This is a genomic window from Pseudomonas sp. Root401, from assembly GCF_001425105.1.
Classification (GTDB): Bacteria; Pseudomonadota; Gammaproteobacteria; order Pseudomonadales; family Pseudomonadaceae; genus Aquipseudomonas; species Aquipseudomonas brassicacearum.
This window is the reverse complement of record NZ_LMDO01000015.1, coordinates 1-57671: the sequence shown is the minus strand read 5'-3', so window position 1 is coordinate 57671 and position 57671 is coordinate 1. Positions and strand designations below refer to the sequence as shown.

The 57671-nt window shown below is 60.7% G+C and carries 46 protein-coding genes and 1 pseudogene (1 of these 47 running past the window's edge); 16 read left to right on the top strand and 31 right to left on the bottom strand.

The features are described 5' to 3' along the window. Nucleotides 1–881 carry the 3' portion of a sigma-54 dependent transcriptional regulator gene (locus tag ASC85_RS14515; RefSeq protein WP_057449945.1) on the top strand. 445 nt of this gene lie to the left of the window's left edge, so the window shows 881 of its 1326 coding nt (coding positions 446–1326); its start codon lies off the left edge, out of view; the stop codon is at nucleotides 879–881. A 163-nt stretch (nucleotides 882–1044) separates the two neighbouring features. On the opposite strand, the gene ASC85_RS14510 is transcribed toward ASC85_RS14515, so the two are convergent. From ASC85_RS14510 to ASC85_RS14470, 9 genes are all read right to left on the bottom strand, one after another. Beyond that, a complete protein-coding gene (locus ASC85_RS14510) occupies nucleotides 1045–2328 on the bottom strand; it encodes a transporter (RefSeq protein WP_057449943.1) in 1284 nt (427 codons plus the stop codon). A gap of 46 nt (nucleotides 2329–2374) precedes the next feature. Next, the gene (locus ASC85_RS14505) at nucleotides 2375–3121 is read right to left on the bottom strand and encodes a hypothetical protein (protein ID WP_057449941.1); all 747 of its coding nucleotides are present in this window, start codon (nucleotides 3119–3121) and stop codon (nucleotides 2375–2377) included. Between the two features lie 58 nt (nucleotides 3122–3179). Continuing rightward, nucleotides 3180–3860 carry a C39 family peptidase gene (locus ASC85_RS14500; RefSeq protein ID WP_057449939.1) on the bottom strand — a complete coding sequence of 227 codons (681 nt, stop codon included), beginning with the start codon at nucleotides 3858–3860 and terminating at the stop codon, nucleotides 3180–3182. Nucleotides 3861–4029: 169 nt separating this feature from the next. Beyond that, the gene (locus tag ASC85_RS14495) at nucleotides 4030–5001 is read right to left on the bottom strand and encodes a hypothetical protein (protein ID WP_057449937.1); all 972 of its coding nucleotides are present in this window, start codon (nucleotides 4999–5001) and stop codon (nucleotides 4030–4032) included. Between the two features lie 59 nt (nucleotides 5002–5060). Beyond that, complete coding sequence (locus tag ASC85_RS14490; protein ID WP_057449935.1) at nucleotides 5061–5654, bottom strand: hypothetical protein; 594 nt, start codon at nucleotides 5652–5654, stop codon at nucleotides 5061–5063. Nucleotide 5655: 1 nt separating this feature from the next. After that, nucleotides 5656–6102, bottom strand: coding sequence for a hypothetical protein (locus ASC85_RS14485; RefSeq protein WP_057449933.1), 447 nt, complete (start codon nucleotides 6100–6102; stop codon nucleotides 5656–5658). 322 nt (nucleotides 6103–6424) lie between these two features. After that, nucleotides 6425–6949: an AAA family ATPase gene (locus ASC85_RS14480; RefSeq protein ID WP_057450000.1), complete on the bottom strand. Its 525-nt coding sequence runs from the start codon at nucleotides 6947–6949 to the stop codon at nucleotides 6425–6427. Then, entirely contained in the window at nucleotides 6946–7509 is a 564-nt protein-coding gene (gene pnuC / locus ASC85_RS14475) for a nicotinamide riboside transporter PnuC (protein WP_057449931.1), read from the bottom strand. Before pnuC ends, ASC85_RS14480 begins: the two co-directional genes overlap by 4 nt. Before the next feature lie 250 nt (nucleotides 7510–7759). Further along, a complete protein-coding gene (locus tag ASC85_RS14470) occupies nucleotides 7760–9394 on the bottom strand; it encodes a methyl-accepting chemotaxis protein (protein ID WP_057449929.1) in 1635 nt (544 codons plus the stop codon). Nucleotides 9395–9668: 274 nt separating this feature from the next. Here ASC85_RS14470 and ASC85_RS14465 point away from each other — a divergent pair, with 274 nt between their 5' ends. Together ASC85_RS14465 and ASC85_RS14460 are read left to right on the top strand one after the other, a co-directional pair. Then, nucleotides 9669–10499 (top strand): undecaprenyl-diphosphate phosphatase, encoded by an 831-nt coding sequence (locus tag ASC85_RS14465; RefSeq protein WP_057449927.1) that lies wholly within the window; start codon nucleotides 9669–9671, stop codon nucleotides 10497–10499. Beyond that, nucleotides 10496–10915 (top strand): DUF1294 domain-containing protein, encoded by a 420-nt coding sequence (locus tag ASC85_RS14460; protein ID WP_057449925.1) that lies wholly within the window; start codon nucleotides 10496–10498, stop codon nucleotides 10913–10915. Before ASC85_RS14465 ends, ASC85_RS14460 begins: the two co-directional genes overlap by 4 nt. A 4-nt stretch (nucleotides 10916–10919) precedes the next feature. Here ASC85_RS14460 and ASC85_RS14455 read toward each other — a convergent pair whose 3' ends face one another. Both ASC85_RS14455 and ASC85_RS14450 read right to left on the bottom strand, forming a co-directional pair. After that, nucleotides 10920–11270, bottom strand: coding sequence for an MmcQ/YjbR family DNA-binding protein (locus tag ASC85_RS14455; RefSeq protein WP_057449922.1), 351 nt, complete (start codon nucleotides 11268–11270; stop codon nucleotides 10920–10922). Further along, nucleotides 11267–12175 (bottom strand): LysR substrate-binding domain-containing protein, encoded by a 909-nt coding sequence (locus ASC85_RS14450; protein ID WP_057449921.1) that lies wholly within the window; start codon nucleotides 12173–12175, stop codon nucleotides 11267–11269. Before ASC85_RS14450 ends, ASC85_RS14455 begins: the two co-directional genes overlap by 4 nt. 129 nt (nucleotides 12176–12304) lie before the next feature. Here ASC85_RS14450 and ASC85_RS14445 point away from each other — a divergent pair, with 129 nt between their 5' ends. Next, entirely contained in the window at nucleotides 12305–12913 is a 609-nt protein-coding gene (locus ASC85_RS14445) for an FMN-dependent NADH-azoreductase (RefSeq protein ID WP_003202352.1), read from the top strand. A gap of 185 nt (nucleotides 12914–13098) precedes the next feature. Continuing rightward, nucleotides 13099–14136 carry an alpha/beta hydrolase family protein gene (locus ASC85_RS14440; protein ID WP_057449919.1) on the top strand — a complete coding sequence of 346 codons (1038 nt, stop codon included), beginning with the start codon at nucleotides 13099–13101 and terminating at the stop codon, nucleotides 14134–14136. Nucleotides 14137–15201: 1065 nt separating this feature from the next. Here ASC85_RS14440 and ASC85_RS14435 read toward each other — a convergent pair. Together ASC85_RS14435 and ASC85_RS14430 are read right to left on the bottom strand one after the other, a co-directional pair. Further along, the gene (locus ASC85_RS14435) at nucleotides 15202–16395 is read right to left on the bottom strand and encodes an MFS transporter (RefSeq protein WP_057449917.1); all 1194 of its coding nucleotides are present in this window, start codon (nucleotides 16393–16395) and stop codon (nucleotides 15202–15204) included. Nucleotides 16396–16632: 237 nt separating this feature from the next. Further along, nucleotides 16633–18222 (bottom strand): ABC-F family ATPase, encoded by a 1590-nt coding sequence (locus ASC85_RS14430; protein ID WP_003181279.1) that lies wholly within the window; start codon nucleotides 18220–18222, stop codon nucleotides 16633–16635. Nucleotides 18223–18624: 402 nt separating this feature from the next. Between ASC85_RS14430 and lpxO the strand changes: the two genes are divergently transcribed. Then, nucleotides 18625–19524 (top strand): lipid A hydroxylase LpxO, encoded by a 900-nt coding sequence (gene lpxO, locus ASC85_RS14425; protein ID WP_057449915.1) that lies wholly within the window; start codon nucleotides 18625–18627, stop codon nucleotides 19522–19524. Between the two features lie 134 nt (nucleotides 19525–19658). On the opposite strand, the gene ligD is transcribed toward lpxO, so the two are convergent. Continuing rightward, the gene (gene ligD / locus ASC85_RS14420) at nucleotides 19659–21626 is read right to left on the bottom strand and encodes a DNA ligase D (RefSeq protein WP_057449913.1); all 1968 of its coding nucleotides are present in this window, start codon (nucleotides 21624–21626) and stop codon (nucleotides 19659–19661) included. A 32-nt stretch (nucleotides 21627–21658) separates the two neighbouring features. After that, the gene (gene ku / locus ASC85_RS14415) at nucleotides 21659–22549 is read right to left on the bottom strand and encodes a non-homologous end joining protein Ku (RefSeq protein WP_057449911.1); all 891 of its coding nucleotides are present in this window, start codon (nucleotides 22547–22549) and stop codon (nucleotides 21659–21661) included. Between the two features lie 180 nt (nucleotides 22550–22729). Here ku and ASC85_RS14410 point away from each other — a divergent pair, with 180 nt between their 5' ends. From ASC85_RS14410 to ASC85_RS14395, 4 genes and pseudogenes are all read left to right on the top strand, one after another. After that, nucleotides 22730–23071 carry a hypothetical protein gene (locus ASC85_RS14410; protein WP_057449909.1) on the top strand — a complete coding sequence of 114 codons (342 nt, stop codon included), beginning with the start codon at nucleotides 22730–22732 and terminating at the stop codon, nucleotides 23069–23071. A gap of 47 nt (nucleotides 23072–23118) precedes the next feature. After that, a complete protein-coding gene (locus ASC85_RS14405; RefSeq protein WP_057449907.1) occupies nucleotides 23119–24267 on the top strand; it encodes a PQQ-dependent sugar dehydrogenase in 1149 nt (382 codons plus the stop codon). 365 nt (nucleotides 24268–24632) lie between these two features. Continuing rightward, nucleotides 24633–25631, top strand: a pseudogene (ilvA, locus tag ASC85_RS14400) (threonine ammonia-lyase, biosynthetic); the annotation flags it as partial. 393 nt (nucleotides 25632–26024) lie between these two features. Further along, complete coding sequence (locus ASC85_RS14395) at nucleotides 26025–26306, top strand: DUF1652 domain-containing protein (RefSeq protein ID WP_057449905.1); 282 nt, start codon at nucleotides 26025–26027, stop codon at nucleotides 26304–26306. A gap of 84 nt (nucleotides 26307–26390) precedes the next feature. Here ASC85_RS14395 and ASC85_RS14390 read toward each other — a convergent pair whose 3' ends face one another. The 9 genes from ASC85_RS14390 to ASC85_RS14350 form a co-directional block, all read right to left on the bottom strand. Continuing rightward, complete coding sequence (locus ASC85_RS14390) at nucleotides 26391–27329, bottom strand: carbohydrate kinase family protein (RefSeq protein ID WP_057449902.1); 939 nt, start codon at nucleotides 27327–27329, stop codon at nucleotides 26391–26393. Nucleotides 27330–27341: 12 nt separating this feature from the next. After that, nucleotides 27342–28829 carry a xylulokinase gene (gene xylB / locus ASC85_RS14385; RefSeq protein WP_057449901.1) on the bottom strand — a complete coding sequence of 496 codons (1488 nt, stop codon included), beginning with the start codon at nucleotides 28827–28829 and terminating at the stop codon, nucleotides 27342–27344. Between the two features lie 136 nt (nucleotides 28830–28965). After that, on the bottom strand, nucleotides 28966–30447 hold the full coding sequence (locus ASC85_RS14380; RefSeq protein ID WP_057449900.1) for a mannitol dehydrogenase family protein: 1482 nt from the start codon (nucleotides 30445–30447) through the stop codon (nucleotides 28966–28968). A gap of 15 nt (nucleotides 30448–30462) precedes the next feature. After that, nucleotides 30463–31566, bottom strand: a complete 1104-nt coding sequence (locus ASC85_RS14375; protein WP_057449898.1) for an ABC transporter ATP-binding protein — start codon at nucleotides 31564–31566, stop codon at nucleotides 30463–30465. Nucleotides 31567–31704: 138 nt separating this feature from the next. Further along, a complete protein-coding gene (locus tag ASC85_RS14370) occupies nucleotides 31705–32535 on the bottom strand; it encodes a carbohydrate ABC transporter permease (protein ID WP_003202324.1) in 831 nt (276 codons plus the stop codon). A gap of 10 nt (nucleotides 32536–32545) precedes the next feature. Beyond that, on the bottom strand, nucleotides 32546–33478 hold the full coding sequence (locus ASC85_RS14365) for a carbohydrate ABC transporter permease (RefSeq protein WP_057449894.1): 933 nt from the start codon (nucleotides 33476–33478) through the stop codon (nucleotides 32546–32548). A 157-nt stretch (nucleotides 33479–33635) separates the two neighbouring features. After that, a complete protein-coding gene (locus ASC85_RS14360; RefSeq protein ID WP_057449893.1) occupies nucleotides 33636–34946 on the bottom strand; it encodes an ABC transporter substrate-binding protein in 1311 nt (436 codons plus the stop codon). Between the two features lie 298 nt (nucleotides 34947–35244). Beyond that, nucleotides 35245–36150: an AraC family transcriptional regulator gene (locus ASC85_RS14355; RefSeq protein ID WP_041475904.1), complete on the bottom strand. Its 906-nt coding sequence runs from the start codon at nucleotides 36148–36150 to the stop codon at nucleotides 35245–35247. A gap of 70 nt (nucleotides 36151–36220) precedes the next feature. After that, a complete protein-coding gene (locus ASC85_RS14350; RefSeq protein WP_057449891.1) occupies nucleotides 36221–37513 on the bottom strand; it encodes a glycosyltransferase in 1293 nt (430 codons plus the stop codon). Nucleotides 37514–37766: 253 nt separating this feature from the next. Here ASC85_RS14350 and ASC85_RS14345 point away from each other — a divergent pair, with 253 nt between their 5' ends. After that, complete coding sequence (locus tag ASC85_RS14345) at nucleotides 37767–39257, top strand: PhoPQ-activated protein PqaA family protein (protein WP_082534381.1); 1491 nt, start codon at nucleotides 37767–37769, stop codon at nucleotides 39255–39257. A 98-nt stretch (nucleotides 39258–39355) separates the two neighbouring features. On the opposite strand, the gene ASC85_RS14340 is transcribed toward ASC85_RS14345, so the two are convergent. After that, nucleotides 39356–39727, bottom strand: a complete 372-nt coding sequence (locus ASC85_RS14340; protein WP_057449887.1) for a response regulator — start codon at nucleotides 39725–39727, stop codon at nucleotides 39356–39358. Between the two features lie 285 nt (nucleotides 39728–40012). Between ASC85_RS14340 and ASC85_RS14335 the strand changes: the two genes are divergently transcribed. Genes ASC85_RS14335 through ASC85_RS14315 form a run of 5 tightly spaced genes read left to right on the top strand, consistent with a single transcriptional unit; the run spans nucleotide 40013 to nucleotide 46550 of the window. After that, nucleotides 40013–43495: a response regulator gene (locus ASC85_RS14335; protein ID WP_057449885.1), complete on the top strand. Its 3483-nt coding sequence runs from the start codon at nucleotides 40013–40015 to the stop codon at nucleotides 43493–43495. Then, nucleotides 43495–44310, top strand: coding sequence for a CheR family methyltransferase (locus ASC85_RS14330; protein WP_057449882.1), 816 nt, complete (start codon nucleotides 43495–43497; stop codon nucleotides 44308–44310). The genes ASC85_RS14335 and ASC85_RS14330 overlap by 1 nt, the downstream gene beginning before the upstream one ends. After that, the gene (locus ASC85_RS14325) at nucleotides 44307–44894 is read left to right on the top strand and encodes a chemotaxis protein CheB (RefSeq protein ID WP_057449880.1); all 588 of its coding nucleotides are present in this window, start codon (nucleotides 44307–44309) and stop codon (nucleotides 44892–44894) included. Before ASC85_RS14330 ends, ASC85_RS14325 begins: the two co-directional genes overlap by 4 nt. Nucleotides 44895–44899: 5 nt before the next feature. Beyond that, nucleotides 44900–46180, top strand: coding sequence for a hybrid sensor histidine kinase/response regulator (locus ASC85_RS14320; RefSeq protein WP_057449878.1), 1281 nt, complete (start codon nucleotides 44900–44902; stop codon nucleotides 46178–46180). Continuing rightward, a complete protein-coding gene (locus tag ASC85_RS14315; RefSeq protein ID WP_014338183.1) occupies nucleotides 46173–46550 on the top strand; it encodes a response regulator in 378 nt (125 codons plus the stop codon). Before ASC85_RS14320 ends, ASC85_RS14315 begins: the two co-directional genes overlap by 8 nt. Before the next feature lie 163 nt (nucleotides 46551–46713). On the opposite strand, the gene ASC85_RS14310 is transcribed toward ASC85_RS14315, so the two are convergent. The 6 genes from ASC85_RS14310 to mexE all read right to left on the bottom strand — a co-directional run bounded on the left by ASC85_RS14310 (nucleotide 46714) and on the right by mexE (nucleotide 57384). After that, nucleotides 46714–48387 carry a response regulator gene (locus tag ASC85_RS14310; protein WP_057449876.1) on the bottom strand — a complete coding sequence of 558 codons (1674 nt, stop codon included), beginning with the start codon at nucleotides 48385–48387 and terminating at the stop codon, nucleotides 46714–46716. Then, on the bottom strand, nucleotides 48384–49886 hold the full coding sequence (locus tag ASC85_RS14305; protein WP_057449873.1) for an ATPase domain-containing protein: 1503 nt from the start codon (nucleotides 49884–49886) through the stop codon (nucleotides 48384–48386). Before ASC85_RS14305 ends, ASC85_RS14310 begins: the two co-directional genes overlap by 4 nt. 246 nt (nucleotides 49887–50132) lie before the next feature. Continuing rightward, nucleotides 50133–51191 carry a tetratricopeptide repeat protein gene (locus ASC85_RS14300; RefSeq protein WP_057449871.1) on the bottom strand — a complete coding sequence of 353 codons (1059 nt, stop codon included), beginning with the start codon at nucleotides 51189–51191 and terminating at the stop codon, nucleotides 50133–50135. Between the two features lie 326 nt (nucleotides 51192–51517). Next, nucleotides 51518–52939, bottom strand: coding sequence for an efflux transporter outer membrane subunit (locus tag ASC85_RS14295; protein WP_057449869.1), 1422 nt, complete (start codon nucleotides 52937–52939; stop codon nucleotides 51518–51520). After that, nucleotides 52936–56115 (bottom strand): efflux RND transporter permease subunit, encoded by a 3180-nt coding sequence (locus ASC85_RS14290; RefSeq protein WP_057449866.1) that lies wholly within the window; start codon nucleotides 56113–56115, stop codon nucleotides 52936–52938. Before ASC85_RS14290 ends, ASC85_RS14295 begins: the two co-directional genes overlap by 4 nt. Nucleotides 56116–56130: 15 nt before the next feature. Next, on the bottom strand, nucleotides 56131–57384 hold the full coding sequence (gene mexE / locus ASC85_RS14285; RefSeq protein ID WP_057449864.1) for a multidrug efflux RND transporter periplasmic adaptor subunit MexE: 1254 nt from the start codon (nucleotides 57382–57384) through the stop codon (nucleotides 56131–56133). Nucleotides 57385–57671 lie beyond the last annotated feature (287 nt).

Below are 57671 nucleotides of genomic sequence, written 5' to 3'. Positions count from 1 at the left end.
GCAAATTGTTGAGCAAGTTGGCGCCCGCCGAGTCGCCGGTATTGATCCGGGGGGAGAGCGGTACCGGCAAGGAGCTGGTGGCGCGCACCCTGCATTGTCAGTCTCACCGGCGTAATAAGCCGTTCATCGCCATCAACTGCGGTGCCATCCCCGAGCACCTGATCCAATCCGAATTGTTCGGGCATGAGAAGGGCGCGTTCACCGGGGCTCACCAACGCAAGATCGGGCGGATCGAGGCGGCCCACGGCGGCACGTTGTTTCTCGATGAAATCGGCGACCTGCCGTTGGAGCTACAGGCCAATCTGCTGCGTTTCCTGCAGGAAAAACACATTGAGCGGGTCGGTGGCAGCCAGCCGATCGCGGTCGATGTGCGGGTCTTGGCGGCCACCCATGTGAACCTTGAGGCGGCCATCGAGCACAAGCGGTTTCGCGAGGACCTGTATTACCGCTTGAACGTGTTGCAAGTAGTGATGGCGCCGCTGCGCGAGCGTCATGGTGACCTGGCGATGCTGGCCAGCCACTTTTCCCATTTCTACAGCCAGGAAACCGGTCGCCGTCCCCGCAGCTTCAGCGAAGATGCCTTGGTGGCGATGGGCATGCATGATTGGCCCGGCAATGTGCGGGAACTGGCCAACCGCGTCCGGCGCGGTTTGGTGTTGGCCGAAGGGCGACAAATCGAAGCCCGCGACCTCGGCCTGGCCAGCCACCAGGGCGTCGCGGCGCCGATGGGGACGCTGGAAGACTACAAGACCCGCGCCGAGCGCCAGGCCTTGAGCGATGTACTCAACCGTCACAGCGACAACCTGAGCGTGGCCGCCAGGGTGCTGGGCGTGTCCCGGCCGACGTTCTATCGTCTGCTGCACAAGCATCAGATCCGCTGACTCAAGCCTGCGCACATCCCCTGTGGGAGCGAGCTTGCTCGCGATAGCGGTCTTTGATTCAGTATCAATGCTGACTGAAAGGGCCTCATCGCGAGCAAGCTGGCTCCCACAGTGGTTTTGCAGTGCCCTTGGGGTATGTGCTCATCACATACCCTTAAGAGCGTCAGAAGTAGTACGGGAATTTCAGGCTAAAGGTGAAGTCCGGCGCATCGTCGGTCAGCCCGATGGACAGGTTGGGCACGATGGTCAGGTTGTCGGACGCGGCGACGGTCATGCCGATGTTGAAATAGCCGGCGTTGGCGTCGCTGGAGACCACCGATTCCCAGTCGCCGCCGTCCTGTTTGAGCTTGCTTTTCTTTTGGATCAGGTCAGAAACCGAGAACGACATGCTCATCTTCTCGTTCAAGGCAAAGGCGATGCCCGCGCCGAGCTGGAAGCTGTCGCCGATCCGCACCTTGCCCGGGACCTTCTGGTTGACCGTGGAACTGATGTCATCGAACGATTCTTCGAAGTTATGGGTGTAGGAGAGGGTACCGAACAGCACCGCCGGGTCGAAGGTCTTGACCAGCGAAAGGCCGGGCGTGATCGACCATACACCGTTGCCGGTGGGCAGGTCGTCAGGCACGAACAGGTTGGTGTTGGCCTGGGATTGGCGCAGCTTGATGCCGAACGGGTCCTTGCCGGTGGGGGCCTTGACCCGCAGGGTGACCACCGCGTCCGGGGCGTTGACCGACTCATCCATGAACTTGTAGGCGATGCCGAAGTTGACGTCTCCGATCGTCGGGTCGCGGGTCACGGTTTCTTCGCTGGTGACGCCGGCTGCGCCGTTATTCGCGCCGCCTGACTGGTACGTGGATTCGCGGTAGATCACCGGGACGTTGAGGTCGAACTGCCAGCGGTTGTCGAAGTTATAACGGCCGGTGAGGTCTAGCGTCCACGTGTCGGCCTTGATCCGGTCGAGGTTGATGTTGCCCAGGAAAATCGAATCCAGGGCCAGGAAACCGTTGAGGATCAGTTGTCGTGTGTCGTAGCGCGAATAGGTCACGCCGGTCTCGAAACTGAATTTACCGCCGCCGAAGAAGCCGCTGGCCTCGTCATAGAGGTTGGAGACGCTCTGGGCCGGCTGGGAATCATCGGCCAGGGATTGGCCATAGCCGCTGCCGCCAGCCGTTGTCGCACCGCCGCCGGCCACAGTCTGGTTGCCTTTCAAGTCGGCCGGGGATTTGGCCAGGCGTTTGGGTGGTGGCGCGGCGGGTTGATCCTCCACTTGGCGAACCCGCTGTTCGAGCACCGCCAGGGCTTTTTGCTGGACCTCGTATCGTTGCTTGAGCTCAAGAAGTTCCTGTTTCAGTGTCTCGATGTCCGCATCCGGTGCCGCTTGCAATACGGTTACCGGGAACAACGTGCTTAAACACATCACCGCGCGCAACGATACGGATCGATACATGAAATATGCCGTCCCTAATTGCCTAATGGTCGCAAATCAGCGTAGTTCAATATCCGAGGTTTCGAAGACCACGTAACTGAGTCAGGTTGCAGTCCAATGCCCCGGCACTGGGGCCGTTGTTGTTCAGCACCACGTTGAGCTGCGTCATGTTGTTGACCAGGTTGCTGTTTCCCAGCAGACGGGTGTTTTGCAGCAAGCCGCCTTGGGCCACTTGTTGCAGGGAGTTGCCCTGGTTGTGGCTGGCCTGGATTGCCATTTGCACGCCGTTGCCGGTGGCGGTGACCGCGACACTGCCGGCGGCGTTGCTGCCGCTGATGGTCTGGCCCTTGGTCAGCAACTGGCCTTGGGAAGGCACGAGCGCCGGCGCCTGGTTGCTCTCTTTTACGTTGATGTTGACGTTGTTGTAGGCGCTGTTGCCGTCGCCAGCGGCGCGCACGCTCTGGGTCACGCCCTGGCTCGTGCCAAGGCCGGCGCCACCGGTAATGTTGCCGCTGCCCTGTTCGGGGGCGCTGCCGTTGCCGGTCTGCTTGATGGTGGAGACATAGAATTCGGGTTTGACGGTGGCGGCCTGGATCTGCATGGCGCTGGTGGCACCGATCAAGTCGCCGCTGGCGTTGCGCCAGGTACTGCTCATGACGATGCCGAAGCTGATGACTCGGCCGGGCATGACATAACGACCGCGCAGCTCGGCAAGCTCCTGGTCCTTGACTTCGATGGGTTTGAAGCCCGCATGGGCGTAGCCCGAGGCGGTCGCGAGCAGGCAGGCCAGCGACAGCCAGTGTGAGGTTTTCATGTGCTGCTCCCGGAGCGTCCTGCTCCTTTTTGTACTTATGTTGGCAGTTGGTCGGCGATTAAAAAAAGTCGCTCTGTATGAAGCCGAAATCCATCAGTTCCGCATCCCTGACCGGGTTGAAACCGTCCAGCTTGTTACGTGCTGTCAGTGGTTGGGGAGGGCTGCGTAGCGCATTTGTCTTGTCATAGCCCGGGCCGACGATCGCAAAGACGATGCCGTTCCAGCCTTTGACGAACTCATCATGGGCGTAGCGCTTGTGGCCCAGCACCGGGTCGCCGATGTAGACCCATTGCTTGTCGGCCCGCTGCAACACCACGAAGTGCTTGTAGCCGCGTATCTCCATCAGGACCACCACCGGAATCGTCACCGCTTCGAGTTTCTCTGGCGGTATCCGGTAGCCTCGGGCGCGCATGCCGATGGCTTCCACGTAGCGCTTCATGTCCAGCATGGAAAACCCTTGGGTACGAACCAGGTCCTGGTCGGCATTGACCAGCATGCCTTTGATGACGTGCTCTTCATCGACGTCAAGCCAATAGGCCTGGCGCAATACCGTGGCCAGCGCGGCGGCACCGCAACTGAAATCGGTTTTCTGCTCGACGATGTCGCTGAACTTGCGTTCGCGTACGCTTTGCACCGGTTTGTAGACCAGCATGCCGCCAGGCAGGGCGGCGACCGGCATCTGCGCTGCTTCGGCCACGCAGGCCAGGCAGAGCAGCAGGGAAACGGCAGTGACACGCATGATCAATACGCCTAGTGGGCATCCAGGAAAAAGCCCCCTGTGGGAGCGAGTCCGTGGGAGCAACGCTTGCTCGCGATAGCGGTTTTACAACCAACAGAGGCGTTTTATGTAACGACCTCATCGCGAGCAAGCTTTGCTCCCACAGACTCGCCCCTACAGCGGTACTTTTTTACATGCAAGCCGTGCAGCCGGCAGCGATGGACAGCGAGTTGCTCTGCTGGTTGCCCACGCCCGCCGACACGTTGGCGCCGCCGTTACCGGAGAAGCCGTTCATGGAGTTGGTCATGGTGGCGTTGTTGATCACAGGGTTTTTCCAACCGTCGCGGGTCAGCACCTGTTGGGTGTTGCTGCCGGCCAGCTCGAAGGTCCCCACGGCGGAGAACTTGAACTTGTCGTCATCGTGACCGCCGCCATAGCCGCCTTTGTTGCCCCAGCCGCCGTCGTCTTCGACGGTACCGGTGCCTTTGGCTTTGAAGGAGCCCTCGGCGGTATAGCTGCTGGTGAGGGTGTCGGTCTTGTAGGTCCGGACACCTTTGTTGTCGACCACCAGGCCAGTGGAGGACTGATTGGCCTCGGCAGAGGCCTGCGCGACACGGCCACCCGACACTGCGATGGCCAGGTTGTTTTTCTGTTGGTTGAAGTTACCGGCGGTCACGTTGATGCCGATGTTGCCGGAGCCGTTGTTGCCTGCATTGGTGAGCGAGGCGTTGTTTTGGGTCGAGTTGTTTTTTACATAGTTGTTGGTATTGGTTTGCGTGGCACTTGAGGCGGCGACAGCCGAGCCGAAGATGAAGCTTTCGTCAGCGGTAGCCAGCGCTGCGGCGTTGTCTTGTTGGTTTCCGTCGCCAGCGGCGATGTTCGCCCCCATGTTACCGTTGCTGCCATTGAGGGAATCGGTAGCTTCGGCGGTGTTTTTAGTGCCCTGGTTGAGCACCTCGTTGCCGTCGCTGTTCTGCTCATCCATCACGGTAGCCATCGCGCTGGCGTTGATGGACAGCTGTTCTTCCCACGTTGGGCCTTTGGGACCGTGGTGGCCATGATCATCACCGTGCCCGTTGCCGTTTCCTCCAGCCTGTGCCGCCATTGTCATGACCGCGGCGAGAGCGAAAACCAATGGTTTGAGTGCCATTGTAGGTTTCATGGTGTTTCTCCTTGCGTGTCGTTGGTTAAGTGTCGGTACTTTCTTATGTAGCCTCCGGGTCAATCAGCAACCCGGATGCTCAGGGTGTTAGCCATACGGTTTCCCACCCCGGCGCTCTGGTTCACCTGGATTACCCCTCGGCTGCCGGTGAAGGCCTGGTCGCTGGTAACGACCTGGCGACTGCCGGTTGGGGCGCCAGTTGCTCCTGAGTTCGGTAGCAACGCCACGTTCTGTTGAGACAGGGCGCTGTCATCAATGCTCTGCGGATGGGCACTGATGCCCACCCGCATGACATTGGCCATCTGGTTGTTGGCCCCGGCGGACTGGTTGACGCCCAGCACACCGTTGCCGTTGGTAAAGGAGTGGCCGCCGATTCGAGCGGTGGCATTCATGGAGGGGTTGGCCGGCGTGTCGACGCGTTGCTGCACGCTCGTGCTGGCCTGGGCGTGGCTGCCGATGGCGATGGCCCGGGTGTTGGTCTGCTGGGTCTGGTCACCGGCCGCCTGGTTGACGTTGAAGTTGCCGGTGTAATGGCTGCCGGAATCCTGCAAGTTGGCGCTGCTGACCGCCGCAACACCCGAATCGGCAAATACGTTGAAAGAGCTGAGCAGGGAAAGCATGAATAGGGCGAGGAGAAACAAGGTTGGCTTCATCTCACTGGCCTCCCGCCAGCCGACCCAGCGGGGCCAGGCCAGAACTCAACGAGCGGTTGATGGTGCCGGAGATCGCGCCGCCGCTACCGCCACCGTGACCGGCATTCATGCCCGGCATGCCGTTGGGGTTGGTCACGACGTTCAGGCCTTGCACGCCGGTATTTGGGTTGATGGTATTGCGGATTGACGAGCCGCTGGCCACGGCGGCGAATTCGCCATCACTCAGTTCGGTGCTGGCGGTCGCCTGGTTGATGCGTTCGGAGGGATTGGCATTGACGGTGGTCGGGTAGGGGTCTTTGCCACCGTTGCGACCAATTGCGATGGGCTGCACGTCACGGTTGAGCACAATGACGCCGTTGCCCTCGGCCTGCGCCGGCAGACTGAGCGTTGCGCTGGCGGCGCAGCCGATCAACAGCAGGCAGGTCAAACTTTTCTCGAAAGTCCCCACGGCATCGATTCCTTCTTCGGTGGGCTGGCCCTGGTCCAGCGTTGCGAAGTTGGGAAGAGCAGGTGTTGTGCCGTTTTTTAAAATGCCTTTGGATTCAATGAGTTGTATTTATGGTGGGCATGCTGGAGAAGGAACCTGTTTCAGCGCTGAGACACGGCACAGGGTGACTAACCGGTCACCTACTGTTCCAGGCCTCTGGATCCAGGCTTTTGGGCGGGTGTTTCAGAAGCTTGACAGTCTTGATGGCAATTTGGTGAAGCGGCGTTGGATCCGGGTTTGGAGCGACTGCGCTGTTTCAAGAATGGAACAGATCAGCCCGAGATCAGGCTTGAAGCAGCTGGCTAACGACGGCGAACACTTGCTGTTGGCGTTGCGCCCAATCGCCTTCAATGACCTGGAACGGTTGCCGGTGTCCGCTCAGCCAAGCCTCGATCGCTTCAAAAAACGCCAGCCGTTCAGCCAGTTCGGGTTGGCAACGCAAACCGTCGCCGGTCCATTCGACTTGCTCGGGGCTCAGTAACAGGTGCAGGTCATAATGGCGGGCCAGCAGGGCCTGTTCGAGCCAGTCCGGGCAGTCGCCGAACAGGGTCTGGCTCCAGAGGATGTTGCTCAGCAGGTGCGTGTCGAGGATCAATAGCGCCGGACGGCGGGCACGCGCCTCATCTTCCCAGGCCAGTTGGCCGGAGGCGATGTCGGTGATGTCGGCAAGGCAGGTATCGCGCCGGGTCTGTTCCATGAAGTGGCGCACGTACTCATCCACCCGCACGCCGCCAAAGTGTTCCTGCAATTGCGCCGCCAGCCAACTCTTGCCGCTGGATTCCGGGCCGGTCAGCACCACCACCTTCATGCGCGCAGGGCCGGGTCGGCGCGCCATTCCCGCCAGCCTTGCACGGCCAGCAGGGTGAACAGGGCGTAGAGCGCGGCGGTCAGGTGCAAGCCCTTGTAGATGAACAGGCCGACGAAGATCACGTCCAGGACGATCCACAGCGGCCAGCATTGCACGCGTTTTTGCGCCATCCACCACTGGGCCACGAGGCTGAAACCGGTGAGCGCGGCATCGAGCCAGGGCTGGGCGGCATCGGTCCAGTGGGCCATGGCGGCGCCCAACAGCAGGCTGCCTGCCGCGCCGATGGTCAGGCTGAGCAACACCGACGGCCCACCGAGGCGGCTGACCTGGCGTCCATCATGATTGTGCCCGGCGCGGGTCCATTGCCACCAACCGTAGAGTTGCAGCACCGCGTAGACAACCTGCAGCAGCATGTCCGAGTACAACTTCACCTCGAAAAAAATCCAGCTGTACAGCAACACCATGACCAGGCCGATCGGCCAGCACCAGGGGTTCTGCTTGACGGTCAACCAGACGGCGATCACGCCGAGGGCTGCGGCAAACAGTTCAAGCCCGGACATGGCGGTTCCTTGGGGAAATAGAAGAGGGCGGCGATTGTAAACGCTATGGCGTGGACAGCTCCAATACCAATGTTGAATGTACCGTCGCTATCGCGAGCAAGGGATTACGATCGTTCCCACGCTCCTGCGTGGGAATGTCGCCAGGGACGCTCTGCGTTCCGCTTCTGGAATGTGACGCAGAGCGTCACGGGATGCGTTCCCACGCGGAGCGTGGGAACGATCAAATCAAACAGGGGTGGGCTATCAATCTTTAGACCCGGAACTGCTTGAGCAACCCGTTCAACTCTTCACTCAACGCCTTGAGGCGGGTGCTTGCCTGGCTGGATTGTTCGGCGGCCATGGCGGTGCTGTGGGACAGTCCGGCGGCCTGGGTGACGTTCTGGTTGATGTCTTCCACCACATGGGCCTGTTGCAGGGTGGCGCTGGCGATGGAGGCATTCAGGCTGTTGAGATTGCGCAGGGCCTGGCCGATGGCGTTGAGGCTGGCGCCGGCCAGGCCGGCTTGTTCAATGGTCAGTTGCGACGCACGGCTGCTGTCGCTGATGACTTTCACGGCAGCTTCGGAATGGCTTTGCAGGCGCTCGATCATCGCCTGGATCTCGGCAGTGGACTTCTGCGTACGCTGGGCCAGCAGCCGCACTTCATCGGCGACCACCGCGAAGCCCCGGCCTTGTTCACCGGCACGGGCGGCTTCGATCGCGGCGTTGAGGGCCAGCAGGTTGGTCTGCTCGGCAATGGAGCGAATCACCTCCAGCACGCTGCCAATCTGGGTGCTTTCACTTGCCAGGGTGCGGATTACTTCCACCGCCTGGTCGATGGTCTGGGACAGGCGGTCGATCTGCTGCAAGCTGCCATCGATGTTGACCTGACCTTGCTGGGCCTGGGATTCGGCGTCGCGCATCTCACTGGCCGCGTGCTCGGCGTTCTTGGCCACGTCCTGCACGCCATAGGTCACTTCATTGATCGCGGTCGCCACCAGTTCCATTTGTTGCGACTGCTGCTGGCTGCGTTCCTGGGCCTGCGCCGCATCGTTGCCCAATTCGCTGGAAGATTGCCCCAGCGCACTGGCCGAAGCTTGCAGTTGGGTCACCACTTGCCGCAACTTGGCGGTAAAGGCATTGAAATGCCGCGCCAGTTGCGTGACTTCGTCCTGGCCGTGGGTGTCGAGGGTACGGGTCAGGTCACTCTCGCCGCTGGCGATGTTGGCCATGGCGTTGACCGTTTCCTGCAACGGGCCGACGATGCTGCGCACGATCAAGGTCAACAGCAGGCCCATGAGCAGGGTGATGACCAGGCCAACCACCGAGGCCTTGATTACCTGGGACTGGAACTCGGCCTGGACGTCATCCACGTACACGCCTGAGCCGATGATCCAGCCCCAAGGTTCGAAGAGTTGGACGTAGGAGGTCTTGCCCACCGGGGCCTCGGCGCCCGGCTTCGGCCAGAGGTAATTGATCATGCCGGCGCCCTTGGACTTGGCGATGGCAACCATCTCGTTGAACAGTGCATAGCCGTTAGGGTCACGGATGGCCGAGAGGTTCTGGCCTTCAAGCTTCGGGTTGGTCGGGTGCATGACCATGACCGGCGTCAGGTCGTTGATCCAGAAATAGTCACTCTGGTTATAACGCAGGCCACGCACGGCGCTGAGGGCCTGCTTTTGCGCGGCGTCACGGGTCAGGGTGCCGGCAGCTTCCAGGCCTTGGTAGTAAGTCAGCACGCCGCTGGCGGTCTGTACCACATGCTGGGTTTTCTGCACCTTGGCTTGGTAGAGGTCGGTGTGGATCTGTTTAAGCATCAAGGCGCCGAGCGTGAACAACATCACGACGGCCACGACCAGGATGAGCCACAAGCGTCGGCTGATCGACACACTGCGCAAGCTATTCATACGCTGTCACTCCGGTTTTTTATTCTTGTCATATCGACGGCCGGCACTGTAGCGCCCGGCCGCTATCGGTCATTGACCTGAGTCACAACGCGGCAGCGTTATCAGGGCTTGTCTGATAGGATTTCGGCCCCGCAGCGCAAAACCTGAGCCTGTTCTGATTTTTCATTGGTTTTTTTTGAAAGGTCGCGGTTATCGTGCACCCGCTGCGAGGGTACCTGCATGACACTTGAATATTGATAAGACCTGCATGAACAGCGTCTTTTTTGGGGGATGAATGGATTTGTGGACCGCCTTTTCGGCACTGATTCTTGGCGTAGTAGAAGGCTTGACGGAGTTTCTGCCGATTTCCAGCACGGGGCACCAGATCATTGTCGCCGACTTGCTTGAGTTCGGTGGCGAACGTGCGATGGCGTTCAACATCATCATCCAGCTCGGCGCGATCCTGGCGGTGGTCTGGGAGTTCCGGCGCAAGATCTTCGACGTGGTGCTGGGCCTGCCGACGCAACCCAGCGACCGCCGGTTTACCGCCAACCTGCTGATCGCCTTCCTGCCTGCGGTGGTCTTGGGTGTACTGTTTGCCGACTTGATCCACCACTACCTGTTCAACCCGATCACCGTGGCCGCCGCGCTGGTGGTGGGCGGCCTGGTGATGCTTTGGGCCGAGAAGCGCCAGCACCAGGTGCACGCTGAAACAGTGGACGAGATCTCCTGGAAAGATGCGCTGAAGGTCGGCCTGGCCCAATGCATTGCGATGATCCCAGGCACCTCCCGTTCCGGCGCGACCATCATCGGCGGCCTGCTGTTCGGCCTGTCGCGTAAAACCGCTACCGAGTTTTCGTTCTTCCTGGCGATGCCGACCATGGTCGGCGCGGCAGTCTACTCGGGCTACAAATACCGTGAGTTGTTCGTCCCGGCGGATTTCCCGGTGTTCGCCATTGGTTTCGTCACGGCGTTCATTTTCGCCATGATTGCGGTCAAGGGCCTGCTGCGATTCATCGCCAGCCACAGCTACGCCGTGTTCGCCTGGTATCGAATCGCCTTCGGCCTGTTGATCCTGGCAACCTGGCAGTTCGGCTGGGTGGACTGGACCGCTGCCAAGCCATGAACCAATCAGGCAACCGCAAACACGCCGGGCGCAATGCTGAAGGTACCGTGCAGCACCTGCGGCTCAAACTGATAGTGTTTGCGCTGCTCTGTGCCTTGCCGTTGTCCGGTTCGCTGCTGTTCGGGCTGCGGGCGGTGTCATGGGTGCCGATGGTGGCTTATGGCGTCGTCAGCGTGGTGGCGTTCCTGCTGTACTGGAGCGACAAGCGCAAGGCGCGTGCCGACACCTGGCGCACTCCGGAGAACGTGCTGCATGCGGTGGAGCTGGCCGGCGGTTGGCCCGGAGCCTTGCTGGCCCAGCAGTTGTTTCGCCACAAGACTCGCAAAGTGTCGTTTCAGGTCGTGTTCTGGTTCATCGTGCTGCTGCACCAGGTGTTCTGGATCGACCAGTTGTTCCTGGGCAGCTATCTGTTCTGAATGGCTAGAGCAACAAGCCCACCTGCGTGCGCTTGGGCAATTTGCTGACCACCAATTGGTGTGAGCGTTGCAGCAGGCCACGCAGCTCTTCGGCCCCCAGCGGGTAGGGCACCTGCATGATGACCCACTGGGCCCGCGCCAGGTAAGGCGCGGGATGAATGCCCGGCCGGTCGCAATGGCCGAGGAACAGATCCTTGTCGACCTTGAACGCCAGCGAGTCGCCTCGCAGGCCCTGCAGGGCGAACATCTTGTTCCCGGCAATGGAAAATACCCGTACGCCGCCCCATTTGTAATCCTCCCTGGCGCCGGGCAGGCCCAGGCAAAACTGCGCGACATCCTCTTCGCTCAACTTCATATCGTTCTATCTCCACAGCCCTCGAAGGCTTCCACCAAATGATCGATCCATGCACGCACCGCTGGCAGCATGCCGCGCCGATGCGGGTAGACCGCCTGGAGCCAGCCATCGGGCGATGACCATCCAGGCAAGAGTTCCACCAGTGAGCCGTCCTGCAATTCCTGCTCGCAATACATGCTCGGCAATAAAGTGAAGCCCAGGCCGGCGAGGGTGCAGGCGCGGCGCACAATGAAGTCGTCAATGCCCAGGCGGGCCTCCAGGCTCAGTTCCACACGCTGCCCATCGGCGCTGACCAGGCGCAGATGCACCTGGCGATCGGCTTCCAATGCCCCCAGCACCGGCAACTGTTTGAGGTCATCCGGGGTCTCGATCCGCCGCCCTTCGACAAAGGCCGGGCTGGCAACCATCATCAGCCGCGCCTGGCGCAGGCGCCGGGTCATCAGCAAGGGATCCTCGTCCCCCAGATCGCGCACGCGCAACGCTACATCGATGCCTTCGCCGATCAAGTCCACCCGCCGGTTGAGCAGGGTCATATCCAGTTGCACCAAAGGGTATTTCACCAGGAAGGTTTCGATCACTACCGGCAGAAACTGGTGGGCCAGCCCCACCGGACTCGACACCCGCAATCGGCCGCGGGGTTTGCTGGACATGCTCGCCACCGCTTCGTCGGCCATCTCGGCCTCCAGCAACATGGCCTGGCAATGGCGCAGATAACGTTCGCCGACCGCGGTCAATTTCAATTGGCGGGTGGTGCGCTGGAGCAACCGGGCGCCAAGGCGTTCTTCCAGCTCGGCGATACGCCGCGACAGTCGTGACTTGGGAATGCCCAGCAACCGCCCGGCCGCCGCGAAACCGCCGGCTTCGACGACTTTGGCGAAGTAGTACAAGTCATTGAGGTCTTGCATGTTGAACTCGATTGTCCTGTCAGTGGGACAAACTATCGCATTTGTGCTGACTTATCGAGCATTGGCTTCATCGATAGGATTGTCGCCAATTGATCGCCCGGTTGCGGTCCTCACTTGGAGAGCACTGACATGAAACTGCTGCACATCGATTCGAGCATCCTCGGCGACAACTCTGCTTCCCGCCAATTGAGCCGTGAAGTGGTCGAAGCCTGGAAAGCCGCCGAGCCAGGCATCACGGTGACTTACCGCGACCTGGCCGCTGACGCCATCAGCCATTTTTCCGCCCAGACCTTGATCGCCGCCGGCACCAGCGCCGAGTTGCGCGACGCGGCCCTGAAGCACGAAGCTGACCTTAGCGCCGAAACGATGGCGGAATTTCAGGCAGCGGATGCGCTGGTCATCGCCGCGCCGATGTATAACTTCAGCATTCCGACCCAACTCAAGGCCTGGATCGACCGCATTGCCGTCGCTGGCCAGACGTTCCGCTACACCGAAGCCGGCTTCGAAGGCCTGTGCGGTGGCAAGAAGCTGGTGATCGTCTCCACTGCGGGCGGCTTGCATGCCGGCCAGCCAAGTGGCGCTGGTCATGAAGATTACCTGAAAGTGATGTTCGGCTTCCTTGGTATCACCGACATCGAATTCGTTCGTGCAGAAGGGCTGGCCAAGGGTGACGACATGCGCAATAAGGGCATGAACGAAGCCCAGGCGCAGATCGGCGAACAGTTCGCTGCTGCGTAAGGCTTGCGTAAAGGCTCCAAAGCTATCGGGGCAACCTTCGTAAAACCCTGTATTCTCGTCGTCATTGGATGGCCTGGATGCAGGGTTTTGCTGCATTCGGCGCCGGGTTTTATGGCGCAGGTTATGCAGGGCCAAGACGGCGAGCGACGGGGCCTTCCCGTGCGCTGGTGAAGGTGGAAGATTCGATGACGCGTTTTGGTGCAGCGCTGCTGCTTTGCTTGTTTGCCAGTCTCGGTTCAGTGCAGGCCGCACCAGGGCCGCATCCGCATTGGAGCGCCGGTTTCCATGAGCTGAGTTTTCTCGATCCGCTGGATCAGCAGCCGATGCACGCCATCGCTTTTTATCCGTCCACCGACCGGGAACAGTCCAGCCTGCTGGGTGGCTACCAGATCGATGCCGCGCCAGACGCCCAGATCGCCATCGGCCGCTTTCCGCTGCTGATGCTGTCCCATGGCAATACCGGCACGCCGCTGGCCCTGCATGACCTGGCCACCTCCCTGGCACGCAAGGGGTTTGTCGTAGTGGCGGTGATTCACCCCGGCGACAACGCCCAGGATCACAGTCGGCTGGGTACCCTGAGCAACCTGTACGGGCGGCCGATCCAGATTTCCGAAGCCATCACCGCCACGCTCAATGACCCGATGCTCTCGCCGTTCGTCAACGCCGGGCAGGTCGGGGTGATCGGCTATTCGGCCGGCGGCGAAACTGCGTTGATCCTGTCCGGTGCGACGCCGGACCTCAATCGTCTGCGCCGCTACTGCGTGGAGCGGCCGGACGACCGAGACGCCTGCAATACCCAAGGCGAACTGATCGTTGACCGCGATGACCTGCAACCAGTGGCTGATCCCAGGGTCCGGGCATTGTTGTTGATGGCGCCATTGAGCCTGAAGTTCGGTCGTCATACCCTGGCCGATGTCCACGTGCCGGTGCTGCTGTACAGCGGCGATGGCGACAAACTCGTGGCCTTCGACAAGAATGCCGCCGCGCTGGCCCGCAAGCTGCCCAACGCACCGGACTTCAAGACCCTGGCCGGTGCGGGGCACTTTGTCTTCATGGCGCCGTGTACCGACGAGCAGATCGCTGCGATGCCGGCGCTGTGCACGGATGCTGACGGGGTCGACCGCAAGGATATCCACCGCACCATGATCTCCGAGGCCAGTCGCTTCTTTGGCGAGGCCTTGGGCAAGCCGACCCGGGCGGGGATGAGGACGGCTGATCAATAAGGTGATGCTGTTTATCTAAGCGTTCCCGGAATTCTGATTTTCTGTTCCGAGTGGCATTGTTTTTTTGTGTGTATATCCGTTGTTGCGGTAACGGCTACTTAGGGGTCCGCCCTTACGGCGGGTCACTTTCGAAAAGCGCGAAAGTAACCAAAGCGCTCCTGCCCCACCACTTGGTGCCTCGCCTAGGCTCGGCATGCCTGAACGAAGGCATTGCTTCGTGGGCCGCCGCGAAGGGCCATCCATGGCCCAGCGCGGCTAACCCGGCATCCATGCCGGGTTGCCCACTGCGCAATACCTTCGTTCAGCCAGCGTGGGCCGCCGCGAAGGGCCATCCATGGCCCAGCGCGGCTAACCCGGCATCCATGCCGGGTTGCCCACTGCGCAATACCTTCGTTCAGCCAGCGTGGTTAACGGGGCGCCGAAATCAACGTCCGCCGCGAGGCGGCCTTATAGCCGACCTGGCTCTCCCCGTCATATACCCATCAGAACTGTGGGAGCAAAGCTTGCTCGCGATGGCGGTGGCTCAGTCACATGGATCGAGGCGGCCTTATAGCCGACCTGGCTCTCCCCGTCATATACCCATCAGAACTGTGGGAGCAAAGCTTGCTCGCGATGGCGGTGGCTCAGTCACATGGATGTTGGGTTTGCTGGCCTCATCGCGAGCAAGCTTTGCTCCCACAGGGGATTTGGGTGTTCATGAGTCTTGTGTTCACCGCAGCCCCATTGTGGGAGTGAGCTTGCTCGCGATAGCGGTGCCCCCCCCAGCCACATAGATGCCGGCCTGTGCCCTGCTCTTGCTCTTGCTCTTGCTCTTGCTCTTGCTCTTGCTCTTGCTCTTGCTTTGGATCTTGATCTGGGGCACACCGAGCCTAGGCGAGGTGCCAAGTGGTGGGGGGCAGAAGCGTTTTGCTTACTTTTGACTGGGCCGGCTTCCGGGCTTTTCAAAAGTGAGCCGCCGTCGGGCGGAACCCTAAGCGGCCGTTACCGCAGAAACGGATATACACACCAGAGCAAGTAAATACCGGACCTTCTCAAAACAAAAAACGGCAGTGAACAGTATGACGATCAATAAGGTGCGCTTATGGCTCGGCGACGCAGCAGCAGAGTCAGGCCCAGCCCAGTGACGGACAACAAGGCGGCACAGAAGAAGATCGACGAATAGCCCAGGTTCAACGCCACCGCCCCCATCAACGGACCGGCAATCGCCAGCGCCAGGTCAAAGAACACCGCATAGGCGCTCAAGCCAGCACCCCGGCTGGTATTCGGCACTTGCTTGATGGCCTCCACCCCCAGCGCCGGGTATACCAACGATAGCCCGAAACCGGCCAGCCCGGCACCGACCAGGGCGAACGCCGTGGAGGGCGCCAGCCACAGCAATACCAGCCCGAGGGTTTCGATGCTCATGCAGGCAATGGCCGAGTTGAAGCCCCCGAAACGGGCGATGCTGGAAATGAACAACAACCGCGCCAGGATGAAGCAAATACCGAAGACCGTCAGGCACCAGGCCGCGCCGGTCCAGCCGCGACTGATATAGAACAGCGTGATGAACGTGGTGAGCGTGCCGTAGCCGATCGACGCCAGGCTCAGGCCCGCCCCGAACGGCGCAATGCGCCCAAACACCGCCCAGAAAGGCAAGCGCTCGCCACGAATGACCGGCACCGACGGCTTGCTGCGAATGATCAACAGCGCCGCCCCGGCCAGCAGCGACAAGGCGACGCCCAGGCTGGCGAAGCCCAGCTCACCGACCATCACCACGCCCAATGGGGCGCCGATGGCGATGGCTCCGTACGAGGCGATACCGTTCCAGGAAATCGAGCGGGCGGTGTGCTCCACGCCCACCTGGCCCATGCACCAACTGATGGTACCCACGCCAATCAGCCCTTGGGCCACGCCGAGCAGCAGACGGCCGGCAATCAGGATCAGCAGGCTGGGCAGGGGAAAGCTTTGCAGCAAGGTCGAGAGCAGCGTCAGCACGCCGCTGAGCACAATCCCCGACAGCCCGTAGACGATGGCCCGCTTGGTGCCAACGCTGTCCGACAGTCGCCCGGCCATGGGGCGGCTGAGCAGGGTCGCCAGATACTGTGAACCGATGGTCAACCCGGCCACCACCGCGCTGAAGCCCAGTTGTTCGTGGACATAACCCGGCAGCACGGCAATGGGCAGGCCGATGCAGAGAAAGGCGATGAAGGTGTAGAAAACGATGGAGACGATCTGCAGGGTGATCGACAGGGAGCTGGAGGCAGGTGAGGGCGTGGGCATAGGGCTCGTTCGCGGGCAGCGGTAAGAGAGCCTCATCATGGCGCGAGGAGGGGATAAAAGAAAGCAGGCTAACTAAATGTGCTTGGGGGCTGGGTGTTCAGTTTGGATTGAGGGTAAATGTACCGGCCTCATCGCGAGCAAGCTTTGCTCCCACAGGGGATTGACCTTTGGGATACAAAAAAGCCCTGTCACAGTGGGCAGGGCTTTGCTTTTGCAGCGAACAGCCAAGGGCTGTCCTTAGAACACCACACCCTGGCTACGCAGGTAATCGTCATAGGTGCCGCTGAAGTCAACCACGCCATCGGCGCTCAGCTCGATGATGCGGGTGGCCAGGGAGGAGACGAACTCACGGTCGTGGCTGACGAAGATCAGCGTGCCCGGGTAGTTTTCCAGCGCCAGGTTCAGCGCTTCGATCGATTCCATGTCCAAGTGGTTGGTCGGTTCGTCCATGACCAGCACGTTGGGCTTTTGCAGGATCAGCTTGCCGAACAGCATGCGGCCTTGCTCACCACCGGAAATGACCTTGACCGACTTGAGGATCTCGTCGTTGGAAAACAGCATGCGGCCCAAGGTGCCACGAACCAGTTGTTCGCCGCCCTGGGTCCACTGGCCCATCCAGTCGAACAGGTTGACGTCGTCCTCGAAGTCGTGGGCATGGTCCTGGGCGTAGTAGCCCAGTTCCGCGGCGTCGGTCCATTTCACGGTACCGGCATCGGGTTCCAGTTCATTGACCAGGGTACGCAGCAAGGTGGTCTTGCCGATACCGTTCGGGCCAATGATCGCCACGCGTTCACCGGCTTCGACGGTGAAACTGAAGTCCTTGAACAGCGGCTTGCCGTCAAACCCTTTGGCCATGCGCTCGACAATGACCGCCTGGCGGTGCAGTTTCTTGGTCTGTTCGAAGCGAATGAACGGGCTGACACGGCTCGAAGGCTTGACCTCGGCCAGTTGGATCTTGTCGATCTGCTTGGCGCGAGAGGTGGCCTGCTTGGCTTTCGAGGCGTTGGCCGAGAAGCGACTGACGAACGACTGCAGCTCGGAAATCTGGGCTTTTTTCTTGGCGTTGTCCGACAGCAGTTGCTCGCGGGACTGGGTCGCCACGGTCATGTACTCGTCGTAGTTGCCCGGGAACAGGCGCAGCTCGCCGTAGTCCAGGTCCGCCATGTGGGTGCAGACGCTGTTCAGGAAGTGACGGTCGTGGGAGATGATGATCATCAGGCTCGAGCGCTGGGTCAGCACGTTTTCCAGCCAGCGGATGGTGTTGATATCCAGGTGGTTGGTCGGTTCGTCGAGCAGCAGCACTTCCGGGTCGGAGAACAGCGCCTGGGCCAGCAACACACGCAGCTTCCAGCCTGGCGACACTTCGCTCATCGGGCCGAAATGCTGTTCGATGCCAATCCCCAGGCCCAACAGCAGTTCACCGGCACGGGATTCGGCGGTGTAGCCGTCCATCTCGGCAAATTCGGTTTCCAGCTCGGCCACGGCCATGCCGTCTTCTTCGGTCATTTCCGGCAGCGAATAGATGCGATCGCGCTCGGCCTTGACCTTCCACAGCTCTTCGTGACCCATGATCACGGTGTCGATCACGGTGAATTCTTCGTAGGCGAACTGGTCCTGGCGCAGTTTACCCAGGCGCACGTTCGGCTCGAGCATGACCTGGCCGCCGGACGGTTCGAGGTCGCCGCCGAGGATTTTCATGAAGGTCGACTTGCCGCAACCGTTGGCGCCAATCAGACCGTAGCGGTTACCCGCGCCGAATTTGACAGAGACGTTTTCGAACAGTGGCTTGGCGCCGAACTGCATCGTGATGTTAGCTGTAGAGATCAAAGGTTTATCCTGCGGAACATTCAGAGTAGCTAAGGGTGCGGCAGTACCTGTTCAGTACCTGTTTGCGCACGTCCCGACCGCGCAAAGGCGTCGCGGTCGCAAGCGCAAGGGTCCATCCGGCATAAGAGGACAGCAGCATACGGAGCGCCTGGCCCGGTAGACGTGCGCCGAAGCCGCGTTTGCGGTATCGACCAAAGGGGGCGCGTAATAGTGGCGGCGATTGTACTGGTCTGGCCGCATAAACGATAGGGTATTGCCCGGGCAAGACAGTTTTTCACAATTGAAGGATAACTTTCGGTTACAAACTGTGGCTAGAATGCCATCTCACCCTATGCCATCCCCCTTGCCGCTTGGCTGGCCCGGGGAAACAGCCAGTTCACTCCAGCATTGTGACGGTTTTTCGTGAAGCTCATCATTGTCGCGCTGTACATCTTCTCCATTGGCTACGTTCACCTGCGCGGTCGCGTGCGGCATAAGATCGGACGCCAGTTGAGCGATCATTCGTCGTTTCTCGCGCCGATCAATTGCCTGCTTTACCTGTGCTCGAAACTGCCCAACAGGCCGTTCCTGAGCCCGGCGCAGTTCCCGGACCTGAGCCCGTTGCAGGCCCATTGGCAAGAGATCCGGGCTGAAGGTCTGGGCCTGCTGCACGCGGGGGAGATCAAGCGTTCCGATCAATACGACGATGTGGGCTTCAATTCGTTCTTCAAGACCGGCTGGAAGCGTTTCTACTTGAAGTGGTATGGCGACAGCCATCCCTCGGCCATGAAGCTGTGCCCCCGCACCACCGAACTGGTACAGAGCATCGGCTCGATCAAGGCGGCGATGTTCGCCGAGTTGCCGCCGGGCTCGAAACTGGTCCGGCACCGCGACCCCTACGCCGGCTCCTATCGCTATCACCTGGGCCTGGAAACGCCCAACGATGCTGGTTGCTACATCAATGTCGATGGCGAGCCTTATCATTGGCGCGATGGCGAGGCGGTGATCTTCGACGAAACGTTCATTCATTACGCCCAGAACACCACCGACCATAATCGCATCATCCTGTTCTGCGACGTGGAGCGGCCCATGAAGTTTCGCTGGGCTAGCGCGTTCAATCGCTGGTTCAGCCGCACCGTGATGGCGGCGGCCGGAGCGCCCAACGACGCGGGTGACAGGACGGGCGGCCTGAACCGGGCGTTCTCCAGGCTCTACAAGATCCGCTTGCAAGGCAAGGCCCTGAAAAAACGTAACCGCACGCTGTATTACCTGCAGAAGTGGGCGTTCTTTGGTGGCTTGCTGGTGATCTTTATCTGGATGTAGGAGCTGGCGAAGCCTGCGATCTTTTGATCTTTTGATCTTTTGATCTTTTGATCTTTCGCTCTGGGCTCAATGGGTTGTGGAAAGATCGCAGCCTCGTTTCACTCGACAGCTCCTACGCTCCTACGCTCCTACATTCAGTCGGTGGGTTTTTGCGCATCCAGTTGCTCCCACATCCTGGCCGTGATCCGCTGGCGGTGGTTGTAGCCTTCCCAGGGATCGGCGCCCAAGCCCTTGGCCCGTTCCAGGGCGGTATAGATGTCCCATTGCTGGGCGTTGCGCAGGGTCTGCAGTTCGGTCCGGGCGATTGGCACCGAGACCGGCAGGCCGGGCCTGGCGCGTACCGAGTAGGCGGCCACCGTGCTGGCGCCGCGGGCATTGCGCAGGTAGTCTACGAATATTTTCCCGACGCGGTTCTTCGGTCCCATGGTGGCCGTGATGCGCTCTGGCATTTGCCGGGTCAGGAACTGTGATATGGCCTTGGCGAACGCCTTGGTGGTGTCCCAGCCTTCACTTCTCGCCAAGGGCACGATCACGTGCATGCCTTTACCACCGCTGGTCTTGAGAAAAGCCTGCAAACCCAACTCGTCGAGCACCGCCAAGGTCATGTGGGTCGCCTCGATCATGGCGCTCCAGGGCAGCGAAGGGTCCGGATCCAGGTCCAGGACAAACAGGTCGGGTGTCTCGATCCGATCGTGGGTCGCGGTCCAGGTGTGCAGTTCCACTGTGCCCATCTGCGCCGCGCTGACCAGGGCGTGGATGTCATCGATTTCCATCAACGCCGCATGGCCTGGGTCCAGTCGCGGATCCAGCTGTTTGATATGGGGAATGTCCAGGCGATCGGCATGTTTTTGAAAGAACTGCTCTTCGCCGATACCGTCCGGTGCCCGTAGCAGCGCCACCGGCCGCTGCTTGAGGTGCGGCAGGATCCACGGGGCGATGTCCAGGTAATACTGCGCCAGCTCGGCCTTTTGCACACCGCTGACACTGTCGATGACCCGATCGGGGTGGGTGATCGTCACGCCGTCGACTTTGGCCGCGCGGGCTTTGCTGCGACGCTTGGGTTCCGGTGTCGCAGGCTTTATCGGCAGGGGCTGCTCGCGAACCACCTTGTTGGCCGGCATCGTGCTCGACAAGTCGAGGAAAATAGCCTGACGCACTTGGTTGTCGCGGCTCCATTCTGTGAACTCGACCTCGCAGGTCAGGCCGGGCTCGACCCATTGCACGCCGCGCACCTGCACACCGTCGAGTGGCAACGCCAGTGGCGAAGTCTCGCGCTGCTGCGCGCACAGTTGCGCGTGTAATTGTTTGATTTGCGCCTGGCTGAACCCTGTCCCGACCCGACCGGCGTACACCAGCCCCGAGGGCCCGTTGACCGCCAGCAACAGCGCGCCGAAACCGCTGCGCTTGCCTTGGGGGCGGGTGAACCCGACGATGACGAAAGCCTGGCGCAACCGGCACTTGAGTTTTACCCAATCGGCGCTTCGCTGGGATATATAAGCGCTGCCCAGGCGCTTGCCGACCACGCTGTCCAGTGAGAGCGCGATAGCGCTTTCGAACATGTCGTGCTGGCTGGCCGAAAACGACTCGGAAAAGCGCAGGCGCTTGCTGGCGTTGTTGCCAAGGGCTTTCTTCAGGGCTGCACGGCGTTCCTCCACCGGCGCCTGGCGCAGGTCGACACCATTGAGGAACGGCGCATCGAATAGGAAATACACCATGTCGACGGTGCGACTGATGTCGAAGGCCTGGCGCAGGGCCGCGAAATCGGAGTGGCCGGTCTCATCGAGCAGAACCAGTTCGCCGTCGAGCCAGCTGTCCCCCAGGTTCAACCCGGCCAGGGCGTCGGCATGCAGCTTCAGCCGCTCGGTCCAGTCCTGGTGATTGCGATTGAACAAGCGGACTTCGCCATGTTCGATGCGGGTCAGCAATCGATAACCGTGGAATTGGACTTCATAGCGCCATTCGCCGGTGGGTGGTTCTTCCACGGGCGTGGCCAATTGCGGCGCGAGGCGCTCGGGCAGGCGGTTTTGAGGCGCCTTGCGGGCCGTCGTAGCGTCCGGTTTGGCGTTGGACAAACGAGCAGATTCACTCTCGGCGTTGGCCATGACAGGTTCCCTTGTATCGCGCACGCCAGGGTTTACCCCCGGGAGGCCTTGGTGGCTTTTTTGGCAGGAGCGGATTTGCCGGCTTTCGCAGGTTTTGCAGGGGCCTTCCCGGCGGATTTGTCGGTGATCTTGCCCTTGCTGCCCAGGCTGCGCTTGAGCAACTCGGTAAGGTCGATGACATCGGCGGTCTTGCGTTGTTCTTCGCCCGGGTCGGTCTCCACCGCTTCGAGACGGCCTTCATTGGCCTTTTTCTCCACCAGTTCCATGATTTTGTCTTCGAAACTGTCCCGGTATTCTTGCGGCTCCCAGTCGGCGCTCATGTCTTCCACCAGACGCTTGGCCATTTCCAGCTCGCCCTTGGCCAGGGTCGGGTTCGTCACCTCGTCGCCCAACTCGAGGACATCAAGGTCGCGCACCTCCGCGGGCCAGCGCAGCATCACCAGTACCAGCGCCGATTCAAGGGGCATGAGCGCCGCCAGGTGCTGGCGGGTATGCAGCACGACGTGGGCCAGGGCGACCTTGTGGGTCTTGACCAGGGTTTCGCGCAGCAGGGCATAGACTTTGCCCCCGCGTTTGTCGGGGGCGAGAAAGTAGGGCGTGTCGATGTTTTGCAACGGGATCTTCTCGCTGTCGACAAAGGCAAAGATATCGATGGTCTGGGTGGACTTGGGGTGGGCGGAGCGAATTTCCTCTTCGCTGAGCAGCACGTATTGACCCTTCTGGTACTGGACGCCCTTGACGATGTCGTCCTTGGTCACTTCCTTGCCCGTGGCCTTGTTGACCCGTTTGTAGCCCACCGGGTCCATGCTGCGTTTGTCCAGCCAGTCAAAATCCACGCCCTGGGATGAGGTGGCCGACACCAGTGCGACAGGAATGTGGACCAGCCCGAAACTGATTGCGCCTTTCCAGATTGCCCGTGCCATGGTGGTGTTGTCCTTGCCGGTGGATGTCTTTCTGGTGACCTTCGCGCCTTGGGAAAAGTTTCCATGGTGGGGGCGAGCTTGGAGACTCTTGGTTACATCTTCACTCGGACATTTCGCTTAACAAGGGCGAACCTGCGGCGTAGCGTGCTTTCGATATGCCTGAACTCAAGAGGTGTCCGAATGAACAGGCTGATAATTGCCATCACGACGCTATTGCTGACCGCCGCCGCCCAAGCGGCCACGCCGGGCGGAGCCCCCATGGTTCTGGCCCAGAATCTGCCGGGCAACAACAATCCCTATAACAGCCCGACGCGGCGGGCCAATCCCAATAGCATGCAGGGCACACGGTCCAATGTGCCGACGATTCATAACAACCCGACGGTGCCGGTACCGCGCCCACCGACCCTGGAAAACGGCGGTATCGGCAATGGTTATCCCCGGTCCGGCCAGCCATTGGGTTCGCCGCGTCCCACCATCGAGTCTCCTACGCCACCCAGGAGCAGCCAAAATGGCAACCGCTAGGTACTGGAGACTGTCGCTCTCTTTTCACACCACAGAAGGAATTGTGCATGTTGCGTAAAACACTCCTGGCCGCCTGTTGCGCCAGCGCTGTCCTGACCTTTGCCACGCCGGCCGCAGCCGCGCCAACCCAGTCATTCAAGAGCGAGGAGGGCACTCTGGAAGTGACCACCGTGGTCAAGGGGCTGGAGCACCCTTGGTCCGTCGCATTCTTGCCTGGCCAGCAGGGCATGCTGGTGACGGAGCGACCGGGCAACCTGCGCGTGGTCAGCCCCGATGGTCAATTGTCCACACCCTTGAGTGGCGTGCCACAAGTGTGGGCCAAGGGCCAGGGCGGTCTGCTGGACGTGGTGCTGTCGCCTGACTTCAAGCAGGATCGCACCGTCTACCTGTCTTATGCCGAGGCGGGCGCAGACGGCAAGGCCGGCACCGCCGTGGGGCGCGGGCAACTGTCCGAAGATCTCAAGAGCCTGAAGAATTTCAACGTGATCTTTCGTCAGCAGCCCAAGTTGTCCACGGGCAACCACTTTGGCTCGCGCCTGGTCTTCGACCGCGACGGTTATCTGTTCATTACCTTGGGGGAAAACAACGAGCGGCCCACCGCTCAGGACCTCGACAAATTGCAAGGCAAGGTCGTGCGCATCTACCCCGACGGCAAGGTGCCCGACGACAACCCCTTTGTCGGCCAGAAAAACGTCCGTCCCGAGATATGGTCCTACGGCATGCGCAACCCCCAGGGTGCGGCACTCAACCCTTGGAATGGCACGTTGTGGGAGAACGAACACGGGCCCAAGGGCGGTGATGAGATGAACATCATCGAGCGCGGCAAGAACTACGGCTGGCCATTGGCGACCCATGGCATCAACTATTCAGGTGCCCCGATTCCCGAAGCCCAGGGCAAGACCGTCGAGGGTGGCCTTGACCCTCACCACGTCTGGCAGGTGTCACCGGGGCTCAGCGGCATGGCGTTCTACGACCATGATCGTTTCAAGGCCTGGCAGCGCAACGTGTTCATCGGGGCGCTGGTGCCCGGAGAACTGATCCGCCTGCAATTGCAGGGCGACAAGGTCGTCCACGAAGAGCGTTTGCTGGGTGAGCTCAAGGCGCGAGTGCGGGATGTTCGCCAGGGCCCGGACGGCTATCTGTATGTGCTGACGGATGAGGACGACGGGGCGCTGTACAAAGTCGGACTCAAATGACGCAACGCCATGTAGGAGCCATGTAGGAGCTGTGTAGGAGCTGTGTAGGAGCTGTGTAGGAGCTGTCGAGTGCAACGAGGCTGCGATCTTTCCCCAGCCACTTGAGTCTCAAGCGAAAGATCAAAAGATCAAAAGATCAAAAGATCAAAAGATCGCAGGCTTCGCCAGCTCCTACAATTTGCCATTGACTTGCCACCAACGCACCGCTAATTTCCACTCATGACTTCAACCGTACTGCGCAGCCAGCCAAGCATTATTACCGCCATTCCTTATTTGGCGGGTTAGCTGACGGCTGCACCCAACCCGCCCTGGAGGCGGGTTTTTTCTTTCTGTCTCCTGGGCTCCGCCCGAACCAGGAGATCGCCATGACCGTCACCCGCACCGAGCAAGCCCTGCTTGAGCACTATGTTAAGAAGATTCTCGCCGCGCCGGTCTATGAACTGGCCGTGCGTACGCCGCTGCAAGCGGCTCCTGCACTGTCCGAGGCCTTGGGTAACCGGATCCTGCTCAAGCGCGAAGACCTGCAACCGACCTTTTCCTTCAAGATCCGCGGTGCCTACAACAAACTCGTGCAACTGAGCCCGGAGCAGCGCGCCCGTGGCGTCATCACCGCGTCTGCCGGCAATCATGCCCAGGGTGTCGCGCTGGCGGCACGGGAATTGGGGATTTCGGCCAGCATCGTCATGCCTGTGACCACTCCACAATTGAAGGTGCTGGGCGTGCGCAACCGAGGCGCCGAAGCGATTCTGCACGGGGAAAGCTTTCCGTTTGCCCTGGCGCACGCGCTGGAGCTGGCCGAGCAGACCGGACGGGAGTTCGTCTCGCCTTTCGATGACCCGGACGTGATCGCCGGGCAGGGCACCGTCGCCATGGAGATCCTGCGCCAGCACCCCGGCCAGTTGGATGCGATTTTCGTCCCGGTCGGCGGCGGTGGGCTGATCGCCGGGATCGCGGCCTACGTCAAGTACCTGCGCCCGGAGGTACGCATCATCGGCGTCGAGTCGCAGCATTCTGCCTGCCTCCAGGCGGCGCTGGCAGCCGGCGAGCGGGTCACCTTGCCGGAGGTGGGAACCTTCGCCGATGGCGTGGCCGTGGCGCAGATCGGCGCCCATGGCTTCGATATCTGTCGTTTCTGTGTTGATGAAGTGATGACCGTGAGCAACGATCAACTGTGCGCCGCGATCAAGGACATCTATGACGATACCCGCTCCATCACCGAACCGTCGGGCGCACTGGCGGTGGCAGGCATCAAGCAGTACGTGGCGCATACGGGCGCGCGAGGGCAGACGCTGGTGGCGATCGATTCCGGTGCCAACATCAATTTCGACAGTTTGCGCCACGTGGCCGAGCGTGCGGCGGTGGGCGCGATTTGAGTTTTTACGCTCCGTCACACTTTTTTTTAACCAGGCGACGGATGCCCGCTTGCGTCTGCGCATTCGGGGCTAATCTAGTTTTCGAACAGGAACAAGGCGATTGCAGTTTGCATGGAAAAAGTAGGGGGTCCTTGCATTTTGCATGAGCTCTCTGGCGCAGGACGAAGCTAAGCGCTTGATTCAGATCAATCCGCAAGGTCTTCAAGACAGGCATACTTTTTGCGGGATGATTCAAGAGTTCGCCTGACGAACTCGTTGACTGAAAACGCTAAAAAGAACGAACGAACGGCACAATATTCGTAGTCCCAGTCCGCAGGGAAGAAAACGGACGAGAATATTGCCCTCGTGAACATAAGTTGGCCGCCTCAACAGGAGAGAGTCGCCATGTTTTTATCTGCCCTTGAAATGCGAAACATCATTGAAAGCAGCTTGTTGCCCAAGCGCTCGCAATGCACCTTGTCACCTGAGCTGACGATGACTGTCAAGATTTACGACGATCACGAAACCGATCGCGTGGCTTTGATCAAAACCGACATCGATGCCAGGAAACTCACCGGTTGCCGGGCCATCAACGATTTGATTGCCGAACTGCGTACCGAGCTCGACCACAACCCTGCCGCTGGCAATCATTTTCATCAACAACACCATCGAATGACCGGGCGCTGATAACAGCCTTGTTCTTGTAAGCCTGACGCTCGGGTCCGGTCATGTCCGAACCCGGCGTTCAGTTTTTTAGTCGCGATGCGCCATTCAGTTCAATTGTTGCCTATAGGGCAGGTCTGGCCCGGTTTTGCCGCAAGTCAGGGCGGCGGCGCGAATGGCGAACCCAAGCATTGCGCTGATCTGTTCCCGGGTCAGGGTATGCATACCCTCGACCGAATCCAATTGTTGTTCAGTCAACCACGCAATCAGCGCGGCCTGGAAGGTATCGCCCGCACCCACGGTGTCGGCGATCTTCACCGGACAGGACGGCAGCGACCATGAACCGTGTTGGCGACTGAAGACCGTAGCGCCCTGGCCGCCACGGGTCAGGAAGACCAATTGGCAGCGGTTCCCCAGCCAACCTTCGATGATCGCCTCGGGTTCCTTTCCGGGGTATAGCAGGCTCAGGTCTTCGTCACTGACCTTGATCAGGTCGGCATATTGCACCAGCGTCGCAATCCGCGAGCGCCACAGCTCGATATCCGGCTGCGGGTTGAGCCGCACATTCGGGTCGAGGCTGATCAGGCGTCGGCCGCTTTCCTGTTGCACCAGGGCCAGGAGCGTGTCGGCGATGGGTTGGACCACCAGCGAGAACGAGCCGACATGTAAACCTCGCACCTCGGGGCCCAGGTCCGGTAGATGCGCCAGGCTCAGTTGTCGGTCCGCACAGCCTTCGCCGCGAAAACTGTAGTGGGGCGAACCATTGGCGCCTACGGCGACCATCGCCAGGGTGGTCGGTGCGTCGAAGTCCACCAGGTATTGGGCGCTGACCCCTTCATTGAGCAGCACCTGATGCAAGCGTCGGCCCAGATAGTCGGTGGACAGCCCGGTAAACAGCGCCGATCCAACACCCAGGCGACGCAGCCCCACGGCCACGTTGAACGGTGAACCACCGGCGATGGCCTTGTAGTTCACTTGCGAGGCCGGGCCATCCGCCTCGGTCTCACTGAAAAAATCAAACAGCGCTTCACCACACACCAAATACATAGTTTCCCGCTCTCAAAGGGTTGCGACGTGTTGTCGATAACGTTCATAAGCCTGTTGCGACGCCGCGACATGCGCGGCGATTGGCCGGGTTTCGCTGCTCGGGTCGAGCTTGACGCAGCGCTCGCACAGTTCGGCCAAGCCTGTCTGTGAACCGGAATGGCACCATGCTGCCTGGATCGCCGCCCCCAAGGCAGCGGCTTCGCTCTGTTCGGTGCAAATGACCGTGGTGTCCATGATGTCGGCGACGATCTGCCGCCACTCCGCGCTCTTCGAACCTCCGCCGATCAGGCGAATGCTCTGGGCCTGGAGTCCGTTGGCTCGCAGCAGGTCCAGGCCATAGCGCAAACCGAAGGTCGTGCCTTCGACCACGGCGCGACACAGGTTGGCCCGGGTCAGGTTGGTAGTGGTCAGGCCCAGCAGGCTGCCGGTGGCGTGGGGCAGGGCGGGAACGCGCTCGCCGTTGAGGAACGGCAGCATGCACACGCCCTCGGCGCCAATCGGAGCCTGGACCACCAAGGCGTTGAACGTGTCGATGTCCAGCGCCAGCAATTCGCGAATCGCCCCGGTGGCGTTGGTCAGGTTCATGGTGCAGATCAACGGCAGCCAGCCACCGCTGGAGGAGCAGAACGTCGCCACGGACGGCTGTGGACTGACCACAGGTTCGGCGGCATAGGCGTAGACCGTGCCGGAGGACCCGAGGCTCATGGTGATCACGCCGGGCTGGATATTCCCGGTGCCGATGGCACCCATCATGTTGTCGCCGCCACCACTGGCCACCACCGCCTCGGGGTTGATGCCCAGGTGCGCGGCAATAGCGGGCAGGATGCGTCCGACTGGCTGATGGGCCTCGATCAGTTCCGGCAGCGCTGCTTGCAAGCGGCCACTGGGGGCGATGTGTTGTAACAGTTGCACGTCCCATTGGCGGGTACGTACGTTGAAATAGCCGGTTCCCGAGGCGTCGCCGTATTCGCTGCAATGGCGGCCGGTGAGCCAGTAGTTGAGGAAGTCGTGGGGCAGCAGGACGCTGGCGATGCGTTCGAAAACCTGGGGATGCTGCTCCCGCGTCCAGAGCAGCTTGGACACCGTGTAGCCCGGCGCGATCACCACGCCGAGGCGTTCGAGGCTACCGTCTTCACCGCCCAGGTGCGCCAGGAGCCGATCGTTTTCCGGCGTTGTCTCGGTGTCGCACCACAGCTTGGCCGGGCGCAAGACCTGGCCCTGGTCATCGAGCAACACCAGGCCGTGTTGCTGGCCGGAGACGCCGATGCCGAGGATCGCCTGGCCATCGACCCCAGCGTCCGCCAAGGCTTGGTGAGTCGCCTGGGTGAATGCATCGAGCCATTGCTCGGTGTCTTGTTCGCGGCGACCGTTGAGGCCGCTGATCATGGCGTGCGCCGCGGCACCCTGGCCCAGGACCTGGCCACTGGTTGCGTCCAGGATCAGCGCCTTGGTGCCTTGGGTGCCGCAGTCGATGCCCAGGAACAGTTGTTGGTTTGCCATGGAAAAACCCCTGAGTGGTCAGATCGTTCCCACGCTCTGCGTGGGAATGCAGCACGGGACGCTCCGCGTCCCCAAGAAGCCGAACGCGGAGCGTCCGCTGAGGCGTTCCCACGCAGAGCGTGGGAACGATTAAACCTCAGTTCACGTCAGCCAGTATCCGCTCAAGCGTCCGTGTGACCCCGTGCTCGCGCAAGCTGTTGCAGCACCATTCGAATGCTGCCACGAACTCCGGCGAGCGGGGAATGGCGGTGCCAAAGATTTCTTCCACCTCCAGCACCCGCTGGGTCACCAGCGCATCGTCAGCCACCAGTGCCTGGCAGAACGCTGCCCGTGGGTCCGGGATTGAATACGTCACGCCGTTCTCGTCAACGCCCTTCAAGTACACGGCCCAGGCGGCCACCACCAGCGCCGCGCGGCGGGTTTCGCCACCGTCGGCGATCAAGCGGTTGATGGTCGGCACCGTGAATTTTGGAAACTTCGACGAGCCGTCCGAACAGACCCGTTCCAACTGGTCGGCAATCGCCTGGTTGGAAAAACGCTCCACCAGGGTGTTCTTGTAGTCGGTCAGGTCGATGCCCGGCACTGGCGCCAGTTGCGGCGTCACGTCCAGGTCCATGTAGGCGCGCATGTAACGCACGAACAGCGGGTCGTTCATGGTCTCGTGGACGAAGCGATAACCCTTGAGAAAGCCCAGGTAGGTCAACGCCAGGTGGCTGCCGTTGAGCAGCTTGATCTTCATCTCTTCATAGGGTGTGACGTCATCGGTGAACTGCACACCGACCTTTTCCCAGGCCGGGCGACCGTTGACGAACTTGTCTTCCAGCACCCATTGCACGAACGGTTCGCAGACCACCGGCCAGGCGTCATCGATGCCGTGTTCATCATGCAGTTGCAGGCGATGGGCCACGCTGGTCATGGGCGTGATGCGATCGACCATGGCGTTGGGGAAACTGACGTTGCGGTCGATCCATTGCCCCAGCTCCGCATCGCGCAGCGCGGCGAAGGCCAGCAGCGCCTTGCGGGTCACGGCGCCGTTATGGGGCAGGTTATCGCAGGACATCAGGGTGAACGCCGGGGTGCCGGCCGCGCGGCGCTTGGCCAGGGCGGCGCAGAGGAAACCGAAGACGGTTTTCGGAGCGTCAGGATGGGCCAGGTCGTGCTGGATCTGCGGCAAGTGGGTCATGAACTCGCCGTTGCTGTCGTCGATGCAATAGCCGCCCTCGGTGATGGTCAGCGAGACGATGCGGATCTGCGGGTCGGCGAGTTTATCGATCAGCGCCTGGGCGCCATCTTCAGCCAGCAACATGTCATTGATCGCGCCGATCACGCGAACTTCGGTGTCATCGGTGTCGCCCAGTTCGTACAGGGTGAACAGGTAGTCCTGGCCTGCCAGGTCATCCCGGGCACGGCGATCCTCGGCCCGCAGGCCCACGCCGCAGATGGCCCAGTCCAGGTCGGTGCCGGTATTCATCAGCGCATCGGTGTAGTAGGCCTGGTGCGCCCGGTGGAAACCGCCGACGCCGATGTGGGCGATGCCCTGGCGGACGTCGCCCAAAGGGTAGCCGGGCAGGGCGACGGCAGGGTTGAGGTTGTGCAGGTTTTGTCGGTTGAGTTTCATCGCAGGTCTCGGCAATCAGGCGGCGGCGCGCAGCGCGCGGGTCACCGCAACGCCCTCGGCATCGAATAAGTGGCAGTGTTCAGCGTCCAGGTGCAGGTTCAGTTGCTCGCCGAAACGGCTGGCCAGATCGCCGCGAACGCGCATGGTCAAGGCTTCGCCGGAGGCCGTGACGACGTGACAGAAGGTGTCGCTGCCCAGCCGCTCGCTGACGTCGGCGGTGACTTGCAGGGTGCAATCACCCGGTTGTGCCAGGTTCAGGTGTTCCGGGCGAATCCCCAGGGTCACCGCGCCGCCGACGCTCAGGCTGGCACCGCTCAAGGGCAGGCTGATACGGGTGCCAGCGTCCAGCAGCACTTCACAACCCTGGCTATCCAGGCCGGTGACCTTGCCTTTGAGAAAGCCCATTTTTGGTGTGCCGAGGAACCCGGCGACAAACAGGTTGGCCGGCTGGTGATACAGCTCCAGCGGTGAGCCGACCTGCTCGATGCGCCCGCCATTGAGCACCACCACCTTGTCGGCCAGGGTCATGGCTTCGACCTGGTCGTGAGTCACGTAGATCATGGTCGCCTGCAACTCTTTGTGCAGGCGTGCCAGTTCCAGGCGCATCTGCACCCGCAGGGCGGCGTCGAGGTTGGACAGCGGCTCGTCGAACAGGAAGATTTTCGGGTTGCGCACGATGGCCCGACCGATCGCTACGCGCTGGCGCTGGCCGCCAGACAGTTGCTTGGGCTTGCGCTCGAGCATCGGCCCCAGTTCGAGGATGCGCGCCGCTTCGTTGACCTTCTTCTCGACCTCGGCGTTGGGCACGCCGGCCAGGTCCAGGGCGAAGGACATGTTCTTGCGCACGCTCATGTGCGGGTACAAGGCGTAGGTCTGGAACACCATTGCCAGGTCACGCTTGGCCGGGCTGACTTCGGTAATGTCCCGGCCATCCAGTTCGATGGTGCCGTCGCTGACCTCTTCAAGGCCGGCGATCAGCCGCAGCAGCGTGGACTTGCCACAGCCCGACGGGCCTACGAAGACCACGAACTCGCGGTCGTTCACCTCAAGGTCGATGCCCTTGATGATGGAGAAGCCTTCGAAACCCTTTTGCAGATTCTTGATTTTCAGGTTGGCCATGATGATGGGCCTCCACTTGTCATTTATTCAGTTGACTGGGAAAGATCGCAGCCTCGTTGCACTCGACAGCTCCTACAGGGCTCGTGAAGGTTGTGGGCTGTGTGTAGGAGCTGGTGATGCCTGCGATCTTTTGACGGTTCATTTCACGGCGCCGAAGGACAAACCGCGCACCAGCTGTTTCTGGCTGATCCAGCCGAAGATCAGGATCGGCGCGCAGGCCAGGGTCGAGACGGCCGACAATTTGGCCCAGAACAAACCTTCCGGGCTGGAGTAAGAGGCGATCAACGCCGTCAGTGGCGCGGCCTTGGAGGAGGTGAGGTTCAGCGACCAGAAGGCCTCGTTCCAGCACAGGATCAGTGACAGCAGCACAGTGGAAGCCAGGCCGCCCTTGGCAATCGGCAGCAGCACGCGGACCATCTCCTGCCACAGGGTGGCGCCATCCAGGCGTGCGGCCTCGAGGATGTCGCGGGGAATATCCTTGAAGTAGGTGTAAATCATCCAGACCACGATGGGCAGGTTGATCAACGTGTAGATGACGATCAATGCGAGACGCGTGTCCAGCAGGCCAAACTGCTTGGCCAGCAGGTAGATCGGCATCAGCACGCCCACTGGCGGCAGCATCTTGGTGGAGAGCATCCACAGCAGCGTGCCTTTGGTGCGCTGGGTTTCATAGAACGCCATGGAGTAGGCCGCCGGCACCGCAATCAGCAGGCACAGGGCGGTGGCGCTGAAGGAAATCACCACCGAGTTCCAGGCGAAGCTGAAGTAGTTGCTGCGCTCGTTGATGTGCAGGTAGTTCTCCAGCGTGGGCGTGAAGATGAACTGCGGCGGCGTGGCGAACGCGTCGATTTCGGTCTTGAAGCTGGTCAGCACCATCCAGAAGATCGGGAAGAAGATCAGGATCGCGATGGCCCAGGCCAGCGTGCCCAGCAGCAGGCTTTGCAGGCGACGGGATTGTTGAAGAGTCATGGCGACGGCCTCAGTGCTTGTCGGTGAGGTTTTTACCGATCATCCGGACCAGGATGATGGCGGCGATGTTGGCAATGACCACGGCAATCAGGCCACCGGCCGAAGCCATGCCGACGTCGAACTGCACCAGCGCCTGGTTGTAGATCAGGTAGGCAAGGTTGGTGGAGGCGTAGCCGGGGCCACCGTTGGTGGTGGTGAAGATCTCGGCGAACACCGACAGCAGGAAGATTGTCTCGATCATCAGCACCACGGCAATCGGGCGGGCCAGGTGCGGCAGGGTCAGGTGCCAGAAAATCGCGATCGGGCCGGCACCGTCCAGGCGCGCGGCTTCTTTCTGTTCCTGGTCCAGCGACTGCATGGCGGTCATCAGGATCAGGATCGCGAAGGGCAGCCATTGCCAACTCACGATGATGATGATCGACAGCAGCGGATAGTGGGCCAGCCAGTCCACCGGTTGGGCGCCGAACAGCTTCCACACCGAGGCGAGGATGCCCGAGACCGGGTGGAAGATCAGGTTCTTCCAGATCAGCGCGCCGACGGTGGGCATGATGAAGAACGGCGAGATCAGCAGGACTCGGACGATGCCGCGACCAAAAAACTCGCTGGCCTCCAGCAGCGCGCTGATCAACACCCCCAGCACGATACTGATCAGCAGCACGCTGCCCACCAGCAACAGGGTATTGGTGGCGCCGGGCATGAAGCCTGAGTCGGTCAGGAAATAAGTGAAGTTCTCCAGCCCGACGAATTCGTTTTCGCCGGGGTAGAGCAGGTTGTAGCGGATCATCGAGAAGTAGACGGTCATGCCCAGCGGCACGATCATCCACAGCAGCAACAAGGCCACTGAAGGGCTGACCAGGAACCAACCGGGGTTCGCCAGGCGGATCTTGCGTGCCGGCGGGGCAATCTCGATGGGGGCTTTGGCAGTTGTTGTTGAGCTATTCATGGCATTGAACCGATTTTTGCGGGCCTATGAAGATCCACTGTGGGAGCGAGCTTGCTCGCGATAGCGTCGTGTCAGTCGCTCGGAATATTGGCTGGGGGGCCCTCATCGCGAGCAAGCTCGCTCCCACAGGAATCGGGAGCGGGCCTCAATGAACTGACTACTTGGGATACCCAGCGCGTTTCATCTCGCGTTCGGTGGTGGACTGCGCGGCGGTCAACGCCTGGTCCACGGTCTGCTGGCCGGTCAGCGCGCCCGAAAAGAACTTGCCCACCTGGGTGCCGATGGCCTGGAACTCGGGAATGGTCACCAACTGGATGCCGATGTAGGGCACAGGCTTGAGGGTTGGCGCTTTCGGGTCGGCGACTTTCAACGACTCCAGGGTCACCTTGGCAAACGGCGCGGCCTTCATGTACTCGTCGCTGTAGGTCGAGGTGCGGGTGCCTGGCGGTACGTTGGCAATGCCGTCGGTCTTGGCGACCAATTGGCTGTATTCCTTGGACGTCGCCCAAGTGGTAAAGACCGTGGCCGCGTCCTTGGCTTTGGAGCTGGCCGGGATTGCCAGCGACCAGGAGTACATCCACGAAGTGCCCTTGTCGGTTTTTTCGTGGGGGGCGAAGGTGAATCCAACGTGGTCGGCCACCTTGCTCTGGGTCTTGTCGGTGACGAACGAACCGGCGACGCTGGCATCCACCCAGATCGCGCATTTGCCGCTGTTGAACAGCGCCAGGTTTTCGTTGAAACCGTTGCTGGAAGCACCCGGCGGGCCGGATTTCTTCATGTTGTCGACGTAGAAATTGAGTGCGTCTTTCCACTCGGGCCCATTGAATTGCGGCTGCCACTTCTCATCGAACCAGCGCGCGCCATAACCGTTGGCCAGGGTGGTGATCAGCGCCATGTTCTCGCCCCAACCAGCCTTGCCCCGCAGGCACAGGCCATATTGTTCCTTGGATTTGTCGGTGAGTTTTTCGGCGAATTCACCGATCTGGGTCCACGTCGGGTGTTCGGGCATGGTCAGCCCGGCGTTCTTGAACAGGTCCGTGCGGTAATAGGTGATCGAGCTTTCGGCATAGAACGGCAGGGCGTACAGCGAGCCTTTGACCGACAAGCCATCGCGCACGGAAGGGAAAACGTCGTCCAGGTCGTAGGAAGCCGGCAGGTCTTTCATTGGTTCCAGCCAGCCCTTGGCGCCCCAGAGTGCGGCTTCGTACATGCCAATGGTCAGCACGTCGAACTGTCCGCCCTGGGTGGCAATGTCGGTGGTCAGGCGCTGGCGCAGGACGTTTTCTTCGAGCACCACCCAGTTCAGCTTGATGTCCGGGTGCTCGGCCTCGAAGGTTTTCGAGAGCTTTTGCATGCGGATCATGTCGCTGTTGTTGACCGTGGCAATGGTGAGGGTCTGGGCGCCGAAGCTGACGCTGCTGAGGGTCATGCAGGTGGAGACAAGCAGAGCTTTTACCGAAGGTTTCATCGCGCACTCCTTTTCCGCGCCCGAAGGCTGCAGAAGGACAGTTATTGTTTTTGTGTCTTCCGGATGAAGGGAAGAATGTGCGCTGATTACAGCCCTCTATGGACGGCGTGACAAATCATCCGTCGCACTTGTGCTGATACTTTTTTGCACTGGATGGGGGTGTGGCGATGGAAATTATCTGTGGGAGCAAGGCTTGCCCGCGATGAAGTTGACACGGTCTTCCGGGGAACCGAGGCGCCTGCATCGCGGGCAAGCCTTGCTCCCACATGAATCCCGCCACAGAAATGATCCGAGATTTTCAGCCCTGGTTCTGCTCGGTCAACCGCTGCACCGCCAGCCGCCGGTAATGGGACGGGGTCATGCCCTTGAGTTGCTGGAAACGCCGGTTGAAATTGGAGATGTTGTTGAAACCCGATTCGAAGCACACGTCTGTCACCGGTTTGTCGCCATCAGCCAGCAACTCGCAGGATTTGCTGATGCGCAGGCGATTGACGAATTCAATGAAGCAACGCCCGGTGGCCTGTTTGAACACCCGGCTGAAATAGGTGGGTTTCATGCCCAGGTGCTCGGCCACTTCTTCCAGGGACAGTTCCCGGGCGTAGTGGGCAAAGATGTAGTCCACCGCGCGGTTGGTGCGGTCGATGCTGTGTTCGTCCGCCGCTTGCGCAGAGGTCGCGCCGGAAAGCAGTTGGTAGTCATCCGTGGCCGCCAGCAGCTCCATCAGGATGAAGAAATGCCCGAGGCGGCTCATGCCTTGGGAATCGGCGATGCGCTGCATCAGGGTCATGGCCTGGCGGATGGTGCGTTTGCAACGGAACTCGATGCCGTATTGGGCACGTTCGAGCAGCGGTGCGACCGTCTTGAGTTCGGCGAATACCTGGTGGCCGCTTTCGAACAATTCGTCAGTGAAGTTCACCAGCATGTCGCGCTTGTGCACCACTTCGTCCTCGGCCACCTGGCTGATCCAGTTATGGGGCAGGTTGGGGCCGGTGAGGAACAGCGATTGGGGATAGAAGTTGCCGATGTAGTCGCCAATGAACACTTTGCCGGAACTGGCGACGATCAAGTGCAGCTCGTATTCCTTGTGGAAATGCCAGCGCACCAGCGGGCAGGGAAAACCGTGCTGACGGTAGATGATGGACAACCCGTTATGGTCGTCCATCAACTCGTAGGAGGGGTCGGTGATTCTGGCTGTTCGGGTCATGGGCCTGGCGCTTTTATTGTTATCGCCCTTGGATAATGCCCCCTTCGCCAGGCGGCTGCCACTCTGACGTCTAAGCGTTGCGGTTTTTTTCTTCGATCCACTGGGACATGTATAGGGTGCTTTTGTGCTGGTGGTGACGCAGCATGCTGCCGGTGAAATTGTCCCGGCGTCTTTGCGTCAGGTCCGCCCGGCAAGCGTTGATGCTGTCGATCAGCGCCGGGCCGTGCACCTGTTGCCGGTAGCGGTTCGCCAGCAACGCGAGGCCCGCATCCTGGGCCTGGGTCCAGCGCGCCTGGTCGCGGTACAACTGCACTGCCACATTGGCGATGCCTTCGGCGCTCTGGGCAATCGCACCGGGCCAGGGCATGTCGCCGTGCATGGCTTCGGCCCCCACGGGCGTGGTGACGTTGGGGGTGCCGCAGAGCATGGCGTCGATCAGCTTGCCCTTGATGCCAGCGCCGAAACGCAGCGGCGCCAGGCAGATGCGTGCCGCCGACATCACCTGCAAGGCGTCCTCGGCCCAATTCATGATGTGAAAGCCCAGGGCCGGGTTATGCAGCGCGGCGGCCTTGGGCGGGGTGTAGGCGCCGTACAGGTGCAGTTGCGCGCCAGGTAATTGGTGACGGATCAATGGCCAGATGGCGTTTTTCATCCAGAGCACGGCGTCCCAGTTCGGTGCGTGGCGAAAGTTGCCGATGCTCAGGAAATGCGCCCGGTCCTCGAATGGCATCGACGGTTCGCCGGGCAGGTCCAGCATCAACGGGCACCAGTGCAACAGGTTGCGGGGCAACTTGAAGTGCTCCACCAACAGTTCGATTTCAACCTCGGACACCATCAGGTTGAGGTCGCAGCGGTACAGTGCAGCGATTTCCCGCTTGGCCAGGTCGGTGTCGGCCATCCGCTGGAATTCCTCGCCCAGGGCCGGGGCGAAGAGGTCGCTGAAGTCCTCGCTGGTCTCATCGCACTTCAGGCGCTCCTTCAGGCGCTGATGCCGGGCGTGGCGCAGGCTCTGCAAGTCTGACGTCTCCAGCACCCGCAGGGCGCCGGGGCAGTGCTTCTCGACCCGCCAGCCGAACTGCTCTTCCATCATGAATTGGTCGAACAGCACGATGTCCGGCGCCAGCTCGCTGATGAAGGCGTCGAAGCTGCTGCTATTGAGTTCGATCGGCACTTCGCGGATACCCAGCGCGACCAGGTCGGCGCGGTGTTCGCCGGGACCCGCCGGACTGCTGAAGGTGATGTCCCAGCCTTGCCCGAGGAAGGTGTCGAGGATCTGCATGACATGCCCGCTGGCAGCCGATGAGCGCGGCTCGGGCCAGACATAGCCGATAACCAGGACCTTGGTGGCGGTGGGGTGGTGCATGAGCGAGCGCTCCCTAGGAATGAGTCAGCTTGGAACAAATCAGGCGCAGTCTGCGCGAGGGCGCCGATAATACGTGCTAACCCAATCTCTCGTCCCATCGAACTTGAATCATGTGCATTTGCATAAGTTGACTACAATTAAGCAGGGAGCAGCGGTCAATTGATACACCCCGTCCGCTCTCCCTCGTCCGGTGTTACTCCCAGCATTTAGAGGCGTCACCATCCCGTTTGTAAAAACGCGAGAGGGTTACCTCATGTCCTCATTACGCTCAGTCTCCATCGCATCGTTCCTGGCAATTCAGGTTGTCACCAGCCCCTTTGCCGCCTCCGCCCCACCTCCTGCAAGATCAAGCCAGTCTTGTTTTGACGCCAGCGGTAAGAATTTCAGCGAGGTGCTCAACTGTTACAAGGAAGAGCAGGCCAGCGAGCCGCTTAAATTTGTCGATAAAGGCACAAGAACATTGCCGGGAATCACAATTCGAAGTTTTGAGTTGTTCTCGCAAAGCTGGTCGCCCGGTGGCCAAGTAACCCCCACAGAGTGGTCGCACGATGTAGAAATATACATTCCGACCTTTCCGAGACCTCATCCGACAGCCCTGTTGATGGCCGACGATGGCATGAATCGCGAGCCAGATGGGAATGATCCCGTAAAACCCCTGGAGACCCCGCCAGAGGTGGCAATAGCCGTTGCCATAGCAAGCCGAACGACTGTCATTACTGTCAGCTATGTCCCCAATCAGGTCCTTTTCTATGAAGGAAACAGCGATCCGAAATACGAAGGTACCTTGGTCGCACAAAGTTGGGCGCAGTTCTTGAGAAGTCCGGAAGCGCAGCCCTTTGCCTCGGTTGATGTCGCAATGATGGAAAGCCTTGTCAAGGCCATGGATTTGGCGGAGCAAGAGTTTGGAATCAAACAGTTCATTGCTGCTGGTGGCTCCAAACGCGCCTGGGCGGCGTGGCTTGCAACCATCGCGGATGAACGTATCACAGGCATAATTCCGGTAGTGCTGGATATAACTGGGCTCGGACAGATGATGGAAAACACTTACAGGGCCTATGGTAGAAGTTGGCCTGTCGCATGGACCGACTATATCGACGAAGGCGCCCTCCAACAGCGTTACACTGCGAACTTCAAGAAGCTTGAAACCATTGAGGACCCACTGAAGTATCTGAATAGTCGCTACGCCAGTCGGTTAGCAGTCCGCAAGTTTATCGTCAGCTCCAGTGGCGACGACTTCTTTCCGCCGGACAGCCAGAACTTCGCTCGAGCCTTGCCCGGGCCAACCTCCATGCGAATGATACCTAACGCTGGCCATGGCGGCGTCGGCGACGCTGCCACTTCGTTGCTTCCAGTCCTCGCCTATTGGCAAAACGATCGCGAATTGCCGACGGTAACCGCAAGCGAACAAACGGTTGAGGGAAAGCGTCAGTTTTCCCTGCGCTTTTCAAAGGCACCGATCAGCCTCACTTATTGGAGAGCGCATAATCCAACAGACCGTGACTTCCGTTATGAATGCGATATTCGCTATGAAAAGGTCGATGTAAACCTGACGGGGGGATTGGAGGAGGTTGTACCAGTAGACACTCCTGACGGAGGATGGGAGGCAAGCTTTTTTGCGGCAACATTCGCCGATTTGTTGGTCGTGACCAGCGAAGTGACAATTACGCCCAACACCTACCCTGATCACCGGCCACCAGATAGCGGGAGGCGCTGTAAAACCCTGGTGGAAGCGTCGGTCCGTTAGAAATATGTAAGTGCCAAAAGTCAGTGGTGATCGCCGCCGTCAAGGTGGCGATCACGCTAATCGCGGGGCGCCGATAGTGACCAAGAATACGATCCGGCTCAAGAAAGAATGCGTTTGACCTTGTCTCGCAACTGATCGATGGAGAAAGGCTTGCCGATCACCGACATGCCTTCAGGTACATCGATACTTTCGGCATAACCACTGGCAAACAGCACCGGCAGTTGTGGCCGCACGGCTCGGGCCTGTTTCGCCAATTCGCGCCCATCCATGACCGGCAGGCCGACGTCAGTCATCATCAGTGCGATGGGTTGCGTGTCGTTGTGCAAAAATGCCAGTGCCTGCTCGCAACCATCCGCCTCCAGCACCTGGTATTCCAGCTCCTCCAGCACGTCGACGATCAACATCCGCACAATGTCATCGTCTTCGACGACCAGGATGGTGGGCTGGGTGGCAGGAGGAGGGGTGGACATAGTAGACATTCTCGAAGAAGGGAGCGGGAGGGAGACTCGAAAAAACGGCCTCTTTCATGAGTCTCTTTTGTGAGCCTCTTTTATGAGTAAGCTGCGAGGCGGCACAAGTTCCCAGGGTTGTACAAGAAAGGATCTATAGTACAAGAGCTGACAAGGATAGTCGCTTCCTTGCTACAAGGTAGATCGTCGCGGGACTTGCGCCTTTGACTCGTCAGATAATGTGGATCCAAGCGCCGTTCTTCGGGCAAACTCCACGGTTTTCAACTGTCCACCAAGGCCTTTTCCATGATTCCTTCGTCTTCGGTCGACGAGCAAAGTTTTCGCAAGCTCCTGAGCCGCAATATCAGCCTGCCGCTGGGCATGGGCGCCCTCAGCGCGGTGTTTTTCATCATCCTTGTCACGTACCTGCTGTCGGTGATCCAGTGGGTCGGGCATACCGACAGGGTGATCAATAATGCCAATGAGGCGCTCAAGCTGAGCGTGGATCTGGAAACCGGCATGCGTGGCTACCTGTTGAACGGTGACGAGCACTTTCTCGAGCCCTATGAAGTGGCCAAGCCGCGGATCGCCGTTGCGCTGGATACACTGCTGGAATTGACAGCCGACAACCCCGTCCAGACCGACCGGCTGCACAAGATACAAGCGCTCCAGACGGAATGGTCCCAGTACGCCCAAGGCATGATCGACCTGCAACGCAGCAGCGGGGATTACCGGAGCGCGGTGAGGTCCGGGCGCGGCAAGCGCTTGACGGACGAAATCCGCCAAACCTTCGAGGAAATCGTCGATACCGAGCAGCAACTGCGCGCGGCGCGTAACCAGGACGTGCGCACCACCACGATCTGGAGTATCGCCCTGTACCTGCTGTTCGTCGCCGCTGTCAGCGGGCTGCTGGCCTACGTTGGCCGCCGGGATCTGTTGAGCTTGTCCGAGAGCTACAGCGCCAGCCTGAAAGTCCAGCAACGCAGCGCCTTGCACCTGGAAAAGCAGGCCTGGTTGCGCAATGGCCAGACGCTGCTGGCCGAACAGGTCCTGGGGCAACTGTCGCTGAACCTGTTGGGCCGCAACATCCTGCAGTTCTGTGCGAAGTACCTGGATGTGGCGGTCGCTGCGCTCTATGTACGGGAAGAAAATGGCGTGCTCAAGCGCGTCGCCAGCTATGGCTTGTCCCGGGAGGATGACGCGCAGCAGCAGGTGATCGTCGACGGTGAAGGTATCGCTGGCCAGGCTGTGCGACAGGGGCGTCTCATTCGGTTGGATGACGTACCGGACGATTACCTGAAAGTCAGCTCCGGATTGGGACAAGGGCTGCCCAACAGCGTGCTGGTGGCGCCCACCAGTGACGATGACCGGATCAACGGTGTCATCGAGTTGGGCTTCCTGCGGCCACTGACCGAGCGCGACATTGAGCTGCTGGAGCTGATTTCCGGCAATATCGGCACCTCCATCGAGGCCGCCCGTTATCGCCAGCGCTTGCAGGAAGTGCTGGCCGAAACCCAGCAGTTGAACGAAGAACTGCAAGTGCAGCAGGAAGAGCTCAAGACCGCCAACGAGGAACTGGAAGAGCAGTCGCGCATTCTCAAGGAGTCCCAGGCCCACCTGGAAGCCCAGCAGCAGGAACTGGAGCAGACCAACGAGCAGTTGGCCGAACAGCGCGATGCCATGGACCAGAAGAACAGCGAGCTGAACCTGGCCCAGATCCAGTTGCAGGAGCGCGCCGAAGAATTGCAGCGTTCGAGCAAGTACAAATCCGAGTTCCTGGCCAACATGTCCCACGAGCTGCGCACGCCGCTCAACAGCTCGCTGATCCTGTCCAAGCTGCTGTCGGAAAACCCGCAGCAGAACCTCAGCGAAGAACAGGTCAAGTTCGCCGAGTCGATCTACTCTGCCGGCAACGACCTGTTGAACCTGATCAACGATATTCTCGACATCTCCAAGGTCGAGGCCGGAAAGCTGGAAGTGCGCCCGGAAAAAACCAGTGTGCAGCGTCTGGTGGAAGGCCTGCGGGACATGTTCGAGCCGTTGGCAGCCGACAAGGGCCTGAGGTTCGAGGTCCAGGTATTGCCCGATGCGCCGGCGATGCTCTACACCGATCGCCAGCGCCTGGAGCAGGTGATCAAGAACCTGCTATCCAATGCCGTGAAGTTCACCGAGCGCGGCACCGTCAGCCTGTCGGTGGCCGGGCAGCCGGGCTCGGGCATCGCGTTCATGGTGCGCGACTCCGGGATCGGTATCGCCGCCGATCAGCAGCAAAGTATCTTCGAAGCGTTCCGCCAGGCCGATGGCACGACCAATCGTCGTTACGGCGGTACCGGCCTGGGGTTGTCGATTTCCCGGGACCTGGCCACGTTGCTGGGCGGCTCGATCTGCGTTTCCAGCGAGCCGGGGCAGGGCAGCGTGTTTACGCTGGTACTGCCTGAACGTTATGTCGAGCCCGGGGACTCGCCGATAGAACCGATGACATTTACCCCGACGGCCACCGCGCCAGCGCCGGCTGCGCCCAAAGCCGCACCGGCACCGCTGATGGCTGAAGTGGATACACCGATTGCCCGATTTGCCGACGATCGCGACAAGGCGCCGTTCGACACCCGGTGCATCCTGGTGATCGAGGACGAGCCCAAGTTCGCCCGCATCCTCTTCGACCTGGCCCATGAACTCGGTTACCAGTGCCTGGTGGCCCACGGTGCCGATGAAGGCTTCGACCTGGCCTTGCAACTGGCTCCCGACGCGATCCTGTTGGACATGCGCCTGCCGGATCATTCCGGGCTGACGGTGTTGCAGCGGCTCAAGGAACGGGCCGAAACCCGGCACATCCCGGTGCACGTGATTTCCGTCGAAGACCGCGTCGAAGCCGCCATGCACATGGGCGCCATCGGCTATGCCGTCAAGCCGACCACCCGCGAAGAACTCAAGGATGTGTTCGCCCGCCTGGAAGCCAAGCTGACGCAGAAGGTCAAGCGGGTCCTGCTGGTGGAGGACGATGACCTGCAACGTGACAGTATTACCCGCCTGATCGGCGACGATGACATCGAGATCACCGCCGTTGGCCTGGCCCAGCAAGCCCTGGACCTGCTGCGGACCAATGTCTACGACTGCATGATCATCGACCTCAAGTTGCCGGACATGCTCGGCAATGACCTGCTCAAGCGCATGTCCAGTGAAGACATCTGTTCCTTCCCGCCGGTGATCGTCTATACCGGGCGCAACCTGACCCGCGACGAAGAGGCCGAACTGCGCAAGTATTCGCGCTCGATCATCATCAAGGGTGCCCGTTCGCCAGAGCGCCTGTTGGACGAGGTGACACTCTTTCTGCACAAAGTCGAATCCCGGTTGTCCCATGAACGGCAGCGGATGCTCAAGACCGCCCGCAGCCGCGACAAGGTGTTTGAAGGCCGCAAGGTGCTGCTGGTGGACGACGATGTGCGCAACATCTTTGCCCTGACCAGCGCCCTGGAGGCGAAGGGGGCGATCGTTGTCATCGGCCGTAACGGCCTGGAGGCGATCGATCGCCTGAACGAATTCGACGACATCGACCTGGTGCTGATGGATGTAATGATGCCGGAGATGGACGGTTTCGAAGCCACCGCGCTGATCCGCAAGGACCCGCGCTGGCGCAAGCTGCCCATTATTGCCGTGACGGCCAAGGCCATGAAGGATGATCAGGAGCGCTGCCTGGCGGCGGGTTCCAACGACTACCTGGCCAAACCGATCGATCTGGATCGTCTGTTCTCGCTGATTCGCGTGTGGTTGCCGAATATGGAAAGAATTTAGTGGAACGTGACACCGACATTGAACTTCGTTTGTTGATCGAAGCGATCTACCTCAAGTACAGCTACGATTTTCGCGATTATTCCGGTGCGTCCATCAAGCGCCGGGTCCACCATGCGCTGAGCCAGTTCGAGTGCAAGACCATTTCGGCCTTGCAGGAGCGCGTGCTGCACGACCCGGGAGCGTTCATGCAGTTGCTGCAACTGCTGACGATCCCGGTCAGCGAGATGTTTCGCGACCCCTCGCATTTCCTGGCCATTCGCGAGGAAGTCGTGCCGCTGCTCAGGACGTATCCTTCGATCAAGATCTGGATCGCCGGTTGCAGCACGGGAGAGGAGGTCTACTCCATGGCGATCTTGCTGCGCGAAGAAGGCCTGCTGGACCGCACACTCATCTATGCCACCGATATCAATCCGCGCTCGTTGGAAAAAGCCAAGCAGGGGATTTTTTCCCTGGAAAACGTGCGCACCTATACCCAGAACTACCAGGCCGCCGGAGGCCGGCGCTCGTTTGCCGATTACTATACCGCCGCCTACGATTATGCGATGTTCGACAAAACCCTGTGCGAGAACGTGACCTTTGCCGATCACAGCCTGGCGACCGACAGTGTCTTTTCAGAGACTCAGTTAATTTCCTGTCGTAATGTATTGATATATTTCAATAAAAAACTACAAGATCGGGCGTTTGGATTGTTTCATGAGTCCCTTTGTCACCGTGGTTTCCTGGTATTGGGCAGTAAGGAGACGTTGGATTTCTCGGCTTACGGCCATCGATTCGAGCCGTTGGTCAAACAGGAACGGATCTATCGCAAGTTATGAACCAGACCAAGGACAGATCCAACCCGCCCATCGAGGCCGTTGTCGTCGGTGCATCGGCCGGTGGCGTCGAAGCGTTGCTCAGGGTCTTCGGACACCTGCGCAAAGGCTTTGGCGTGCCCATCCTGGTGGTATTGCATTTGCCGGACGAACGTGAAAGCCAACTGGCCCGCGTATTCGGACATCGTCTGGCAGTGCCGGTGGAAGAAGCCCGGGACAAGCAGGACATCGTGCCGGGAACCTTGTATGTCGCCACGCCCGGCTATCACTTGTCGGTCGAGGCTGACCGTAGCCTGTCGTTGAGCCTGGAGGAGCCGGTGCATCATTCGCGGCCGTCCATCGATGTGTTGTTTGAATCGGCCGCCGATGTCTACGGCCAGAAATTGCTGGCCGTGGTGCTGACCGGTGCCAACAACGATGGCGCCTGTGGCTTGGCGAAGGTCAGGGCGCTGGGCGGGATCACGGTGGTCCAGGACCCCGATGAAGCCCAGGTCTCGACCATGCCCGAAGCGGCGCTGGCCCTGCACGAGCCCGACCATATCCTTACTTTGCAAGGCATCGGCCAATTGCTGGCCGGGCTGGAATGAACCACATGCCAAGAGATATTCAAGCCAAACTGCTGATCGTCGATGATCTGCCTGAGAATCTGTTGGCCCTGGAAGCGTTGATCAAGGGCGGCGACCGCGAGGTCTTCAAGGCCCTGTCGGCGAACGAAGCACTGTCCCTGCTGCTGCAACACGACTTTGCCCTGGCCATCATCGATGTGCAGATGCCGGACATGAACGGTTTCCAACTGGCCGAGCTGATGCGCGGCACGGAGAAGACCCGCAGCATCCCTATCATTTTCGTCAGTGCCGCAGGTCGTGAACGCAACTATGCCTTTACCGGTTATGAGAACGGCGCGGTGGACTTCCTGCACAAGCCGCTGGACACCCAGGCGGTCAAAAGCAAGGTCAATGTGTTCGTCGAGTTGTACCGTCAACGAAAGGCCATGAAGGAGCAGGTCGTAGCCCTTGAGCGGAGTCGCCGCGAACAGGAAGTTCTGTTGCAGCAACTGGAGGCCACCCGTGGCGAGCTGGAGCAAGCGGTACGCATGCGTGACGACTTCATGTCCATCGTCGCTCATGAGGTGCGAACGCCCCTCAATGGTCTCATTCTCGAGACACAGTTGCGCAAGATGCACCTGGCCCGGGACAACGCCTCAGCCTTCAGCCTGGACAAGGTGCGGGCGATGGTCGAGCGCGACGAGCGCCAGATCAAGAGCCTGATCCGGCTGATCGAGGACATGCTGGATGTGTCGCGGATTCGCACCGGCAAGTTGTCGATCCGTCCGACCCGCTTCAACCTGACGGCATTGGTGGAAAACCTGCTACACAATTTCCAACCGCAAATCGCCGTCGCCGAGTGCTCGTTGACCTGCTTGGCCGAACCATCGGTGGAAGGGCTTTGGGATGAGTTTCGTATCGAGCAGGTGATCTCGAACTTGTTGACCAATGCGTTGCGCTACGGTGGCAAGGGCCCGATCGAGGTGCGCGTCTACAAGACGCCCGACCACGCCTGTATCGAGGTCCAGGACCATGGCATCGGTATCAGCGAGGAAAACCAGAAACGTATCTTCCAGCAGTTCGAGCGCGTATCGTCCAAGGCGGCCGCTGCTGGCCTTGGGCTGGGGCTGTTCATTTCCGAGCAGATTGTCGCGGCTCATGGCGGGACCATCACGGTCAACAGTCGCCTCAATGAAGGGGCGTTGTTTCGTGTTTGCCTGCCCTTGCAGAAAACTGTCTTGGACAAAACCGCCGAACAGACGCAACCTCTGCGAGACCCCAAGGTCGTATCAGCAGCTATTGATCGAACAAAGGCTTCTCATGAGTGAAGATGCGCAAGATGTTGTATTGATCGTCGAGGATGACCCGTCGATCCTGATGGTATTGTCGGCCTACCTGTCGGGCGAGGGATACCGGGTGCTGCAGGCCGAAAACGGTGCCCAGGCGTTCGAGATCCTGGCGAGCAAGCCTCATCTGGACATGATGATTACCGATTTCCGCCTGCCGGGTGGTATCTCCGGGGTGCAGATCGCCGAGCCTGCGGTCAAGTTGCGTCCTGAGCTGAAGGTCATTTTCATCAGTGGCTACGCGCAGGAAGTGCGCGACACTGACAGCCCCATTACCCGCAAGGCGCCGATCCTGGACAAGCCGTTCGACCTGGATGAGCTGCAGAGCATCATGCAGTCGATGTTGTCGTAGGTTTCAAAAGTATTGTTTGGATTGGGCAAGGCTTTGTGGGAGCAAGGCTTGCCCGCGATGAGGCCACTTGGTCTTCCTGAAACCGAGGTGACTTCATCGCGAGCAAGCTTTGCTCCCACAGAGTCAAGGACCTTCCCACAGGGTTAAGGGCCTTCCCACAGAATCAAGGAACCGTGATCATCTCCCGCACCTTGGCCGTCAATAGATCAAACGTGAACGGCTTGGTGATCATCTGCATCCCCGGGTCAAGGAAACCGCCGCGTACGGCTGCATGTTCCGCGTAACCGGTGATGAACAGTATCGGCAGGTCCGGGCGGAGCTGCCGGCCGATTTCTGCCAGTTGCCGGCCATTCATGCCGGGCAGGCCCACGTCGCTGATCAGCAGGTCGATGCGTTGGCCTGACTGGAGGATCGGTACTGCGCCGTTGGCGTCGGCCGTTTCCACAAAGGCATAGCCCAGCTCGCTCAACACCGCGCTCACCAGCACTCGCACCGCTGGATCGTCCTCGACGATCAGCACGGTCTCACCGTCCTGCGCATACGGGGCGTGTGGCGTGGTGACCTGGGGCTCGTGGATTTCTTCACCGCGAAAGCGCGGCAGGTAAAGGTTCACAGTGGTGCCTTTGTCGACTTCGCTGTCGATGGTCACATGGCCACGCGATTGCTTGCTGAACCCATAGATCATCGACAGGCCCAGCCCGGTGCCCTGGCCGATTGGCTTGGTGGTGAAGAACGGATCGAACGCGCGACCGATGATTGCTTCGGGCATGCCGCAACCGCTGTCCTGCACGCTCAGCACCACATAGTCGCCAGGTTCCAGGTTGGTGTAGGCATCGGTGAAATCGGCGTCCAGGTGCCGGTTGCACGTCTTTACCACCAGGTTCCCGCCGTTGGGCATGGCGTCCCGGGCGTTGAGGACCAGGTTGAGCAGGGCGCTTTCCAGCTGGTTGGGGTCGGCTTCGGCGACCCAGAGCTGTTCGTCCAACTGCATGTCCAGACGGATGCTTTCGTTGAGGCTGCGTTGCAGCAACTCGCCCATGGACAGCACCAGCGTATTCATCTGGACGGCTTTGGAGTCCAGTGATTGCCGACGGGAAAACGCCAGAAGGCGATGGGTCAGGCCGGCGGCGCGGTTGGCCGAGGTCACGCCCAGGTCGATGAGGCTGTCCAGGTCCTCGGTGCGGCCCCGGGCCAGGCGCCGGCGCAGCAGTTCGAGGCTGCCGATGATCCCGGTGAGCATGTTGTTGAAGTCGTGGGCGATACCGCCGGTGAGTTGGCCGACTGCTTCCATTTTCTGCGACTGGCGCAGTGCCTCTTCGTTATGGCGCAACTGGGCGGTGCGTTCTTCCACTTGCTGTTCAAGGGTTTCAAGGGTGGTTTGCAGGCGCAGTTCGCTGTTGCTCAGGTCGATCAGGCGGTCGCGGGCTTCGTACTGCCTTCGACGGCCGCGCAGGGCGGTGGTCACCAGGCTGATCAGGGTCACTGGGTGGAAAGGGCGCTCAAGGAAGGTCACGTTGCCCAGTTGCATACCGATACGCGCCGCCGGGTTCTGTTCCGGGCCGCCGTGATGGGTCAGCAAGACAATGGGCAGGTCGGACCAGGCTGGCTGCTGCTCGATGTGCAGGAACAGCGCTTCCAGATCAGGCCCCACCAGGGCTTCCGAGGAAATCACCAGCAGGCCGGCACCTTTTTCCAATTCTTCGCACAAATGGCCCAGATGACGGCAGATGAGGCCGGCAAAACCGGCTTCATTGAGGATCATCAAGGCGATCTGGCTGTCCCGTCCCAGCGGCGCGAGGATCAGCGCCCGCTCGGACAGGGGCTCGGCCAGCGTCACCGGTGTTCATCCCTGAGCAGCGGGTTGCTTTCGCCCATGTAAGTGGGAACCCCTCGCAAGACGCCTTGGAACGCCTCGAGCGGCTCGCCGATGGTCATGCCCAAGCCGCTGATGCGGTATTCGCGGATGGTCGACTCATGGCTGCCCGTGCGTTTCTTGATGATGGAAATCGCTCGGCGCACCTTGCCCAGTGCTTCGAAATAACGCAAAAGAATCACCGTGTCAGCCAGGTAAGTAATGTCCACGGGCGCCTGCATGTCGCCGACCAGACCGTGCTGTGCGACAGTCATGAAGGTCGCCGCGCCCTTGCGGTTGAGGTAGAGCAACAGTTCATGCATGTGCAGGACCAGGGCGTTCTCTTCCGGCATGGCCGCCTGATAGCCATTGATGCTGTCGATGACCACGGTCTTGATATCACCCTCATCGACACAACGGCGTACGCGGTGGGAGAACTCGCCAGGGGACAGCTCGGCGGCGTCCACTTGTTCGATCAGCAGGTTGCCGGTCTCTTGCAGGGCGTGCAGGTCGATGCCGATGTTTTTCATGCGTTCGAACAACAGGCCAAGTTCTTCATCGAAGATGAACAGCGCGGCCTTCTCGCCACGATGCACGGCGGCTGCGGCAAAAATAAGTGCTATCAGCGACTTGCCGGTCCCCGCCGGGCCGAGGATCAACGTGCTGGAGCCGGTCTCGATACCGCCACCCAGCAGGGCGTCCAGTTCGCCGATGCCGCTGGAGAGTTGCTGGCGCAGGTATTGGCCTCGGTGTTCGGCGGCCACCAGGCGTGGGAAGACGTGTACGCCGTCGCCCATGATGGTGAAGTCATGGTAACCGCCGCGGTATTTCTGTCCGCGATACTTGACCACCCGGATCCTGCGTCGTTCGGCGCCATAGTTGGGGGTCAGTTCTTCCAGGCGAATCACCCCGTGGGCGACACTGTGGACGGTCTTGTCCAGGGACTCGGTGGTCAGGTCGTCGAGCAGCAGGACCGTGGCGTCGTAGCGCACGAAGTAGTGCTTGATCGCGAGGATCTGGCGACGATAGCGCAAGGAGCTTTGCGCCAGCAGGCGAATCTCCGACAGGCTGTCGAGCACCACCCGGGTCGGCTTGACCCGTTCGACCACTTCGAAGATCTGCCGGGTCGCTTCGCCCAGCTCCAGGTCCGAGGAGTACAGCAGACTCTGCTGGTGCTCGGCATTGAGCAGGCTTTCGGGCGGGGTCAGTTCGAAAATATGAATGTTGTTGTCCAGCGTCCACCCGTGGGAGGTTGCGCCCTGACGCAGTTCACGCTCGGTTTCCGATAGCGTGATGTACAACGAGCGCTCGCCAGCCTTGGCGCCGGCCAACAGAAAATGCAGCGCGACCGTGGTCTTACCAGTCCCCGGTTCCCCCTCAAGCAGGAACACATGGCCGCGGGACAAACCACCGGAAAGGATATCGTCCAACCCTTCGATGCCGATGGCGGCTTTTGCACTGATCAACTCGTTAGATGTAGACAAAAAAAGCCCTCTCATGACTAGGGAAGTGGGCAGCAGGCTGGGTAACGCCTGAATTCAACTGCCTGAACACTTGACCCTTGGCGGTGATGGCGGTTCCGCTTATATCGATAAAACGCGGTGTGCTGCACAACTTCGTAGGAGCTGTCGAGCGAAGCGAGGCTGCGATCTTGTCCCAGACAATTGAGTCGCAAGCGAAAGATCAAGATCAAAAGATCGTCCGAACGCGGCCCGAGCCTTCGGCAGCTCCTACAGACCCTGTTGCAGCGCCGGGTCGTCGGGGTTCAACTGTTCAAGTTGCGCCAGCAGGATCTGAACATTCTGTAACTGGCCGGTTTCCTTCCAATAGTTGATCAGCAGCACCCGTGCCTTGCGGTCGGCGGGGTAACGCTGGACGATTTCCTGCAGCTGTTTCTGTGCCGCTTCCACTTCCTGCTCGGCATGCAGGGTGGTCGCCAGGTCATAGCGGTATTGGCGATTCTCGGGCTCCAGTTCCACCGCTTTTGCCAAGCCGAGCACCGCATACTCGTTCTGGCCGTGTTGCAGCAGCCACATGCCCAACGCATGTTGCAGATAGGCCGACGCGGGCTGGGTTTGCAACTGTCGGGCGAGCAATAGTCGCGCCGCTTCGCTTTGGCCCTGTTTGTCCAGCACCTCGATCTGCATGACCAGCGCCGGCAGGTTGTCCGGTTGCAGGCGCAAGGCCTGTTCAAGGGCCAGTTGGGCTTTCTTCAGTTCGGCGTTGTGCAGGTGCAGTCGGGCGAGCTGGTAGTGGGTCTCAGCGGTTTTCGGACCGTCCTCGAGCACCTGTTCCCAGGTGTCGATGGCTAACTGCATCGCCCCGAAATACAGGCCGAGATCATCCGGCGACAAGCCCAGCAGCGCGTTCACGGCGGCGAACCGGACATTCTGGTCGTCATCATCCAGGAGCGGGCCGAGCAACAGGCTGCGCTGACCCGTCGGCACCAGCCCGACGATGCTGCCAATGGCGGCTCGACGCACGTCCGGCGATTCGTTGTGCAGGTCCGCGTCCGCCAGCTTCAGGGCTTGGGGGCTGGGGTAGTTGGGCAGTTCGGCGTGCAGCCACACGCGGCGCTTGGGCGAAAGGTCCGGACGCCCCAATTGCTGGTAAAGCATCCGCGCTGCTCCTGGCTGCCCGTTGCGGGCGCTGCCCAAGGCTTCGCTGTAGCCACGCTTGATCGCTTCAGGGATCTGCGGCGTGGTGCTGCGTAGCCATACCGCGACAAGACCAATCACCAACAGGACACAGAGGCTGAGGAGCAGATAGCGGCGGCGAGGCGAGAGCATGCAGGGAATCCATTACCAGAAGCGTGAAATGCCGCAAGCTTCGGTCAGGCGGGGGCTTGAGTCAAACCCTGTGAAGCATCTCATGGGCCCAGGGTAAGCTTGCCCGAGTCAGTGTGGGAGCAAGGCTTGCCCGCGATGAGGGTGGCACATTTTGCAGCAATGCAACTGACACACTGCTATCGCGAGCAAGCTTTGCTCCCACAGGGTGCTCCTCCAAGAGGAGTGGAGGTTAGCGCCAGCCGAAAAAAAGCCCCGCGTCCAAATGAGAAGCGGGGCAAAAATTTGGCTGGTTGCGGCCAACCAAAGGAGCTCGGTTGAGAAGGGGATCAGTTGCTGGCAACGGTCTCCGGTTTCCAGCCACCGCCCAGGGCCTTATAGATCGCGACGATGCCGCGGTACAGGTCCACTTCGGCCTGGGCCTGGGTGTCTTCGGCAGCCAGGCGTTCGCGCTGGGCGTCGAGCAGCACGAGGAAGTCCACGGTGCCTTCGCGGTAGCGAATCTCGGCCAGGTCGGCGGCGGCACGGCTCGATTCACTCTGGCGGATCAGCGAGATCAGCCGTTGTTGGCGTTTGCCGTAGTCACTGAAGGCGTTCTCCGATTCTTCCAGGGCCAGCAGCACTTGCTGTTCGTAGGTCGCCAGGGCGCCGTCCGCCTCGGCGTCGGCACCGCGCAAGCGAGCCCGCACGCTGCCCAGGTCGAAAGCCGCCCAGGTAATGCTCGGGCCCAGCGCCCAGGCGTTGGCCGCCGAGGAGCCGATCTGCGAGCCGCGGCCAGCCGTGAAGCCGAGGAAACCGCTCAGGCTTACCCGTGGGAACAGATCGGCCTTGGCCACGCCGATGCGCGCCGTGGCAGCGGCCAGTTGGCGTTCGGCGCTGAGAATGTCCGGGCGCCGTTGCAGCAGTTCACCCGGATCGCCGATGGGCAGGGCCTTGGCGATGGCCGGCAACTGTTTCGGGCTCAGGTCCACGCTGAGTTTGTCCGGACGCTCGCCCAGCAACGTGGCGATGCGATTGCGCTGGCGCACCTGTTCGGCCTGCAGCTGCGGCACGCTGGCTTCCACTGAGGCCAGGCGCGCATCGGCCCGCACCACATCGAGCTGATCGCCGACGCCGGCATCACGCAGGCTTTCGGTGATCTTGCGCGAATCCTGCTGATTCTTGAGGTTCGCCAGGGCGATCTTTTCCCGCAATTGCGCGCCGCGCAATTGACCGTAGGCGTCCACCAGTTCGGCGATCATGGTCACCTGCAACTGATAGAGATCGGCTTCGATCGCCTGCTGATTGGCATCGGTGGCTTCCAGGTTGCGCTGGATGCGTCCGAACAAGTCCAGCTCCCAGGCCATGTCCAGGCCCAGGTCGTAACGCTCGGTATTGACCCGGTCAGTGGTCTGTCCCGGGATCTGGCCTTTGCCCAGGTTACTGCTGCCACGGCTGGTGATGGTCGGCATGGCGTCATTGCTGGCGTCATCGCGAATCGCCCGGGCGGCCCGCAGACGGGCGAAGGCCACGCGCAACTCGCGGTTGCCTTCCAGGGAACGGGTCACCAACGCATTAAGGGTCGGGTCGTCGAACTGCTGCCACCAGATCCCTTCAAAGCGGGCACGATCGAAATTCTTCTGGCCGGCGGCGCCGTCGGTGGCGGTGGTGATATTCGCCGCCTCCGTTTGCGGGGCCTGGTAGTCCGGGCCCACGGCGCAGGCACTCAAGGCCAATGCCAGCAAGCTCGGCACGAACGCTTTCAAACTCATTGTTGCGCCTCCAGTTTCAAAGCCCGGGCCGCCTTGCGGGCCTCGCTGCGCTCGACGAAGTTGCGGATCAGTACATAGAACACAGGGGTGAGCAGCAGGCCGAAGAAGGTCACGCCGAGCATCCCGGAGAACACCGCCACACCCATGGCATGGCGCATTTCGGCACCGGCGCCACTGGAGAACACCAGGGGCACCACGCCCATGATGAAGGCGAAGGAGGTCATCAGAATCGGCCGCAGACGCAGGCGGCACGCTTCGAGAACCGCCGCCAGCGGGTTCATGCCTTCGAGCTGTTTATCCTTGGCGAACTCGACGATCAGGATCGCGTTCTTGCAGGCAAGCCCCACCAGTACGATCAAGCCGATCTGGGTAAAGATGTTGTTGTCGCCGCCGGAGAGAATCACCCCGGTAATGGCCGACAGCAGGGTCATCGGTACGATCAGGATCACCGCCAATGGCAGGCTCCAGCTTTCGTACTGTGCCGCGAGTACCAGGAACGCCAGCAATACGCAGAGCGGGAACACGAACAGCGCGGTGTTGCCCGAGAGGATCTGCTGGTAGGTCAGGTCGGTCCACTCGTACGTCATGCCGTTGGGCAATTCGTCCTTGAGCAGTTTCTCGATGGCTTTTTCCGCCTGGCCGGAGCTGTAGCCCGGGGCGGCGGCACCGTTGATTTCAGCGGTGATGAAGCCGTTGTAGTGCATCACGCGGTCTGGCCCCGAGGTGTCGCTGACCTTGATGAAGGTCGCCAGCGGTATCATCTCGCCACGGTTGTTGCGCACCTTGAGCTGGCCGATCTGGTCCGACTCGAGACGGAATTGCTGCTCAGCCTGGACGTTGACCTGGTAGGTGCGGCCGAAGCGGTTGAAGTCGTTGGCATACAGCGAACCCAGGTAGATCTGCAGGGTGTCGAAGATGTCGCTGACGGCCACGCCGTGGGTCTTGGCTTTTTCACGGTCGATGGCGGCATCGACCTGGGGCACGTTCACGGTGTAGCTGGTGAACAACCCGGCCAGTTCCGGCACGCTACGGCTCTTGGTGATGATGTTCATGGTTTCTTTGTACAGCTCGTCGTAGCCCAGGTTGCCCCGGTCCTCGATTTGCAGGCGGAAACCACCGATCGTACCCAGGCCCTGTACCGGCGGCGGCGGGAAGATCGCCATGTAGGCTTCCTGGATCCCGGCGTATTGGCCGTTCAAGGCACCGGCGATGGCGCCGGCCGACATGCTCGGGTCCTTGCGTTCGTCGAAAGGCTTGAGGGTCACGAACACGATGCCGGCGTTCGGGCTGTTGGTGAAACCGTTGATCGACAGGCCTGGGAAGGCCACGGCGCTTTCAACGCCCGGTTGCTTGAGGGCCAGGTCCGACATGCGCTTGATCACGTCTTCGGTGCGATCCAGGCTCGCGGCGTCCGGCAGTTGGGCGAAGGCCACCAGGTATTGCTTGTCCTGGCCGGGTACGAAGCCGGTCGGGGTGTTGGAGAAGCCGAAGAAGGTCAGCACCATCAGGCCCGCGTACAGCACCAGGGCGATGCCGCTGCTACGAATCACTCGGGCGACGGTGCCCACGTAACCATGGCTGGCGCGCTCGAAGAAGCGGTTGAACGGACGGAACAACCAGCCACCGAAGAGCTTGTCGAGGAACTTGGAGAAACGGTCCTTGGGCGCATCATGGCCCTTGAGCAACACGGCAGCCAGGGCCGGCGACAGGGTCAGGGAATTGACTGCCGAAATCACCGTGGAGATGGCAATGGTCAGGGCGAACTGCTTATAGAACTGCCCGGTCAAGCCACTGATGAACGCTGCCGGAACGAACACCGCGCACAGCACCAGGGCGGTGGCGATGATCGGGCCGGTCACTTCGCCCATGGCGCGCTTGGTCGCTTCCACCGGGGTGAGCCCCAGTTCGATGTTTCGCTCGACGTTCTCCACCACCACGATCGCGTCGTCCACCACGATACCGATCGCCAGTACCAGGCCGAACAGCGAGAGTGCGTTCAACGAAAAGCCGAACAAGTGCATCACCGCGAATGTACCGATCAGCGACACCGGCACCGCCACCAATGGAATGATCGAGGCGCGCCAGGTCTGCAGGAACAGGATCACCACCAGCACCACGAGAATCAGTGCTTCGAACAGGGTGTGCACCACCGCCTCGATGGAGCCACGGACGAAGATCGTCGGGTCATAGACGATGCTGTAGTCCATCCCGGCCGGGAAGCCCTTCTTCAACTCTTCCATCTTCTCGCGAACGTCGTTGGAGATCTGGATGGCGTTGGAGCCAGGACGCTGGAAGATCGGGATTGCCACCGCCGGCTGGTTATCCAGCAGCGAACGCAGGGCGTATTGGCTGGAACCCAGTTCGACCCGGGCGATGTCCTTCAGGCGAGTGATCTCGCCGTTGGCGCCGGAACGAATGATGATGTTCTCGAACTCTTCCTCATTCACCAGGCGACCCTGGGTGTTGATCGAGAGCTGGAAAGCCTGGGCATTCGGTGCTGGCGGTGCACCCAGGGCGCCGGCCGCCACCTGGCGGTTCTGTTCACGGATCGCGGTGACCACGTCGGTGGCGGTCAGGTTGCGCGAAGCGGTCTTGTTCGGATCCAGCCAGACTCGCAGGGAGTAGTCGCCCATGCCGAACAGTTGCACGTCACCCACGCCGCCCAGACGGGCCAGCTCATCCTTGATGTTGAGCAGCGCGTAGTTGGACAGGTAGAGCATGTCGTAGCGTTTGTCCGGCGAGGTCAAGTGCACGACCATGGTCAGGTCGGGCGACGCCTTGTCCACCGTGATGCCGATCCGGGTCACTTCTTCCGGCAGCTTGGGTTCGGTCCGGGTGACACGGTTCTGCACCTGCACCTGGGCGTTGTCCAGGTCGGTGCCCAGGGCGAAGGTGATGGTCAGGGTGATCTTGCCGTCAGCGGTGGACTGCGAGGACATGTACAGCATGTTCTCGACGCCGGTGATGGCTTGCTCCAGGGGCGCGGCCACGGTCTCGCCGATGACCTTGGGGTTGGCGCCCGGGAAGTTGGCGCGCACGACCACGGTCGGCGGCACGACTTCCGGGTATTCGCTGATCGGCAATTGGAACAGCGAGATGGCGCCGGCGATCAGGATCAGCAGCGAAAGCACAGCTGCGAAGATCGGTCGCGAAATGAAGAACTGGGAAAATTTCATCTTGGATTCAGTCCCTTAACCGCGTGGGGTCGCAGCGGCCAATTTGCCTGCCGCCCCTGACGCGTCCTTGGATGGCGCGACTTGGGGCAGGTTGCTGGCTTCGAGCGCTTTACGTTGTTGTGCCAGGGCGGCAATGGTTTCGTCGCTGGCCATCGGCACGGTCTCAGGCGTGACCGGTGCCCCCGGACGAGCCCGTTGCAGTCCCTTGACGATGATGGTGTCGTTCTTGCTCAGGCCGTTGCGCACGATGCGCAGGCCTTCGATCTTCGGACCCAGCTCGACGGCGCGGTAGGCCGGCTTGTTCTCGGCATCCATCACCAGCACGAATTTCTTGCCCAGGTCGGTGCCGACGGCTTCGTCGTTGATCAGCACGGCGGCATAAGTGCCGCTGCCCACCAGTTTCAGGCGGGCATACAGGCCTGGGGTGTAGGCACCGTCCTTGTTGTCGAACACGGCACGACCACGGATGGTGCCGGTCTGCGGGTTGACTTGGTTGTCGACAAAGTTCATCTGGCCCAGGTGCGGGTTGCCGTCTTCGTTGGACAGGCCCATGTAGACTGGTGTGGCCTGGCCGCGCTGGCCCTGGCGGGCAAGTTGGGTGTACTTGAGGAAGACACGTTCGTCGGCATCGAAGTAGGCGTAGACCTTGTCGGTGGAGACCACACTGGTGAGCGGGGTGACGTCAGCGGTCACCAGATTGCCGGCGGTGATGTCCGCCCGGCTGACGCGACCGCTGATGGGCGAGGTCACGCGGGTGAAGCTCAGGTTCAGCTTGGCCAGGTCCAATTGTGCCTGGATGGCCGCAGCGGCGGCGCGGGCTTCCTGGGCGGCGCTGGTGCGCGAGTCGGCCAGCTCGGCGGAAATGGCATTGCTCAAGCGCAGGCGTTCGCCACGCTGGGCTTCGTTCTCGCTGCGGGTGGCGGTGGCGCGGGCTTGGGCCAGTTGGGCTTCGAGACGACGTACTTCAGCCTGGAAGGGGCGTGGGTCGATCTGGAACAACAGGTCGCCTTTCTTGACCAGCGCACCTTCGGTGAAGGCCACTTCGTCGATCTGCCCGGAAACCCGTGGGCGGATCTCGACGGTTTCCGGCGCTTCAAGGCGGCCGGTGAACTCATCCCATTCGTTGACAGGTTGTTCCAATACCTTGGCCACACTGACTTTGGCCGGCGGCATGGACGCTGCCGTATCGGGAGTCTTGCCGCAGGCGCTCATCACCAGCACCGCCAGCAGCGCGAGGGGAAAACGCAGTTTTGAAAGTGAATGTTCCATGGATAGCATCCGCCAATGTATTGAGAATGGGCGGATGATGCGTGGCGCAAGGCAGAGGAACGAATCGAATGAAGCAAAGGTAACTATCATTCAGAATGATATAAGCCATCGATAAGGCCTCTAATTCGGCGATGCTGTCCATTAGATGTGAATTATTGTGGCGAGGGGATTTATCCCATAGGCGCTAACCAAACCCCAAAAATAGTAAACTGATCGTCGATAGAAGAGCTGCAAGGAAAGCAAGCGTGACACCAGGACTAGATGAAGATTGGCCAAAACTGCTGGCG

Excerpts from the sequence above, each read along its gene's own strand:
- ku (WP_057449911.1), bottom strand. The coding sequence starts at position 22,549 with ATGGCACGGGCAATCTGGAAAGGCGCAATCAGTTTCGGGCTGGTCCAC.
- pnuC (WP_057449931.1), bottom strand. The coding sequence starts at position 7,509 with ATGTCCGGGCTTGAACTGTTTGCCGCAGCCCTCGGCGTGATCGCCGTC.
- ASC85_RS14350 (WP_057449891.1), bottom strand. The coding sequence starts at position 37,513 with ATGCACCACCCCACCGCCACCAAGGTCCTGGTTATCGGCTATGTCTGG.
- ASC85_RS14500 (WP_057449939.1), bottom strand. The coding sequence starts at position 3,860 with ATGCGTGTCACTGCCGTTTCCCTGCTGCTCTGCCTGGCCTGCGTGGCC.
- ASC85_RS14375 (WP_057449898.1), bottom strand. The coding sequence starts at position 31,566 with ATGGCCAACCTGAAAATCAAGAATCTGCAAAAGGGTTTCGAAGGCTTC.
- ASC85_RS14470 (WP_057449929.1), bottom strand. The coding sequence starts at position 9,394 with ATGAATAGCTTGCGCAGTGTGTCGATCAGCCGACGCTTGTGGCTCATC.
- ASC85_RS14380 (WP_057449900.1), bottom strand. The coding sequence starts at position 30,447 with ATGAAACTCAACCGACAAAACCTGCACAACCTCAACCCTGCCGTCGCC.
- ASC85_RS14315 (WP_014338183.1), top strand. The coding sequence starts at position 46,173 with ATGAGTGAAGATGCGCAAGATGTTGTATTGATCGTCGAGGATGACCCG.
- ASC85_RS14490 (WP_057449935.1), bottom strand. The coding sequence starts at position 5,654 with ATGAAGCCAACCTTGTTTCTCCTCGCCCTATTCATGCTTTCCCTGCTC.
- ASC85_RS14390 (WP_057449902.1), bottom strand. The coding sequence starts at position 27,329 with ATGTATTTGGTGTGTGGTGAAGCGCTGTTTGATTTTTTCAGTGAGACC.
- xylB (WP_057449901.1), bottom strand. The coding sequence starts at position 28,829 with ATGGCAAACCAACAACTGTTCCTGGGCATCGACTGCGGCACCCAAGGC.
- mexE (WP_057449864.1), bottom strand. The coding sequence starts at position 57,384 with ATGGAACATTCACTTTCAAAACTGCGTTTTCCCCTCGCGCTGCTGGCG.
- ASC85_RS14495 (WP_057449937.1), bottom strand. The coding sequence starts at position 5,001 with ATGAAACCTACAATGGCACTCAAACCATTGGTTTTCGCTCTCGCCGCG.
- ASC85_RS14325 (WP_057449880.1), top strand. The coding sequence starts at position 44,307 with ATGAACCAGACCAAGGACAGATCCAACCCGCCCATCGAGGCCGTTGTC.
- ASC85_RS14360 (WP_057449893.1), bottom strand. The coding sequence starts at position 34,946 with ATGAAACCTTCGGTAAAAGCTCTGCTTGTCTCCACCTGCATGACCCTC.
- ASC85_RS14510 (WP_057449943.1), bottom strand. The coding sequence starts at position 2,328 with ATGTATCGATCCGTATCGTTGCGCGCGGTGATGTGTTTAAGCACGTTG.
- ASC85_RS14370 (WP_003202324.1), bottom strand. The coding sequence starts at position 32,535 with ATGACTCTTCAACAATCCCGTCGCCTGCAAAGCCTGCTGCTGGGCACG.
- ASC85_RS14345 (WP_082534381.1), top strand. The coding sequence starts at position 37,767 with ATGTCCTCATTACGCTCAGTCTCCATCGCATCGTTCCTGGCAATTCAG.
- ASC85_RS14410 (WP_057449909.1), top strand. The coding sequence starts at position 22,730 with ATGAACAGGCTGATAATTGCCATCACGACGCTATTGCTGACCGCCGCC.
- ASC85_RS14365 (WP_057449894.1), bottom strand. The coding sequence starts at position 33,478 with ATGAATAGCTCAACAACAACTGCCAAAGCCCCCATCGAGATTGCCCCG.
- ASC85_RS14435 (WP_057449917.1), bottom strand. The coding sequence starts at position 16,395 with ATGCCCACGCCCTCACCTGCCTCCAGCTCCCTGTCGATCACCCTGCAG.
- ASC85_RS14445 (WP_003202352.1), top strand. The coding sequence starts at position 12,305 with ATGAAACTGCTGCACATCGATTCGAGCATCCTCGGCGACAACTCTGCT.
- ASC85_RS14460 (WP_057449925.1), top strand. The coding sequence starts at position 10,496 with ATGAACCAATCAGGCAACCGCAAACACGCCGGGCGCAATGCTGAAGGT.
- ASC85_RS14355 (WP_041475904.1), bottom strand. The coding sequence starts at position 36,150 with ATGACCCGAACAGCCAGAATCACCGACCCCTCCTACGAGTTGATGGAC.
- ASC85_RS14340 (WP_057449887.1), bottom strand. The coding sequence starts at position 39,727 with ATGTCCACCCCTCCTCCTGCCACCCAGCCCACCATCCTGGTCGTCGAA.
- ASC85_RS14450 (WP_057449921.1), bottom strand. The coding sequence starts at position 12,175 with ATGCAAGACCTCAATGACTTGTACTACTTCGCCAAAGTCGTCGAAGCC.
- ligD (WP_057449913.1), bottom strand. The coding sequence starts at position 21,626 with ATGGCCAACGCCGAGAGTGAATCTGCTCGTTTGTCCAACGCCAAACCG.
- ASC85_RS14335 (WP_057449885.1), top strand. The coding sequence starts at position 40,013 with ATGATTCCTTCGTCTTCGGTCGACGAGCAAAGTTTTCGCAAGCTCCTG.
- ASC85_RS14290 (WP_057449866.1), bottom strand. The coding sequence starts at position 56,115 with ATGAAATTTTCCCAGTTCTTCATTTCGCGACCGATCTTCGCAGCTGTG.
- ASC85_RS14455 (WP_057449922.1), bottom strand. The coding sequence starts at position 11,270 with ATGAAGTTGAGCGAAGAGGATGTCGCGCAGTTTTGCCTGGGCCTGCCC.
- ASC85_RS14465 (WP_057449927.1), top strand. The coding sequence starts at position 9,669 with ATGGATTTGTGGACCGCCTTTTCGGCACTGATTCTTGGCGTAGTAGAA.
- ASC85_RS14395 (WP_057449905.1), top strand. The coding sequence starts at position 26,025 with ATGTTTTTATCTGCCCTTGAAATGCGAAACATCATTGAAAGCAGCTTG.
- ASC85_RS14300 (WP_057449871.1), bottom strand. The coding sequence starts at position 51,191 with ATGCTCTCGCCTCGCCGCCGCTATCTGCTCCTCAGCCTCTGTGTCCTG.
- ASC85_RS14320 (WP_057449878.1), top strand. The coding sequence starts at position 44,900 with ATGCCAAGAGATATTCAAGCCAAACTGCTGATCGTCGATGATCTGCCT.
- ASC85_RS14440 (WP_057449919.1), top strand. The coding sequence starts at position 13,099 with ATGACGCGTTTTGGTGCAGCGCTGCTGCTTTGCTTGTTTGCCAGTCTC.
- ASC85_RS14480 (WP_057450000.1), bottom strand. The coding sequence starts at position 6,949 with ATGAAGGTGGTGGTGCTGACCGGCCCGGAATCCAGCGGCAAGAGTTGG.
- ASC85_RS14505 (WP_057449941.1), bottom strand. The coding sequence starts at position 3,121 with ATGAAAACCTCACACTGGCTGTCGCTGGCCTGCCTGCTCGCGACCGCC.
- ASC85_RS14295 (WP_057449869.1), bottom strand. The coding sequence starts at position 52,939 with ATGAGTTTGAAAGCGTTCGTGCCGAGCTTGCTGGCATTGGCCTTGAGT.
- ASC85_RS14405 (WP_057449907.1), top strand. The coding sequence starts at position 23,119 with ATGTTGCGTAAAACACTCCTGGCCGCCTGTTGCGCCAGCGCTGTCCTG.